The sequence below is a fragment of the Pseudomonas sp. P97.38 genome (genome assembly GCF_001269745.1).
GTDB lineage: Bacteria > Pseudomonadota > Gammaproteobacteria > Pseudomonadales > Pseudomonadaceae > Aquipseudomonas > Aquipseudomonas chlororaphis_E.
Window position 1 is genome coordinate 1 of the sequence record NZ_LHVJ01000010.1, and the last position, 56,749, is coordinate 56,749.

53 protein-coding genes (1 of these 53 cut by a window edge) are annotated in these 56,749 nt (G+C 63.5%); 30 read left to right on the forward strand and 23 right to left on the reverse strand.

Features of this window, described 5'->3' with window-relative positions:
* A partial coding sequence (locus tag AD664_RS04615) for a carbon starvation CstA family protein (protein WP_305728882.1) occupies positions 1-360 on the reverse strand: 360 nt, incomplete at its 3' end.
* Between the two features lie 338 nt (positions 361-698).
* On the opposite strand from AD664_RS04615, the gene AD664_RS04620 reads away from it, so the two are divergent.
* The 3 genes from AD664_RS04620 (at position 699) to AD664_RS04630 (ending at position 3,601) form a co-directional block, all read left to right on the forward strand.
* Complete coding sequence (locus tag AD664_RS04620; RefSeq protein WP_053144743.1) at positions 699-2,054, forward strand: cache domain-containing protein; 1,356 nt, start codon at positions 699-701, stop codon at positions 2,052-2,054.
* 35 nt (positions 2,055-2,089) lie between these two features.
* Complete coding sequence (locus AD664_RS04625) at positions 2,090-2,722, forward strand: response regulator transcription factor (protein ID WP_042731937.1); 633 nt, start codon at positions 2,090-2,092, stop codon at positions 2,720-2,722.
* Positions 2,723-2,809: 87 nt separating this feature from the next.
* The gene (locus tag AD664_RS04630) at positions 2,810-3,601 is read left to right on the forward strand and encodes a transporter substrate-binding domain-containing protein (protein ID WP_042731931.1); all 792 of its coding nucleotides are present in this window, start codon (positions 2,810-2,812) and stop codon (positions 3,599-3,601) included.
* Positions 3,602-3,747: 146 nt separating this feature from the next.
* Here the strand turns inward: AD664_RS04630 and hpaR (AD664_RS04635) are convergent, their stop codons facing one another.
* Both hpaR (AD664_RS04635) and hpaA read right to left on the reverse strand, forming a co-directional pair.
* Positions 3,748-4,170, reverse strand: coding sequence for a homoprotocatechuate degradation operon regulator HpaR (hpaR, locus tag AD664_RS04635; protein ID WP_053144745.1), 423 nt, complete (start codon positions 4,168-4,170; stop codon positions 3,748-3,750).
* A gap of 185 nt (positions 4,171-4,355) precedes the next feature.
* Complete coding sequence (hpaA, locus tag AD664_RS04640) at positions 4,356-5,261, reverse strand: 4-hydroxyphenylacetate catabolism regulatory protein HpaA (RefSeq protein ID WP_042731933.1); 906 nt, start codon at positions 5,259-5,261, stop codon at positions 4,356-4,358.
* 184 nt (positions 5,262-5,445) lie between these two features.
* Here hpaA and AD664_RS04645 point away from each other — a divergent pair, with 184 nt between their 5' ends.
* The 8 genes from AD664_RS04645 to hpaI all read left to right on the forward strand — a co-directional run bounded on the left by AD664_RS04645 (position 5,446) and on the right by hpaI (position 12,780).
* The gene (locus AD664_RS04645) at positions 5,446-6,123 is read left to right on the forward strand and encodes a fumarylacetoacetate hydrolase family protein (protein ID WP_053144746.1); all 678 of its coding nucleotides are present in this window, start codon (positions 5,446-5,448) and stop codon (positions 6,121-6,123) included.
* A complete protein-coding gene (locus AD664_RS04650; RefSeq protein ID WP_053144748.1) occupies positions 6,120-6,890 on the forward strand; it encodes a fumarylacetoacetate hydrolase family protein in 771 nt (256 codons plus the stop codon). Before AD664_RS04645 ends, AD664_RS04650 begins: the two co-directional genes overlap by 4 nt.
* 5 nt (positions 6,891-6,895) lie before the next feature.
* Positions 6,896-8,356: a 5-carboxymethyl-2-hydroxymuconate semialdehyde dehydrogenase gene (gene hpaE, locus AD664_RS04655; protein WP_053144750.1), complete on the forward strand. Its 1,461-nt coding sequence runs from the start codon at positions 6,896-6,898 to the stop codon at positions 8,354-8,356.
* A gap of 193 nt (positions 8,357-8,549) precedes the next feature.
* Entirely contained in the window at positions 8,550-9,407 is an 858-nt protein-coding gene (gene hpaD, locus AD664_RS04660) for a 3,4-dihydroxyphenylacetate 2,3-dioxygenase (protein ID WP_042732639.1), read from the forward strand.
* A gap of 24 nt (positions 9,408-9,431) precedes the next feature.
* Positions 9,432-9,824 carry a 5-carboxymethyl-2-hydroxymuconate isomerase gene (locus AD664_RS04665; protein ID WP_053144753.1) on the forward strand — a complete coding sequence of 131 codons (393 nt, stop codon included), beginning with the start codon at positions 9,432-9,434 and terminating at the stop codon, positions 9,822-9,824.
* 51 nt (positions 9,825-9,875) lie between these two features.
* Positions 9,876-11,150 (forward strand): MFS transporter, encoded by a 1,275-nt coding sequence (locus AD664_RS04670; RefSeq protein ID WP_053144755.1) that lies wholly within the window; start codon positions 9,876-9,878, stop codon positions 11,148-11,150.
* A 10-nt stretch (positions 11,151-11,160) separates the two neighbouring features.
* On the forward strand, positions 11,161-11,964 hold the full coding sequence (gene hpaH, locus AD664_RS04675) for a 2-oxo-hept-4-ene-1,7-dioate hydratase (RefSeq protein WP_053144757.1): 804 nt from the start codon (positions 11,161-11,163) through the stop codon (positions 11,962-11,964).
* A gap of 18 nt (positions 11,965-11,982) precedes the next feature.
* Complete coding sequence (gene hpaI / locus AD664_RS04680; RefSeq protein WP_053144759.1) at positions 11,983-12,780, forward strand: 4-hydroxy-2-oxoheptanedioate aldolase; 798 nt, start codon at positions 11,983-11,985, stop codon at positions 12,778-12,780.
* A gap of 195 nt (positions 12,781-12,975) precedes the next feature.
* Here hpaI and hpaR (AD664_RS04685) read toward each other — a convergent pair whose 3' ends face one another.
* The 3 genes from hpaR (AD664_RS04685) to AD664_RS04695 form a co-directional block, all read right to left on the reverse strand.
* Positions 12,976-13,398, reverse strand: a complete 423-nt coding sequence (hpaR, locus tag AD664_RS04685) for a homoprotocatechuate degradation operon regulator HpaR (RefSeq protein WP_053144761.1) — start codon at positions 13,396-13,398, stop codon at positions 12,976-12,978.
* A gap of 219 nt (positions 13,399-13,617) precedes the next feature.
* The gene (locus AD664_RS04690) at positions 13,618-14,559 is read right to left on the reverse strand and encodes a p-hydroxyphenylacetate 3-hydroxylase reductase component (RefSeq protein WP_053144762.1); all 942 of its coding nucleotides are present in this window, start codon (positions 14,557-14,559) and stop codon (positions 13,618-13,620) included.
* Positions 14,560-14,627: 68 nt separating this feature from the next.
* On the reverse strand, positions 14,628-15,797 hold the full coding sequence (locus AD664_RS04695; RefSeq protein WP_042732512.1) for a p-hydroxyphenylacetate 3-hydroxylase oxygenase component: 1,170 nt from the start codon (positions 15,795-15,797) through the stop codon (positions 14,628-14,630).
* A gap of 310 nt (positions 15,798-16,107) precedes the next feature.
* Between AD664_RS04695 and AD664_RS04700 the strand changes: the two genes are divergently transcribed.
* The 6 genes from AD664_RS04700 to AD664_RS04725 all read left to right on the forward strand — a co-directional run bounded on the left by AD664_RS04700 (position 16,108) and on the right by AD664_RS04725 (position 21,229).
* Positions 16,108-17,406: an FAD-binding oxidoreductase gene (locus AD664_RS04700; RefSeq protein WP_042732511.1), complete on the forward strand. Its 1,299-nt coding sequence runs from the start codon at positions 16,108-16,110 to the stop codon at positions 17,404-17,406.
* Positions 17,407-17,448: 42 nt separating this feature from the next.
* A complete protein-coding gene (locus AD664_RS04705) occupies positions 17,449-17,814 on the forward strand; it encodes a cupin domain-containing protein (RefSeq protein ID WP_053144764.1) in 366 nt (121 codons plus the stop codon).
* Positions 17,815-18,110: 296 nt separating this feature from the next.
* Positions 18,111-18,770, forward strand: coding sequence for a LuxR C-terminal-related transcriptional regulator (locus tag AD664_RS04710; protein ID WP_047738092.1), 660 nt, complete (start codon positions 18,111-18,113; stop codon positions 18,768-18,770).
* 84 nt (positions 18,771-18,854) lie between these two features.
* The gene (locus AD664_RS04715; protein ID WP_053144766.1) at positions 18,855-19,676 is read left to right on the forward strand and encodes a molybdenum cofactor biosynthesis F family protein; all 822 of its coding nucleotides are present in this window, start codon (positions 18,855-18,857) and stop codon (positions 19,674-19,676) included.
* Entirely contained in the window at positions 19,669-20,472 is an 804-nt protein-coding gene (locus AD664_RS04720; RefSeq protein WP_053144767.1) for an SDR family NAD(P)-dependent oxidoreductase, read from the forward strand. Before AD664_RS04715 ends, AD664_RS04720 begins: the two co-directional genes overlap by 8 nt.
* A complete protein-coding gene (locus AD664_RS04725; RefSeq protein WP_042728392.1) occupies positions 20,462-21,229 on the forward strand; it encodes an SDR family oxidoreductase in 768 nt (255 codons plus the stop codon). The genes AD664_RS04720 and AD664_RS04725 overlap by 11 nt, the downstream gene beginning before the upstream one ends.
* 205 nt (positions 21,230-21,434) lie before the next feature.
* Here AD664_RS04725 and feaR read toward each other — a convergent pair whose 3' ends face one another.
* The 3 genes from feaR to AD664_RS04740 form a co-directional block, all read right to left on the reverse strand.
* Complete coding sequence (feaR, locus tag AD664_RS04730) at positions 21,435-22,397, reverse strand: transcriptional regulator FeaR (RefSeq protein ID WP_042728391.1); 963 nt, start codon at positions 22,395-22,397, stop codon at positions 21,435-21,437.
* Between the two features lie 123 nt (positions 22,398-22,520).
* Positions 22,521-23,141: a DUF3156 family protein gene (locus AD664_RS04735; RefSeq protein ID WP_083454137.1), complete on the reverse strand. Its 621-nt coding sequence runs from the start codon at positions 23,139-23,141 to the stop codon at positions 22,521-22,523.
* Positions 23,086-24,585 carry an APC family permease gene (locus AD664_RS04740; protein ID WP_053144768.1) on the reverse strand — a complete coding sequence of 500 codons (1,500 nt, stop codon included), beginning with the start codon at positions 24,583-24,585 and terminating at the stop codon, positions 23,086-23,088. The genes AD664_RS04735 and AD664_RS04740 overlap by 56 nt, the downstream gene beginning before the upstream one ends.
* 292 nt (positions 24,586-24,877) lie before the next feature.
* Between AD664_RS04740 and AD664_RS04745 the strand changes: the two genes are divergently transcribed.
* Entirely contained in the window at positions 24,878-26,206 is a 1,329-nt protein-coding gene (locus tag AD664_RS04745; protein ID WP_053144770.1) for a hypothetical protein, read from the forward strand.
* Positions 26,207-26,245: 39 nt separating this feature from the next.
* Here AD664_RS04745 and AD664_RS28015 read toward each other — a convergent pair whose 3' ends face one another.
* The gene (locus AD664_RS28015) at positions 26,246-27,217 is read right to left on the reverse strand and encodes a methyl-accepting chemotaxis protein (RefSeq protein ID WP_053144772.1); all 972 of its coding nucleotides are present in this window, start codon (positions 27,215-27,217) and stop codon (positions 26,246-26,248) included.
* A 205-nt stretch (positions 27,218-27,422) separates the two neighbouring features.
* Here AD664_RS28015 and AD664_RS04755 point away from each other — a divergent pair, with 205 nt between their 5' ends.
* A complete protein-coding gene (locus AD664_RS04755) occupies positions 27,423-28,910 on the forward strand; it encodes an aldehyde dehydrogenase family protein (protein ID WP_053144774.1) in 1,488 nt (495 codons plus the stop codon).
* Between the two features lie 229 nt (positions 28,911-29,139).
* Here the strand turns inward: AD664_RS04755 and AD664_RS04760 are convergent, their stop codons facing one another.
* The 4 genes from AD664_RS04760 to AD664_RS04775 all read right to left on the reverse strand — a co-directional run bounded on the left by AD664_RS04760 (position 29,140) and on the right by AD664_RS04775 (position 33,865).
* Positions 29,140-30,597 carry an amidase gene (locus AD664_RS04760; protein ID WP_083454138.1) on the reverse strand — a complete coding sequence of 486 codons (1,458 nt, stop codon included), beginning with the start codon at positions 30,595-30,597 and terminating at the stop codon, positions 29,140-29,142.
* Positions 30,598-30,613: 16 nt separating this feature from the next.
* A complete protein-coding gene (locus AD664_RS04765; protein WP_053144777.1) occupies positions 30,614-31,864 on the reverse strand; it encodes an MFS transporter in 1,251 nt (416 codons plus the stop codon).
* Positions 31,865-31,875: 11 nt separating this feature from the next.
* The gene (locus AD664_RS04770; protein ID WP_047738082.1) at positions 31,876-32,808 is read right to left on the reverse strand and encodes a transporter; all 933 of its coding nucleotides are present in this window, start codon (positions 32,806-32,808) and stop codon (positions 31,876-31,878) included.
* An 82-nt stretch (positions 32,809-32,890) separates the two neighbouring features.
* A complete protein-coding gene (locus AD664_RS04775; RefSeq protein WP_053144779.1) occupies positions 32,891-33,865 on the reverse strand; it encodes a helix-turn-helix domain-containing protein in 975 nt (324 codons plus the stop codon).
* 179 nt (positions 33,866-34,044) lie between these two features.
* On the opposite strand from AD664_RS04775, the gene AD664_RS04780 reads away from it, so the two are divergent.
* Together AD664_RS04780 and AD664_RS04785 are read left to right on the forward strand one after the other, a co-directional pair.
* Positions 34,045-35,064 (forward strand): GlxA family transcriptional regulator, encoded by a 1,020-nt coding sequence (locus AD664_RS04780; RefSeq protein WP_053144781.1) that lies wholly within the window; start codon positions 34,045-34,047, stop codon positions 35,062-35,064.
* Positions 35,065-35,379: 315 nt separating this feature from the next.
* Positions 35,380-36,582 carry an NAD(P)/FAD-dependent oxidoreductase gene (locus AD664_RS04785; protein ID WP_053144783.1) on the forward strand — a complete coding sequence of 401 codons (1,203 nt, stop codon included), beginning with the start codon at positions 35,380-35,382 and terminating at the stop codon, positions 36,580-36,582.
* Between the two features lie 41 nt (positions 36,583-36,623).
* On the opposite strand, the gene AD664_RS04790 is transcribed toward AD664_RS04785, so the two are convergent.
* The 5 genes from AD664_RS04790 to AD664_RS04810 all read right to left on the reverse strand — a co-directional run bounded on the left by AD664_RS04790 (position 36,624) and on the right by AD664_RS04810 (position 43,780).
* On the reverse strand, positions 36,624-37,184 hold the full coding sequence (locus tag AD664_RS04790) for an NADPH-dependent FMN reductase (RefSeq protein ID WP_053144786.1): 561 nt from the start codon (positions 37,182-37,184) through the stop codon (positions 36,624-36,626).
* Entirely contained in the window at positions 37,185-39,587 is a 2,403-nt protein-coding gene (locus AD664_RS04795; protein ID WP_053144788.1) for an RND family transporter, read from the reverse strand.
* Positions 39,584-40,678: a YCF48-related protein gene (locus AD664_RS04800; RefSeq protein ID WP_053144790.1), complete on the reverse strand. Its 1,095-nt coding sequence runs from the start codon at positions 40,676-40,678 to the stop codon at positions 39,584-39,586. The genes AD664_RS04795 and AD664_RS04800 overlap by 4 nt, the downstream gene beginning before the upstream one ends.
* A 75-nt stretch (positions 40,679-40,753) precedes the next feature.
* A complete protein-coding gene (locus AD664_RS04805; RefSeq protein WP_047738068.1) occupies positions 40,754-42,106 on the reverse strand; it encodes a DUF1329 domain-containing protein in 1,353 nt (450 codons plus the stop codon).
* A gap of 21 nt (positions 42,107-42,127) precedes the next feature.
* A complete protein-coding gene (locus tag AD664_RS04810; RefSeq protein WP_047738066.1) occupies positions 42,128-43,780 on the reverse strand; it encodes a DUF1302 domain-containing protein in 1,653 nt (550 codons plus the stop codon).
* Positions 43,781-44,131: 351 nt separating this feature from the next.
* Here AD664_RS04810 and AD664_RS04815 point away from each other — a divergent pair, with 351 nt between their 5' ends.
* Entirely contained in the window at positions 44,132-44,818 is a 687-nt protein-coding gene (locus AD664_RS04815) for a GntR family transcriptional regulator (protein ID WP_047738065.1), read from the forward strand.
* A 76-nt stretch (positions 44,819-44,894) separates the two neighbouring features.
* Here AD664_RS04815 and AD664_RS04820 read toward each other — a convergent pair whose 3' ends face one another.
* The 3 genes from AD664_RS04820 to AD664_RS04830 all read right to left on the reverse strand — a co-directional run bounded on the left by AD664_RS04820 (position 44,895) and on the right by AD664_RS04830 (position 48,099).
* Complete coding sequence (locus AD664_RS04820) at positions 44,895-46,535, reverse strand: bifunctional 3-(3-hydroxy-phenyl)propionate/3-hydroxycinnamic acid hydroxylase (RefSeq protein ID WP_047738062.1); 1,641 nt, start codon at positions 46,533-46,535, stop codon at positions 44,895-44,897.
* A 111-nt stretch (positions 46,536-46,646) separates the two neighbouring features.
* On the reverse strand, positions 46,647-47,207 hold the full coding sequence (locus tag AD664_RS04825) for a VOC family protein (RefSeq protein ID WP_047738061.1): 561 nt from the start codon (positions 47,205-47,207) through the stop codon (positions 46,647-46,649).
* A 40-nt stretch (positions 47,208-47,247) separates the two neighbouring features.
* Positions 47,248-48,099, reverse strand: coding sequence for a fumarylacetoacetate hydrolase family protein (locus tag AD664_RS04830; RefSeq protein WP_047738059.1), 852 nt, complete (start codon positions 48,097-48,099; stop codon positions 47,248-47,250).
* Between the two features lie 126 nt (positions 48,100-48,225).
* On the opposite strand from AD664_RS04830, the gene AD664_RS04835 reads away from it, so the two are divergent.
* The 5 genes from AD664_RS04835 to AD664_RS04855 all read left to right on the forward strand — a co-directional run bounded on the left by AD664_RS04835 (position 48,226) and on the right by AD664_RS04855 (position 52,057).
* Entirely contained in the window at positions 48,226-48,807 is a 582-nt protein-coding gene (locus AD664_RS04835) for an amino acid synthesis family protein (RefSeq protein WP_047738057.1), read from the forward strand.
* 66 nt (positions 48,808-48,873) lie between these two features.
* A complete protein-coding gene (locus AD664_RS04840) occupies positions 48,874-49,989 on the forward strand; it encodes an alcohol dehydrogenase catalytic domain-containing protein (RefSeq protein WP_047738056.1) in 1,116 nt (371 codons plus the stop codon).
* A 66-nt stretch (positions 49,990-50,055) separates the two neighbouring features.
* A complete protein-coding gene (locus AD664_RS04845; RefSeq protein WP_053144793.1) occupies positions 50,056-50,592 on the forward strand; it encodes a cupin domain-containing protein in 537 nt (178 codons plus the stop codon).
* A gap of 30 nt (positions 50,593-50,622) precedes the next feature.
* On the forward strand, positions 50,623-51,471 hold the full coding sequence (locus AD664_RS04850) for a 3-hydroxyacyl-CoA dehydrogenase NAD-binding domain-containing protein (protein WP_053144795.1): 849 nt from the start codon (positions 50,623-50,625) through the stop codon (positions 51,469-51,471).
* On the forward strand, positions 51,458-52,057 hold the full coding sequence (locus AD664_RS04855; RefSeq protein WP_053144797.1) for a TetR/AcrR family transcriptional regulator: 600 nt from the start codon (positions 51,458-51,460) through the stop codon (positions 52,055-52,057). Before AD664_RS04850 ends, AD664_RS04855 begins: the two co-directional genes overlap by 14 nt.
* A 23-nt stretch (positions 52,058-52,080) precedes the next feature.
* Here the strand turns inward: AD664_RS04855 and AD664_RS04860 are convergent, their stop codons facing one another.
* Positions 52,081-52,539, reverse strand: coding sequence for a metallophosphoesterase family protein (locus AD664_RS04860; RefSeq protein WP_053144799.1), 459 nt, complete (start codon positions 52,537-52,539; stop codon positions 52,081-52,083).
* 92 nt (positions 52,540-52,631) lie between these two features.
* On the opposite strand from AD664_RS04860, the gene AD664_RS04865 reads away from it, so the two are divergent.
* The 3 genes from AD664_RS04865 to AD664_RS04875 all read left to right on the forward strand — a co-directional run.
* Positions 52,632-54,200: a sensor domain-containing diguanylate cyclase gene (locus AD664_RS04865; protein ID WP_047738044.1), complete on the forward strand. Its 1,569-nt coding sequence runs from the start codon at positions 52,632-52,634 to the stop codon at positions 54,198-54,200.
* Positions 54,201-54,319: 119 nt separating this feature from the next.
* Positions 54,320-56,320 carry a U32 family peptidase gene (locus tag AD664_RS04870; protein ID WP_053145044.1) on the forward strand — a complete coding sequence of 667 codons (2,001 nt, stop codon included), beginning with the start codon at positions 54,320-54,322 and terminating at the stop codon, positions 56,318-56,320.
* Positions 56,321-56,591: 271 nt separating this feature from the next.
* On the forward strand, positions 56,592-56,749 hold the 5' end (the start) of the coding sequence (locus AD664_RS04875; RefSeq protein ID WP_053144801.1) for a dipeptidase. The gene runs 1,582 nt beyond the window's last position; the window shows 158 of its 1,740 coding nt (coding positions 1-158); its start codon is at positions 56,592-56,594; its stop codon lies off the right edge, out of view.

Consider the following 56,749-nt stretch of genomic DNA (forward strand, 5'->3'; position numbering starts at 1 on the left):
CCAGAGCGTGCCGGGCAGGTAGCCCATCTGCGCGGCCAGCACCGGCCCCACCAGCGGCCCCGCGCCGGCAATGGCGGCGAAGTGGTGACCGAAGAGGATGTGCTTGTTGGTCGGGACGAAGTCCAGGCCATCGTTGTTGAGCACGGCAGGCGTGGCCCGGCGCGCATCGAGTTGCATCACGTTGTTGGCGATGAAGAGGCTGTAGTAGCGGTAGGCGACCAGGTAGATGGCCACGGCTGCGACGACGATCCAGAGGGCGTTGATGGCTTCGCCGCGGCGCAAGGCCACGACACTCAACGCACAGGCTCCCAGAACAGCCACGGCAAACCAGGCGAGGTGTTTAACCAGACGGGTTGTCATTGCGTGTCTCCTGCCGAGGTCCAGTGGACTGCGGCGATTGTTTTTATAATGTGCCCCGCTATTCGGAGCCGGCCCAATATCCCCGCAGCCCGTCAATAAATAAATCCGTAGTACTACGTAGACCGCCCCTGTGGGAGCGAGCTTGCTCGCGAAGGCGGTGTGTCAGTTAAAGCAGATGTCACTGATCCACCGCATTCGCGAGCAAGCCCACTCCCACAATGTCGCTGGGCGCCTGCGGATTCGATGTCCAGCGCAGGTTAGCTCTCCTATTCGGTGGCAGGTTTGGCATATGATGCCGAGCATCCACCTCCCCTCGTCAGGCCCTGACAGGAGTCCAGATGCTGCTCAAACACAAAATCGTCGCCCTCGGAATCCTGCCGCTGGTCCTGGCGATCGCTGTGATCTGCGCCCTGGTGATCTCGCTCAACCGCCAGTTGGGCGACCAACAGGCACAGCTCATCGAAGACAGCATCCTGGCCAGCAAGCGCGCCGAGCTGAAGAACTACGTGGAGATGGCGCAAAGCCTGATCGCCCCGTTGTACAACGACGGCCAGGGCGACGAACGCGCACAGCAGCAAGTGCTGGAAGAACTGCGCAAGCTGAGCTTCGGCATCAACGGTTATTTCTTCGTGTACGACCGCCAAGGCCGCAGCCTCATGCACGCGCGCCAGTCGGAGTTGGTGGGGCGAGACCTGTGGGACATGAAGGACCCTCATGGCCTGCCGGTGATCCAGGCGCTGCTCAAGAGCGCCCAATCCGGCGAGGGCTTCCAGCGCTACGCCTGGAACAAGCCTTCCTCCGGCCAGATCACCGAAAAACTGGCCTACGTGGTGATGCTGGACCGCTGGGGATGGATGCTCGGCACCGGGATCTACCTCGAAGACGTCGAGCGCGCCACCCAGCAGGCGCGCGCCGAAGTCGCCCAAGGCATCCACACCACCATGCAGGCCATCGCCGCCATCGCCCTGGTGGCCGTGCTGCTGGTGTTCGCCGGTGGCATGACCCTCAACGTCAGCGAGCACCGCCTGGCCGACAAGAAACTGCAGCGCCTGAACCAGCGCATCGTCAGCCTGCAGGAAGAGGAACGCTCGCGAGTGTCCCGTGAGTTGCACGACGGCATCAGCCAACTGCTGGTGTCGATCAAGTTCCAGTTCGAACTGGCCAGCCATGTGCTGGAAAACGGCCAGGAAAACGGCCTGGGCATTCTCAAGAATGCGACAGACCGCTTGGGCGAGGCCATCGGCGAGATCCGCAGCATCTCCCATGACCTGCGCTCTTCCCTGCTCGATACCCTGGGCCTGCCCGCCGCCATCGGCCAACTCGCCTCCGAGTTCCAGCAGCGCAGCGGGCTGGAGGTGTCCTACCGCACCAATGAGTTCGATTGCCGGCTGGAAAACGGCGCACCGGTCTCGCTGTTCCGCATTGCCCAGGAAGCGCTCACCAACATCGAGCGTCACGCCGGGGCGAAAAGCGTCGGCATCAGCCTGTTCGGCTCCGCCGAGTCCTTGCGCCTGACGGTGGTGGATGACGGCATGGGCTTCAACGTGCCGCAGGTCGAGCGCGGGCACGCCGGCATCGGCCTGCGCAATATCCGCGAACGGGTCGAACATTTCGGCGGACGCCTGGAAGTCACCTCCGAACCGGGGCGCAGCGAGCTGGACATCCTTTTGCCCATGAACATGGCGGCCACGTAAAGCTGATGACCCCTGATCCCAAGCCCCCCTTGTCGATGAACCTGCCGCCTGCGATCCGCGTCGCGCTGGTCGATGATCACTCACTGGTGCGCGATGGCATCCGGGCGCTGCTGTCCGTCATGCCACGGCTGAACGTGGTCGGCGAAGCCGAGAACGGCGCACAGGCGATCGAAATGGTCGGCCGTTGCACACCGGACCTGCTGCTGATGGACATCAGCCTCAAGGACATGAACGGCCTTGAGCTGACCCGGCTGCTGGGCAAGCAATACCCGAGCCTGAAGATCCTCATCCTCAGCATGTACGACAACCATGAATACGTGAGCGAGTCGGTGCGCTGCGGTGCCAGCGGCTACGTGCTCAAGAACGCGCCCTCGCGGGAGATCGTCGCGGCCATCGAGGCGATCATCGGCGGCGGCACCTTCTACAGCGCCGAAATCGCCCAGCGCCTGGCCACCGACCCGAACACCGATAACGAACTGACCCCACGGGAAAGCCAGGTGCTGCGCAAGATGGTCGAGGGGTTGAACAACAAGGAAATGGCCCGCGAACTGGACATCAGCGTGCGTACCGTCGAGACCCACCGCCTGAGCATCCGTCGCAAGCTCAACATCGACAAACCCGCGGCATTGGTGAAGTACGCGATCGACCACGGGATCGTTTCACGCTGACAAAGGCCGCCGCACAGAGACAACCCACAGACACTTTTACTACACTGGCCCGTCTTGTCCCCTTCCCTTGCGAGACGTTCCATCCCCATGAAAACCATAACAAGCACGATGACGTTCTGCGGCCTGCTGGCCTTGTGTGGCAATGCCCTGGCCGAGCCTGGCGCCTCTCACCTGGACGAGGTCCTGCAACGCGGCGAGCTCAAGGTGTGCACCACCGGCGACTACAAGCCCTACACCTACAAGGCTGAAAGCGGCGACTACGAAGGGATCGACATCGACATGGCGCGCTCGCTGGCCGCGAGCCTGGGCGTCAAGGTGCAATGGGTCCAGACCACCTGGAAAACCCTGATGCCGGACATGCTGGCGGGCAAGTGCGACATCGGCATGGGCGGGATCTCGGTGACCCTGGAACGCCAGAAGAAAGCCTACTTCAGTAACACCCTGGACGTGGATGGCAAGATCCCGCTGGTGCGCTGCGAAGACCAGTCGCGCTACCAGACCCTCGAACAGATCAACCAACCCTCGGTACGCCTGGTGGAGCCGGCCGGTGGCACCAACGAAGCCTTCGTCCGCGCCTTCGTACCCAAGGGCCAGCTCGCCTTCCACGACAACGTGACCATCTTCCAGGAACTGCTGGACAAGCGCGCCGACGTGATGATCACCGACGCCTCGGAGGCGCTCTACCAGCAGAAACTCAAGCCTGGCCTGTGTGCCGTCAACCCGACCCACTACCTGCAATATGGCGAGAAGGCCTACCTGCTGCCGCGCGATGACAGCACCTGGAAGATGTACGTCGACCAGTGGCTGCACCTGAGCAAGGCGAACGGCAGCTATCAGAAAGTGATCGGCCAGTGGCTGGCGGTTCCCGCCGCTCAGTGACGGCGACGCCGCATTGAAACCCTGTGGGAGCGAGCTCGCGAAGACGCCAGCCCGCCTGGCGAAGTTGCAGGCGGGTCCACCGCCTTCGCGAGCAAGCGGCTCCCACAGGGTCTGGCCCCCTTTGCCACGGAGGGTTGTGGGGTGGCCTATGGCTTGATGTTCTTCAATTCATTGAGCAGCCCCAGCAGTTGCTGCATCTTTTGCTCGCCGAACTGCGCTTCGATCCGTCGATAGTTGCTTTCCATGCCTTCGCTCATCGACTCGAAGCACTGCTCGCCGCGTTCGGTGAGGGCCACGAACACCCGACGCTGATCCTGGCTGGATTTCTGCCGGCGCACCAGGCCATCGCGCTCCAGGCGGCTGAGCACACCGGTCATGCTCGGCTTGAGGATGCAGGCCTGCTGGGCAAGCTGGTGGCTTTCCAGTTCGCCTTGCTGGTGCAGGATGCGGATCACCCGCCATTGCTGCTCGGTGAGGTCATGCTGGTTCAACGCGGGACGGAAAAAAGCCATGGCGGCTTCACGGGCTTGCAACAGGGTCAGCGTCAGGGAGGGTCTGGGGTTGGCCATGTTCGAACTGCTTGGGTGGGCGAACGGGCAGCTTAGTGGCGCAGGCAAGGCGCTGCAAGACGCCTGTGGCGAGGGAGCTTGCTCGCGCTCGATTGCGCAGCAATCGTCAAAGCCTCGGGCTGCTGCTCACCCCGGCGCAAGCAAGCTCCCCCGCCACAAAAACACGTGTTCAATCGCAGGGAAGTTCAGCGCAACCCCGATTGCCGTTGGCGATACTCGCCCGGCGTGAGCTGGGCATAGCGCTGGAAAAACCGGCTGAAATAGGCCGGATCCTTGAAACCAAGCTGGTAGCAGATTTCATTGGCCGAACTGCCGGTGAACAGCAGCAGACGCTTGGCCTCCTGCATCAAGCGCTCCATGATCAGCCGCTTGGAAGGCAGGTCGGCGATGCGCCGGCACACGTCGTTGAGGCGCGCCTCGGTGACCCCGATGCCCTCGGCATAGCGTGACAGCGGCCAATGCTGCAGGTAGTGGGCTTCGATCAGCTCGTTGAAGCGGTGGAAGATTTTCAGGTCTTCATGCCGCGCCGGCCGGGCTTCCAGGGAGTTGGTACACAAGCGCAGCAGGCTGATCATGATCAGCCGTGTCAATCCGTCCAGGGCCACGTTGCGCCCTGGCCGCGCGGCCGCCACCTCCTCGCTCAGTTGCTCGAACAGGTACTCCAGCCGTCCCACCTCCCCCGCCAACTCCGGCCCCAGTTGCGCCAGCGCCACGCAGGCCGCCGGCAGTTGCACACCGGCCGGCGCCAGGCTCGGATCGGCGTCGATCAACTGCCACACCAACTGCTGGCGCACCGTCAGCACATGCCCGTCACTGTCGGCCTCGGTCACGAAGGCATGCGCGATGGTGGGCGGCGTGAGAAAGAACATCGGGCCCGATTCGACGTATTGCTGGTCGTCGAGATACACCCGCACGGTCCCGCTCTTGACGTAGTGCACCTGGAAGAAGCGGTCGTGGCGGTGCACCGGCATGTTGCGACCGAAAAAATCCGCGAGGTTGGCGAGCCGGTCGTAATGCACCTCGGCATCGCTGTAGCGCTGGTCATACACCTGGCCGATGTTGATGTTGGGGATCGGTTGACGATCGGTCATCACGCAGTACTCGTTTTTATTCTGATTCAAGCGTCGCCGAGCGCCATCCTGCAACGAATCCGGAAGGTCATCCAGCGCCCGGTCATTCTGCCACGCTTGACGATAGTTAACATCTTAATTATAACTGTTAACACATTAACAATAACGCAGAGCCCTCATCCCTCTGCACCGCCAGGAGACAAGCATGAGCCGTGCCCTGCATGACGTCGCTAACGGCACCCTGTTCGGGGTCGCGCTGAACTACCAGGGGCTGCTGAAACAGCACCTCGCCGAGTTCGAGCAGCCGCCCTACCAGAAACCGCCGGTCAAGCCGGTGCTGTTCATCAAGACGCCCAACACCCGTAATCGGCACGACGCCGATGTGGTCCATCCAGGCCACGGCGAGCGGCTGCAACCAGGGCCGGCCCTGGGCGTGGTGATGGGCAAGTCGGCCAGCCGCGTCAGTGCCGCCGAGGCGCTGGGCTACGTGGCCGGCTACACCGTCGTCAACGAGTTCAGCCTGCCGGAAGACAGCTACTACCGCCCCGCCGTCAAGGCCAAGTGCCGGGATGGCTCATGCGCCATCGGGCCGGAGCTGGTGCCGACCGCCAACCTCGTCGACCCCCACAGCCTGGCGATCACGTTGTACGTCAACGGCGAGGCACGCCAGCAAAACAGCACGGCCAACTTCGTTCGCAACATCCCCCAACTGATTGCCGAGATCAGTGAGTTCATGACCCTGCACGCCGGCGACGTGTTGATCACCGGCACGCCCGAGGGCCGGGTCGACGTGGTGCCTGGCGACCGCGTCGAAGTGCACATCAACGGCGTGGGCCGTCTCGTCAATACCGTCGTGGCCGAGCAGCCAGGAGCCGTTTCATGAAACACGCGCGCATTCGTTTTGAAGGCCAGATCCACGCCGTCACCGTTGAAGCCGGCAATGCCGTGCGTTTGCTCGACGGTCGCCTGCTGGGCGAGGACCAGGTCGAGTGGCTGCCACCGGCCACCGGCAACATGTTCGCCCTGGGCCTGAACTACGCCGACCACGCCGCCGAACTGGCCTTCAAGCCGCCGACCGAGCCCCTGGCGTTCATCAAGTCGCCGGGCACCTACACCGGCCACAAGCAAAAGACCTGGCGCCCGGACAACGTCGCCTACATGCATTACGAGTGCGAACTCGTGGCGGTCATCGGCAAAACCGCCCGTAACGTCAAGCGCGAAAAAGCGCTGGACTACCTGGCCGGCTACACCGTGTGCAACGACTACGCGATCCGCGACTACCTGGAAAACTACTACCGCCCCAACCTACGGGTGAAGAACCGCGACGCCACCACCCCTGTCGGGCCATGGATCGTCGACGTCGCCGACGTGCCGGACCCGAGCGACCTGAAACTGCGCACCTGGATCAACGGTGAGCTGCACCAGGAAGGCAGCACCAAGGACATGATCTTCGACATCCCGTACCTGATCGAATACCTGTCCAGCTTCATGACCCTGCAACCCGGCGACATGATCGCCACCGGCACGCCCGAAGGCCTGGCCGACGTGGTGCCCGGTGATGAAGTGGTGGTGGAAGTGGAAGGCGTCGGCCGCCTGGTCAACCGAATTGTCAGCGAAGCCGCGTTCTTCGCATCCCGTAAAGAGGCTTGAGCACGATGATCAAACACTGGATCAACGGCCGTGAGGTCGAAAGCAAAGACGTCTTCGTCAACTACAACCCGGCCACCGGCGAAGCCATTGGCGAAGTCGCCAGCGGCGGCGCCGAGGAAGTCGCCCAGGCCGTAGCCGCCGCCAAGGATGCCTTCCCGAAGTGGGCCAACACGCCCGCCAAGGAACGCGCCCGGTTGATGCGCAAGCTCGGAGAGCTGATCGAGCAGAACGTGCCGAAACTGGCCGAACTGGAAACCCTCGATACCGGTTTGCCGATCCACCAGACCCGCAACGTGCTGATCCCGCGGGCGTCCCACAACTTCGATTTCTTCGCCGAAGTGTGCACCCGGATGGACGGCCACACCTACCCGGTCGACGACCAGATGCTCAACTACACCCTGTACCAGCCGGTGGGGGTCTGCGGCCTGGTGTCGCCGTGGAACGTGCCGTTCATGACCGCGACCTGGAAGACCGCGCCGTGCCTGGCCTTGGGCAATACCGCCGTGCTGAAGATGTCCGAGCTGTCGCCGTTGACCGCCAATGAACTGGGGCGACTGGCCGTCGAGGCCGGGATCCCCAACGGTGTGCTCAACGTGATCCAGGGCTACGGCGTCACGGCGGGCGATGCATTGGTGCGTCACCCGGATGTGCGGGCAATATCCTTTACCGGCGGCACCGCCACCGGCAAGAAAATCATGCAGACCGCCGGGCTGAAGAAGTACTCCATGGAGCTGGGCGGCAAATCGCCGGTGCTGATTTTCGAAGACGCGGACCTGGAGCGCGCCCTTGATGCGGCGCTGTTCACGATTTTCTCGCTCAACGGCGAACGTTGCACCGCCGGCAGTCGGATCTTCATCCAGGAAAGCGTCTACCCGCAGTTCGTCGCCGAATTCGCCGCCCGCGCAAAACGCTTGATCGTGGGCGACCCCCAAGACCCCAAGACCCAGGTCGGCTCGATGATCACCCAGGCCCACTACGACAAGGTCACCGGCTACATCAGGATCGGCCTCGAAGAAGGCGCCACCCTGCTGGCCGGAGGCCTGGAACGCCCGGCCAACCTGCCTGCACACTTGAGTCGCGGCCAGTTCATCCAGCCGACGGTGTTCGCCGACGTGAACAACAAGATGCGCATTGCCCAGGAGGAAATCTTCGGTCCGGTGGTCTGCCTGATCCCGTTCAAGGATGAAGCCGAAGCCTTGCAACTGGCCAACGACACCGAATACGGCCTGGCGTCGTACATCTGGACCCAGGACATCGGCAAGGCCCATCGCCTGGCCCATGGCATCGAGGCCGGCATGGTGTTCATCAACAGCCAGAACGTGCGCGACCTGCGCCAGCCTTTCGGCGGCGTGAAGGGTTCCGGAACCGGGCGCGAAGGTGGACAGTACAGCTTTGAAGTGTTTGCCGAGATCAAGAACGTTTGCATTTCCATGGGCGGTCATCACATTCCACGGTGGGGCATCTAAAACCAGCGATGCCCCTGTGGCGAGGGAGCTTGCTCCCGCTGGGATGCGAAGCATCCCCCGCTTCTTTTGGCGATTGCTACGCAATCGAGCGGGAGCAAGCTCCCTCGCCACAAGGGCTGTGGTCATTCAGAACAGGCTGTGATTCACCCGTTACCCAAGACTCAACAAGAACAACTTTTTCAGGAGAATCATCATGGGCGAAGTCGTCCTGGCTGCGAAGATCTGCCACGTTCCCTCGATGTACCTGTCGGAGCTGCCCGGTAAACACCACGGTTGCCGCGAGGCCGCGATCGCCGGCCACAAGGAAATCGGCCGTCGCGCCCGCGAGCTGGGCGCCGACACGGCCGTGGTGTTCGACGTGCACTGGCTGGTCAACAGTGCCTACCACGTCAACAGCGGCGAGCATTTCAAGGGGATCTACACCAGTAACGAGCTGCCGCATTTCATCAAGAACATGGAGTACGAATACGCGGGCGCCCCGGAACTGGGCGAGTTGATCGCCGCCGAAGCCAACGCCGCCGACGTCCGCACCCTGGCCCACAACATCCCCAGCCTGGAGCTGGAGTACGGCACGCTGGTGCCCATGCGCTACATGCACATGGACGTCCCGCCGGCGCAGAAACTCAACGTGGTGTCGATTGCCGCCTGGTGCGCCTGGCATCGCCTGCAAGACAGCTTCACCTTCGGCGCCGCCGTGCGCCGGGCCATCGAGAAGAGCGACCGCAAGGTCCTGGTGCTCGCCTCCGGTTCGCTGTCCCACCGGTTTTCCGATGATCGCAACGCCGAAGCCAACATCCACAACTGGACCCGTGAGTTCGACAAGCAGGTGGACCTGCACGTGGTGCAGATGTGGCGCGAAGGCCGCTGGAAGGAGTTCTGCGCGATGCTCCCGGACTACGCCGAACACTGCTTCGGCGAAGGCAAGATGCATGACACCGCCATGCTCCTGGGGTTGCTCGGCGGAGCGGACTACGACAAGCCGGCCGAAATCATCACCGAGCCGTTCGGCAGCTCGGGCACCGGCCAGATCAACGCCATTTTCCCGGTTTGAAACGCCTGCGCAGGAGCACCGAGCATGCCGCACTTCATCGCTGAATACACCGACAACATCGAACAACAGGCCGATTTGCCCGGCCTGTTTGAAAAGGTCCACGCCCTGCTCGGCGACAGCGGTGTGTTCCCCCTCGGCGGCATCCGCAGCCGGGGTGTGCGCCTGGATACCTGGCGCATGGCCGACGCCAAGCACGACTACGCCTTCGTGCACATGACGTTGAAAGTCGGCCATGGGCGCGACCTCGCCACCCGCGAGAAGGTCGCGCAGAAACTCTTCGAGGTGATCACCGCGCACTTCGCCGACTTGCAGGCCCAGCGCCTGCTGGCCCTGTCGTTCGAGATGATCGAGTTGCACGAACACCTCAACTTCAAGGCCAACAACGTCCATGCCTTCCTCAAGGCCCAGGCGGGATAGCCACGCCCGATCGCTTGCCCCATCGGCCTCTCGGACAAAAAGTACAAGATCATGAGTACAGCCAATCCCGCTGGCACTGCCGGCACCGTCGTGCACGACCGCACCCATGCCACGATCACCTGGCGGCTGATGCCGTTGTTGCTGGTCTGCTACCTGTTCGCCCACCTGGACCGGATCAACATCGGCTTCGCCAAGATGCAGATGAGCGCCGACCTGCAGTTCAGCGACACGGTCTACGGCTTCGGCGCCGGCCTGTTTTTCATCGCCTATGCGCTGTTCGGCGTGCCGAGCAACATGGCCCTGGACCGGGTCGGCCCGCGCCGCTGGATCGCCACGCTGATGGTGGTCTGGGGGGCCTTGTCCACCGGCATGTTCCTGATTGAAAGCGCCGCCGGTTTCTACCTGCTGCGTTTTCTGCTGGGGGTGGCCGAAGCCGGGTTCTTCCCGGGGATCCTGGTGTTCCTCAACCGCTGGTACCCGGCACGCCGGCGCGCCCAGGTGACCGCGCTGATCGGCGGGCCGCTGTCGGGGGCGATCCTCGAACATTTCCACGATGTCGGCGGCCTGCGTGGCTGGCAATGGATGTTCGTCATCGAGGGGCTGCCGGTGATCCTCCTGGGCCTGGTCGTACTCAAGTGCCTGCCCGACAGTTACCAAAGCGTCAGCTGGCTCTCACCCCACGCCAAGCAGCACCTGCGCGAACAACTGAGCGTGGAGGAACAGCGAAAATCCATCACCTCGTTTTCGGCGATCCTCGCTAACCCCCAGGTCTGGTTGCTGGTGGCGGTGTACTTCGCCGTGATGCTGGCGGTGAACACCCTGGCTTTCTGGATGCCCACCCTGATCCACGGCGCCGGCATCGGCAGCGAAGGCCAGGTCGGCCTGCTCAGCGCGGTGCCTTACCTGGCCGGTTGCTTCTTCATGATCGGTTGCGGCCGCTCCTCCGACCGCCACCGCGAACGTCGCTGGCACCTCTGCGTGCCGTTGTTGATGGCGGCAGCCGGTATCGCCATCGCCGGGCTCTCTCCCGGCAATCCGACCCTGGTGCTCGGCGGCCTGATTGTCGCCGGCATGGGCGCCAGCGCGGCGTTGCCGATGTTCTGGCAACTGCCGCCGGCGTTTCTCTCCAACAGCACCCAGGCCGCCGGAATCGCCCTGATCAGTTCCTTTGGCAGCATCGCCTCATTCTTCGCGCCGTACCTCATCGGCTGGATGCGGGACACCACGCAGAGCGCCAGCCTGGCCCTGTATGTCCTGGCGCTGTTCATCACCCTGGGTGGCCTGCTGGTGCTGCGCACCCGGGCCGCCGTCGTCAATCCTCAATAGAGACCTTGTCATGCTCGATCAAAGCCTCATCCAGCAAGCCGCTGCCCGCCTCGACCACGCCGAGCGTTCCCGGGAGCAGGTGCGCCAGTTTTCCCTCGATCACCCGGCCATCACCCTCGATGACGCCTACGCCATCCAGCGCGCCTGGGTGGCGCAGAAAATCAACGACGGGCGCAAGCTGGTCGGCCACAAGATCGGCCTGACCTCCCGGGCCATGCAAGTGTCCTCGAACATCACCGAACCGGACTACGGCGCGCTGCTGGACGACATGTTCTTCGACGAAGGCACCGACATTCCCTTCGCGCGCTTCATCGTGCCGCGAGTGGAAGTCGAACTGGCGTTCATCCTCGGCAAACCGTTGAAAGGCCCGAACGTCACGGTGTTCGACGTACTGGATGCCACTGAATGGGTGATCCCGGCACTGGAAATCATCGACGCGCGCATCCAGCAGATCGACCCGCAGACCCAGGCCACCCGCAAGGTCTTCGACACCATTTCCGATAACGCGGCCAACGCCGGCGTGGTCATGGGCGGACGTGCGGTGCGCCCCACCGAGATCGACCTGCGCAAGGTGCCGGCGGTGCTCTACCGCAACGGCGTGATCGAAGAGTCCGGCGTCTCGGCGGCGGTGCTCAATCACCCGGCCAAGGGCGTGGCCTGGCTGGCGAACAAGCTGGCGGCCTATGACGTCACCCTGCAACCGGGGCAGGTCATCCTCGGCGGCTCCTTCACCCGCCCGGTGGCGGCCAACCCGGGCGATACCTTCCATGTCGACTACGACATGCTTGGCTCCATCGCTTGCCGTTTCGTCTGACTGCTCGAGGACTGCTTCATGGACATGCCGATCAACACGTTCAAACAACGGCTGAAAAGCGGCGAGGCGCAGATTGGTCTCTGGCTCGGTCTGGCCGACGCCTACTGCGCCGAGCTGGCCGCCAATGCCGGTTTCGACTGGCTGCTGATCGACGGTGAACACGCGCCCAACGATGTGCGCAGCCTGCTCGGCCAGCTCCAGGCCGTGGCGCCCTACGCCAGCCAACCGGTGATTCGCCCGGTGATCGGCGATACCGCGCTGATCAAGCAGGTACTCGACCTCGGCGTACAGACCCTGCTGGTGCCGATGGTGGAAAGCGCCGCGCAGGCCCGTGAGCTGGTGCGCGCCATCCATTACCCGCCCAGTGGCGTGCGTGGTGTCGGCAGCGCGCTGGCTCGCGCGTCGCGCTGGAACAGCATCCCTGGTTACCTCGACAAGGCCGATGAGCAGATGTGCCTGCTGGTGCAGATCGAAAGCCGCGAGGGCCTGGCCAACCTCGACGCGATTGCCTCGGTGGATGGCGTGGACGGGGTGTTCATCGGCCCGGCGGACCTGAGTGCGTCCATGGGTTTCCGCGGCAATCCGGGGCATCCGGACGTGCAAGCGGCCATCGAAGACGCCATCGCCCGCATTCGCAAGGCCGGCAAGGCCGCCGGTATCCTCAGCGCCGACGAAAAACTGGCCCGACGCTACATCGAGCTGGGGGCCGCGTTCGTCGCCGTGGGGGTGGACACGACCGTGCTGATGCGCGGCCTTCAAAGCCTGGCGTCAGCGTTCAAGGGTGTGCCAAAGCCTGCGACGGGTGGGGTGTACTGAGAAGGATCTGCGCAAAACCCGTGGCGAGTAGCTTGCTCCCGTTCGATTGCGCAGCAATCGCGTAGAAGCGGGGCCGCTTCGCGCCCCAGCGGGAGCAAGCTCCCTCGCCACAAAAGCCTCACCTATCACCTATCAGCTATCACCTCTCAGTTCTCAGTTCTCAGTTCTCAGTTCTCAGTTCTCAGTTCTCAGTTCTCAACGCCTGACCGCCTTCAACTCATTCAGCAACACCAATAACGTCTGCAACTTCTCCTCCCCCAGTTTCTCCTGCAAGCGCTGGTAGTTGCCCTCCATGCTGTGGCTCATCGAGTCGAAGCACGCCTGCCCTTGTGGTGCCAGGCGCACCAGTACGCGCCGCTGATCCTGCTCGGCCTTGCGCCGAACAACCATGCCCGCAGCCTCCATGCGCACCAGCACGCCGGTCATGCTGGGCTTGAGGATGCAGGCCAGTTCGGCCAGGCGATTGATCTCCAGCTCCGCGTGCTGGCTGAGGATGCGGATGACCCGCCATTGCTGTTCGGTCAGGCCGTGTTGATTGAGGGAAGGACGGAAAAACCCCATGGCCGCTTCACGGGCCTGTAGCAGGGTCAGGGTCAAGGATTGGCGCAGCTTGGGCATGGAGAGTGTTCGCCAGGGTATTAGTTAATGAGTTAACTAAATCTTAGCATCACCCCTGTCCCGTTGTCCGTGCCAAGGGCAATTGAACACCCAAGTACCTTGTGGGAGCGGGCTTGCCCGCGAAGAGGGTGGATCAGTTGATGAAGATGTTGGCTGACCCACCGCCTTCGCGAGCAAGCCCGCTCCCACAGAGGTGTAGCTATTTTCAGTGCTTTGGCATCAAGCGCCCTTGATCACCCCTTTGAGCACCGCCTTGAAATGCTCCACCTGGGCCTCGCCAAACTGGCCGAACACCTTGTCCTGCTGTTCCCTGGCAATGGCCCAGAGCCCCTCGGTCTCATCGATGCCCTTGACGGTCAGGCGGACCCGGTCGCCATCATCGCTCACCAGGCCCTTGCGCTTGAGGTTGGCCACGGCTTCTTCGATCTCGCGCACCGGCATCGCCACTTCTCGCTGCAGATCGGCCAGGTTCAGCCCGGCGTCATTTTCCAGCACCATCAGCATTCGCGCTTCGCTGGTGCGCAGCCCGGTGGACAATTGGCGGGGCTGGTAACTGGCCTGGTAGGCCCGCAGTGCCTGGGTCATCAAGTAGTAGAGGTTGTGGCTCAAACGACCCTGGAAGTGGCTGCTGGGCGCCTGCCCCTCTTCGCGCCGCGTCATGCGCGTGTGGGGCAAGACCATCGAGTAGGCGCCCTGGTGATAAAGCAACGGCGAACGGCCGAAATCGTCGAAGGCCACGACCTTGCCCAGCATGATCCAGTGATCGCCACCGTCCACCTGCTGGAATTTTTCACAGTGAAACCGCGCGGCGCAGTCGGCAAACACCGGCGCCCCGCCCGCGCCGTTGTCGAATTCGATCTCGGCGAAACGATCCTCCCTGGGCCGGGCGAAGTTGTTCGACAGGTCGATCTGGTCGGCGGCCAATACGTTCACCGCAAAGTGGCTGGCGACTTCGAACACGCCGTGGCTGCTGGAGCGTTTGTCGATACTCCAGAGAATCAACGGCGGGTCCAGAGACACCGAATTGAAGCTGTTGGCCGTCACGCCGACCTTGCGGCCATCTTCCGTCGCGGCGGTGACCACGGTCACACCGGTGGCAAAATTGCCCAGGGCGCGGCGGAATGCGCGGGTATCGAACGCGGTATCGCAATCATTGGACATGCAAGACTCCCGGCCGCCTCATGCGACGGCCTCGATTTGTTGTTATGGGGCGATGCTGGGGCAGGTACTCAGACCATGCTGGGATCGGGTTCCAGGCCCATCAGCTCACGCCCGAGGATCTGCGCGCAGACGTCGTAGTCGGTATAGGCATGGGCACCGGTGAGGTGCGCATCACGAAACAGCCGTTGCAGTTCGTTGGACTCGAACCAGGCGCCGCCGCCGGCCGCTTCCATCAGCCGGTCCACTGCCTGGATGCACATCTTGGTGGCATAGCCCTGGTTGGTCCGCCAGAACGCCAGGGTTTCCCGGCTCGGGTACTCGTGGCGTTCTCCATGCTCGGCGTGGTCCTGCCAGGTTTTCTCGAGAAAAGCCCGCGCCGCCGCCACCTGGTGAGTGGACTCGGCCAGGCGCATCAGCGCCGGGGTGGCAGCGCCCACGGCCGCACCGGTGTAGGCTCGCACACGGTTGCGGGTTTTCTCGCGAAACACTTCGAGCATGCGCTCGGCCACGCCCAGGCTGACCGTGGAGAAACCGCTGGCAAAATAGGGCCGGTACGGCGAGTAGAAAATCTTGCTGTCGGGGTACAGGCCGAAGCCACCGGACTTGCCTTCCATCATGTCCTTGGCCTTCTGGATCCGATGCTCCGGCACGAACACGTTGGTGATGATCAGGGTCTTGCTGCCACTGCCGCGCATGCCCACGGCGAACCAGTCGTCACGGATCTCATAGTCGCGGCGAGGCAGCACGGCGAAGCAATAGTCCTGGGTGCCTTCGGCGTTCTTGCGGCGAAATCCGACAATGGCCCACTCGGCATGGTCACAGCCGCTGCTCCAGCCCATTTCGCCGCTGAACATCACGCCGCCCTCGACTTCCTCGGTGCGGCCAAACGGCGCGATGCTGCTGCTGGCGGTGGCATCGGGATCGGCGCCCCAGATTTCTTCCTGGGTCTTGGCCGGGAACATCGCCAACTGATGGCTGTGGGTGCACAACAGGCTCATGGCCCAGGCCGTGCTGGCACAGGCGCCGGCCAGCAGCGCGATGCAATCGGCAAACTGCGGCAGGGAAATCTCCAGGCCGCCATACGCCTTAGGCTGGAAGGCCCGATGCAGGCCGATGCCCTTGAGCAAGGCGATGTTCTCGGCAGGAACGCTACGGTCCTGCTCCGCCTGGAAGGCATTGGCGGCAATGATCGGCAGGAGGGGCTTGAGGTCTTCGAGCAACGGGTTTGGCTTTTTCATGGACGGACTCTTTTATTATTGGCGTCTGCCGATCCCGCCTGGCCTTGCACCTCACGGCAGGCTCGTGGTGCAGAAAACAGCGGGATCAAATGATTGAGGCCGGTCCAGTATGGGCATTGGCAAGACGTCGAAAAATGCACCTTCCAGATCCAAGATTGTACTTTTCATGGTGCCGATCCAGGCCGATGGCGCGCTCGGTCAAGTGCCCCGGCACGGATGATCAAGACAAACACCCTCGCCTGGGCCCTTAATAGGGGCATCGCGTGCAGCGCTTTGCACGGAGTCTCCTTTCACTTTGTCAGGTTGCGTCATGATCAATATCGAAACGCCCACCTATTACACAGCCACCAAGAAGTACAACCTCAGCTTCCCCACCCTGGAACAGGATGTGGAAGCCGATGTCGTGGTGATTGGCGGCGGCTTCTCCGGCATCAATACCGCGCTGGAGCTTGCTGAAAAAGGCATCACCAACATCGTGGTGCTCGAGGCGCGCTACCTGGGTTTCGGCGGCACCGGGCGCAACGGCGGACAGATCATGGCCGGCATCGGTCATGACCTGGAAAAGATCAAGAAGGACGTCGGCGAAGACGGTCTGCGCCAGGTCTTCGAGATCAGTGACCTGGGAGCGGACATCATCAAGGACCGCATCGCCAAGTACGCCATCGATGCCGACTTCTGCCATGGCTACGGCTACATGGGTTTCAACGCCCGCCAGGAAAAAACCCTGCGGGCCTGGGAAAAAGACTTCAAGTCGATCAACAGCAAGCACGAGATCCGCTTTCTCGGCGGCTCCGACGTCCAGCAGATCATCGGCTCCAAAGCCTACGGCAGCGCATTGCTGCACATGGGCGGTGGGCATGTGCATTCGTTGAACCTGCTGCTGGGCGAAGCCAAGGCACTGGCCGGCCACGGCGTGCAGATCTACGAGAACAGCCCCGCCCTGGAAGTCCGTTATGGCGAGCGCATCACCGTGCGCACCGGGCGCGGCTCGGTCAAGGCCAGCAAGCTGTTGTGGGCCTGCGACAGTTTCCTCAACAAACTGGAGCCGGAACTGCATCGCTCGACGATCAACACCTACGCCTTCCAGATGATGACCGAGCCACTGTCGGACGAGCTGATCCAACGCATCAGCCCGATTCGCGGTGCCTACAGCGATATCCGCCCGGTCATCGACTATTACCGCGTTACCAACGAAAACCGCCTGCTGTTCGGTGCCGCGACGCCACTGGTGGAGCACATTCCCCAGGACCTCAAGGCCTGGAACCGGAATCTGATGCTGAAGATTTTCCCGTACCTCAAGGACGTGAAGATCGACCTCGCCTGGGGCGGTCCGATGGCGTGCAGCCCGAACCTGTTCCCCCAGATCGGCACCCTGCCCGGCCGCCGCAATGCGTTCTTCGTCCAGGGCTATTCCGGGTTTGGCGTCACGCCGAGCCACATCATCTGCAAGGTCCTGGCCGAAGGCATGAGCGAAGGTTCGGCGCGCTATGACCTGGTCAGTTCCGTCAGGCGCCCGACCATCATCGGCAAGGACGCCATCCGTCCCCTGCTGCTGACTGCGGGCAAGTCCTGGCACCAGCTGTCGGGCTACTGGAACGGCCGTCGCTGACAACCACACTGCTTTCTATTTCAATCATCAGGAGTCACTGCCATGCCCCTTATCACCCTCAAGAAAGACATCCAGCTGTCCGAACTGGACGCCTGGGGTACCGTCGCCGACCTGGGTTCGCAAATCCTCGAAGGCGAAGTCAAGGCCTTCGGCAAGATGACCTTCGGCGCCCCGACCGATCCCGTCAGCAGCGCCTACTTTGGCACCACCCAGGGCAAGTTCCGGATGGTGTATCCGTTTGCCGAGCAAGCCACCGTGGTCACCGGCGAAGTGGTGCTCACCGACGAAGCCACCGGCCAGAGCACCCGCTACAAGGCCGGCGACAGCTGGTTCGTGACCAAGGGCACGCCGGTGCTGTGGGAAGTGGTCAGCGAGAGTTTCGTCAAGCACTACTTCGCGGTAGCCTGAGCACCGTGACCGTGGCGAGGACGCCGTTGCGGCAAGGTCGCCTTCTCTGCTGAAGAAACCTGCCGTGGCAAGGGACTTGCTTTGGCTAGGGACTTGCTGTGGCGAGGGAGCTTGCTGTGACGGGGGAGCTTGCTGTGGCGAGGGAGCTTGCTCCCGCTGGGCTGCGAAGCAGCCCTGCTTTTATGCGATTCGGATGATATGCGATTCGGAAGCAAACTCCCTCACCACAAAAACGCCCTGGCCCTAGGGGTTCACGTTCTTCCCTCAACCGCAATGTGCTTGCGAAGGTTGCGCCCATGAACCTCATTCCCACCCAGGACATCGCCGGCCACTGCCTGCACGCGTTCACCCAGCTGATTCCCGCCAGCCGGGCGGCCTTCTACTGCGTCGACCGCCACTTGCAAGCCCATGACTTCAGCCTGCACGGCATGAGTGGCGAGATGCACCGCGACTACTTGGACAACTACCGCCAGTTCGATCCGCTGCAACCGCGCAACTGTGTCTGCGATGAACAGGCCGTGGTGCCGCTGGGCCTGGCGATGACCCGCCAGCCGGTGCGCGACAGCCAGCGCTACCGCAGCTTCCTGCAACGCTACGGCGTGGTGGATGTGGTGGAAGTCTTCGCTCGTCGGGACGGCCAGCCGCAAGCCGCCATTTCGCTATTGCGCACCGCCGAACAAGGCGCCTTCACGCCTCAGCAGTTGTCCCAGCTCGGCGCGTTGCAAACCCTGTTGCAACTGGCGGTGGCGCACCTGCCTGCCCAGGCGGATGCCCTGGACGGCTTGACGCCCAAGGAGCGCCAGATCGCCCTGCTGCTGCGCGAGGGCGTCAGCAACAAGCACCTGGCCCGGGAGTTGAACGTCGGCTTGCCGACCATCAAGACTCACCTGATCAACCTGTTCCGCAAGGTCGGCGTCAGCAGTCGCACCGAGTTGGTCAGCGCGCTGTTTCTCTGAACGGTTCAACCATCCGGTTGATAGTGCGCAGCTGCCCCAGAGCCCATGATCCGGCGGGTGACTACACCCAACCGGAGCCTTGCAATGAGTACATCTACAGACTGGATCACCGTCGGCGCCCTGGCCGATGGCTTTGCCCCCGACGCCTTCATCCTGCCGAACCTGGCAGACCTGAGCGGCAAGACCTTTACCCTGAACTTCGCCAATGGCTGGCAGATCGAGCATCGGTTCGAGCAGGACACGTTGTCCTGGCACGCCGCCGACGGGCACTCCAGCGGCACCGCGCTCTACCGCGCCACATCGGTTCGCCCGGGCCTGTACCTGGTGGACTTTCTCAAGGGCGAGGGCCGCCAGACCCTGTCGGTCAGCCTGGTGCTCGACACCGCCAACGCTGCGTTCACCGCCGTGATCGGGCGCATGCCCGAGCCAGAGCAAACCCGTGAAGGGCTCTACGGCCGCGCCCTGGCGGGCAAGCCCCTGACGAGCGTCGGCGTCGACTTCCTCCACGGCAGCCTCGACCGGCCCTGGCAAGAGGGCCTCTGCCCGCACGCACCGAGCAACGAGCTGGTGGGGCTGCGCAACCTGTATCGCTACAGCCCGAGCGAGGTCTACGAACACATCTACCTCAACGACCGGTTCTATGCCTGGCAATGTCTCAAAGGCGTGGAACAAGGCCTGTGCGACACCGACCGGTGCGACACCTACAAAGTCGCCGACCAGCTGTATCTGTTCGTCTGGCGGGAAAAAATCATCCCGACCCTCGGCCTGGTGCTGATCGACCTGCAACAACACCGCAGCGACGGCAAGATCTTCGGCTACGCCGGTGCGTCCTTCGATGAGTACTCCAATTTCCCGGTCAGTTCCTACTGCCAGGTCCTCAACCAGACGGAGTATCCCGATGCCTGAATCACGTACCGTGGTGATTACCGGCGCAGGCACCGGCATCGGTGCCGCCTGCGCCCGGTTGTATGCCGCCGAAGGCGCCAACCTGGTCTTGATCGGCCGACGCCGCGAGCCCCTGGAAGACCTTGCCAGGGAAGCCGGCGGCCTGGTGCTGGTGGGCGATGCCGCGTGCCCGACGACCTGGGACGGCTTCATCGCGCAGATCCGCCAGCGTTTCGCTCGTCTCGATGTGCTGTTGGCCTGTGCCGGCGGCATGGGCCAGGGCAGCGCCACCCAAACCAGCCCGCAAGCCTGGGACGCGGCCATGCGTAGCAACCTCGACAGCGCGTTCTACAGCGCGCGGGCCTGCTTGCCCTTGCTGCAGGAAAGCGCCGGCAACGTGGTATTGATCGGGTCCATCGCGTCGTTGGCAGCCGGGCCGCAAGTGTGCGGCTACACCACCGCCAAACATGCGCTGCTGGGCCTGAACCGCTCCCTGGCGCGGGACTACGGCCCCCAAGGCGTGCGGGTCAACGCAGTCTGTCCAGGCTGGGTCCGCACGCCGATGGCCGATGAAGAAATGCAGGTGCTGATGCAGTTCCACGGTGAAACGCTGCAACAGGCCTACGACCGAGTCTGCGCCGACGTGCCGTTGCGCCGCCCCGCCAGCGCCGAGGAGATCGCCCTCGCCTGTCGTTTCCTGGCGTCCCGGGACGCCTCGATCATCACCGGCGTGGCACTGGTGGCCGACGGTGGTTCGAGCATCGTCGACGTACCGACCCTGGCGTTCAGCCACATGGAGGTGACCCATGGCCAATGACCTGGATTTCAGCGGAAAAACCGTGTTGGTGACCGGCGGTGCCCAAGGCATTGGCCGGGCCATTGTCGAAGCCTTCGCCTGGCGTGGGGCTCAGGTGGTGATCGCCGACCTCGGCCTGGCGCGGGCCGAGGCCCTCGCCAGCGAGCTGACGGCCGGCGGCTACCAGGCGCAAGCGGTGGGCGTGGACCTCGCGGACGCCACGGCGATATCGGCCATGATGGGCGGGCTGCAAGAGCGCCTGGGGCGCCTGGATGTGTTGGTGCACAACGCCGGTTACTTCCCGTTGACGCCTTTTGCGCAGATTACCCCGGCGGTGCTGGAACGCACCCTGGCGGTGAACCTGTCGGCGCTGTTCTGGCTGACCCAGGCGGCGCTGCCGATGTTCCGCCGCCAGGGCCAGGGCTGTGTGCTGGTGACGTCCTCGGTCACCGGCCCGCGCGTGGCGTACCCGGGGCTTAGCCATTACGCCGCGTCCAAGGCCGGGGTCAATGGTTTCATACGCAACGCGGCACTGGAGCTGGCGCCCGAGCAGGTGCGGGTCAACGGTGTCGAACCGGGCATGATCGCGACCCCGGCCATGGCCAACCTCGGTGACGATGATCTCAACCAGGACATCGCCAGGCGCGTGCCACTGGGGCGATTGGGCCACCCGGGCGACATTGCCGGCGCCATGTTGTACCTGGCCTCTGACCTGGCCGCCTATGTGACGGGCCAAACCCTGGTGGTCGACGGCGGTTCGACATTGCCGGAAGTCTGAGGCGAACCAGCGCGCGCGGTGGTGACGACAGCACCACCGCCTTCGCGGGCAAGCCCGCTCCCACAAGTCCAGCAGCATCCCCTCCTATTTCGCACACACCACAGGTTCAGCAGTGTTCCCTTCTATTTCGGATCCACCACAACGCCGCCTGTGGGAGCGGGCTTGCCCGCGAAGGCGGCGGTTCGGCGGGCACCGTTCCTGCGCCTCAGGCCACTCCCTGCGCCTGTTGCAGATGGCTTGCGCGAAAGTCCTTGGGCGAGAGTTCGAACTGCTTCTTGAACGAGCGGCTGAAGTGGGCCGAGTCGGTGAAGCCCCATTTGTAGGCAATCGAAGTGATGGACTCGTCCCGCAGGAACGGGTTGGTCAGGTCATCGGCGCTGCGCTTGAGCCGGGCTCGCTGGATGTAACGGCAGACGCTGTCGTCCTGTTCTTCGAACAACCGGTACAGATGGCGCACCGAGATGTTCAGGCGGTTGGCCAGGCCCACCGGGCTGAGGCCGGGCTGGTTGAGGGATTCGTCGATGACCTTCTGCACGTAGCTGCGCAGATGACTGCCCTGCAGCGCGGCGCCATCGTCACGGGCATCGCTCGTGTGCTCCAGCGCCGAGCCCAGCAAGGACACGAACGCACTCTGCAGGGCCTCGCCCTCGCCCGCCGCACCTTCGCCGTCCGGCGTGTCCTTGCACAACTGGTCCATCAGCACGTGCAACATCCGCCCGCAGGCCTTGCTCGACGAGATCTTGCCGAAGGTCCTGGTGTCCCCGCCCAACTGCCTCGACACCTGCTGCCGAGACAAGGACAGCACGGCATGCTCGATCAGGCCGAACGGGCTGATCTCCAGTGCGCCCGCCGAATCCATCAGTAACAACTCGCCGGGGGCCAGTTGGATGCTCAGGCCGTTCTGGGTGATGCGGCAATAGCCGCTGCGCTGGCTGACCAGCAGGCAATCCTGATCGTCGTCGTGGTCGGGATTGGGCGAGTGGCGCTTGATGGAACCGGCGTTGGTGCGCAGGTTCGAGAGGGAAAGACCGCCGCGGCAGAAGTTCGAGACCTGGCCGATAAACAACGCACGATTGAAAGCCAGCTCCGTCTCGAAATACCCACACGTGGCGCGCAGGTCCCGGTTCCAGGTCTCCAGCCCGTCTTGCCCAACCTGTTGCATGCTCATGGCGTTCTCCGCAGTGGCTTATTGTTTTTGTGCGGCAATAGTTAACATGTTATCTATATGCACGCAACAAGTACCTGATCGCCAGAGCAGTAGCAGGATTGATGCCAGGGCGGCACTACAGGGTCAGAGGCTTGCCAATACCCGTTGCAGGCCGCTCAGGGATGCCAGCAAGGCTGCGCGTTGTTCGCCTCCGAGCGCGATGTAGCGCCGAAAGGCCGGCATGCGGTTGACCACCTCGCTGCCGCCCATGTGTTCCAGGCGCACGCACCACTGGCGCTCGTGCAGGTCGATGCGCAGGCGCTTGAAATCCAGCGGCATGAGCGCCTGGTACAACCCCTGATCGTGTGTCACCGCCGCCTGCAACCGGGCCGCCAGCGCCTGGTCGGCACCCCGCTGGCGACAGCGCAGACCCTTGCGGCGAATAGCCCCGCCGTGGTGCAGCTCCAGGCGCGCCGTGCCCTCCATCGACGCAGGCACGCGCAACACGAATTCGGTCATCACCAGATGCATCAGCCACTGTGATTCGGTGCGCTCGACAATCTCCAGTTGCAGCCGGCCGTCGTCGCTGGCCACAGTAGCCGTCGTCGGCCCTGACCACACGAAATGCGCCAGCCCGAGGTTGCGCCGCACGTGTTCCAGGGTCACCCCGGGCCGATAGCCGGCCGGGGCACGATGGGCGCGCAAGCGCTCAGACAGTCTTTGCAGCACGGTCGATAAACTCGCCGGCAGGTTGCCCTGGCTCATGGGAAAACTCCTTGGCCAGCACGTCTTCCACCGACGCCGGCATGAATGGATTGACCTTCTGCACCACCAGGGTCCAGAACAAGGCGTAGGCCGCGGTGCCACCGAGCATCACCGCGAACGGGATGTAGATGTCGGCTGGGTTCATGCCGGGCGGCGTGATGAACCACATGCCCAGGAGGATGCCGACACTGGACAGGATCTGTGGCAGCGGAAAGAACGGCGAGCGATAGGCCCGCGGCAGGTCTGGCCGACGAATGCGCAGGCTCACCACCGACACCGTCACCAGCAGGTAGGCAAAGCTCCAGGCACACACCGCCGCCAGTACCAGGTGCATGATGTTGTCGGTGTTGCCACCGAGCCACAGCGCATGCAGGCAAGGAATCAACGCCGCCACCAGGATGCACAGCAAGGGTGTCTTGAAACGCGGATGCAGGTAAGTGAAGACCTTGGGCAATGCGCCGTCCACCGCCATCCCGTAGAGAATCCGCGGCACGCCGGCCATCAGGGTGTTGATGGTCGCCGCGCCGGCAAACAGGAAGCCGATCCCCAGCCACAGCGGGCCGATATCCCCCATGACCTGCTCGGCGAAGCGCGGAATCGCCATGGGCGTGTCCAGCAGGTGCACGCCGCTGTCGGCATCGAGCAGCACGTTCTCCACCTGGCGTTTCATCGCCGCGCCGTAGATGAACATGCACGAGGCGACGCTCAGCAAGCCGAGGATCATCGCCCTGGGCATGACCTTGGCCGAGTGGCGCAGGTCCGGCGCCAGAGGCGTGACGAACTCGCAGCCCACGAACATGAACATGGCCATGCCCACCAGCGAGAGGATGGTGATCAGGTCGGTGCCCACCAGCGAAACCCCGAACCAGCCTTCCAGTTGCACCGCTGGCGCCGCGATCAAGCCGAGCACGCCAAATACCATCAAGGTGGTCCACATGCCGAAGGTCAGGATGATCTCGGCCCGGCCGAACGCACTGACGCCGAACGCGTTGAGCACCCCGAACACAATGACGAACCCGACCCCGAGCAACCAGGAACCGCCGGCAGACTCGGCCAGGGTGTTCAGGTGCTCGAAGTTCACCAGCGCCATGACCCCGGACAGGATGGTCTCGGCGGTGCCGGCGAACACGTGCACGATCAGGTAGGCCGACAGTGTGCCGGTGATCGCGAAGAAACGCCCCATGCCACAGTTGATGTAGTCATAGACCGAGCCGGTGGTGGGCAGGATCGACGCGGCCTCGGCGAATGTGGTCGCCTGGGCCAGCATCATCACCACGGCAATCAGCATCGCCACGGCGAAGGCGCTGCCACCGATACCGAAGCCCATGGTTGCGGTGAGAATCACCGGGCTGGCCATGATCAGGCCGATGGTGCTGGCCAGGGCGGTGGGAAATCCCACCGTGCCCCGGTTCAAGTGCGCGGTGAGTCGGTCATTGATCGACATGGTGCAGATCCTCGAGAAGCGGATTTTTTAGTAGAGGTGCCACAGCCGTCCAGGAGCCGGCATTCAAGCCCCCCAGCCAGTCCCTGATCGAAACGGCGTTGCGTGCAGCTTCACTTTGCGCCGCCGCGCCACAGGCGTCTTGCCCATGTCTGCCGCCACTCTTGTTGCTGCCTGCCAGCGCCCGCGGCCTGGCGGGCTGGATCAATTCCCTGGCAGCCAGGTGAAAGACTTCCCCTCGCGCAGCTCCCCTTAATGCGCACTCTGCCGTCCTATTACACTGGGGAAAAACACCATGGAGCACACACGCCACACACCGCTACTGCGCAACGCCATCGGCCTGGGCATCGCCCTGCTGGTTGCCGACTCATCGGCCCAGGCCCTTGAGCTCTACGCCGACCAGGACACCACCATCACCGGGAACTTCCTCGCGGTCTACGGAATGTTCAACAGCCGCAAGAACTACGACGGCACCGGTGGCGGCTCCAGCTGGCGCGAAGGCTTCATCAAGTATGGCCTGAGTATCGACCAGGCATTGGCCGGCATGGGCAGTGTCTACGGCACCGCCAACCTGGTCAGCTCCGGCACCTGGGGCGACGGTGACCCGGCCGGCCTGAGCGATGGCTCGGAGCGCACCACGAAATTCGATGAGGCCTTCGCCGGCTGGCGCTCGGGGGACCTGTTCCCGGTATTGGGCAAGGACGGCGTCGACCTCTCCTACGGTCGCCAGGTGATCACCCTCGGTGACGGTTTCATCATCAACGATGACGGCTTGAACCTGGGCAAGGGCCCGGCGGACGGCGACCTCAATCGCGGTGGCGCCTATTACCTGGCCGCCCGCCACGCCTTCGACAAGACCGCCGTGCTGCGCCTGGGGGCGAAGGACGGCGTGCATGGCAGCCTGATGTGGATCAAGTCCGACAACCACGCCCAGGCCAACACCGAAATGGCCGCCGGCACCCTGGAATACACCACCGCGCCCGGCACCCTGGGCCTGACCTACATCCATGGCATCGACGTCGATGACCACTACGCCAGCGACTTCCAGAAACAGCGCGAAGGCATGAACATCTACAGCCTGCGGGGCAGCGGCAACGCCGGCATCGAAAACGCCCACTTCGCCTTCGAATACGCCTGGCAGGACAAGGACGCCGGCCCGGAAAAAGCCTGGTACACCGAGGCCGGCTACACCTTCGCCGACCTGCCCTGGACACCGGACCTGACCTATCGCTACAGCCGCTACTCACAGAACTGGGACTCGATGTTCAACGGCCTGAGCCGGGGCTACGGCACCTGGTTCCAGGGCGAGGTGGCCGGCAACTATTCCGGGCCGTTCAACAGCAACACGGCCATCCAGCACGTCGGCCTCAAGCTCAAGCCGACGGACACCGTGACCGTCGGCGCGCTGTTCTTCGACTACCAGACCCTGCACGACCGCCAGGCGTTGAACCTCGATGGGCGCGAGCTGGACCTGTATGTCGAATGGGCCGTGAGCGAACACCTGATCGTCACGCCGCTGCTGGGGCTGTACAAGCCGGAGAAGGATGACAACAGCGGCGGCAACCAGGTCGGCGGCAACGGCACCAACGTCTACAGCCAGTTGGTGGTGGCGGTGCCGTTCTGAAGGCGTGGGGGCTGCCGGTGGCGGCAGCTCCCCGTGCGTCTATTGCTTGTGCTGGTGCAACATCGTCTGGATCTGATGCGTGGCCTGGCGCGTGCTTTCGGCCAGTTTGCGCACCTCGTCGGCGACCACCGAGAACCCCCGCCCGACCTCACCGGCCCTGGCGGCTTCGATCGCGGCATTCAAGGCCAGCAGGTTGGTCTGGTCGGCAATGCCCTTGATCACCCCGACCACCGTGGCGATCTGGGCGTAGGTCACCTGGTTCTGCTCCAGCATGCGGTGGTGGGTGGATTGGGCCGAGCGCTCGTCGCTGATATCGCGCACCGCACCGATCACCCGGACCAAGCGTCCCTGGGCATCGCGCACCGCCCGTCCGCGTTCGCGGCACCAGATGTAGTCGCGGCTCTTGTGGCGCATGCGGTACTCGAAGACGTATTCGCCACTGCCCTGGGTGCCGAGGATCTCGCGGTCGAAAATCGCCATGATCTTCGGCAGGTCATCCGGGTGCGTGATGCCGACCTGGGCATCCCAGCCATCGGGCAGTTCGTCCGCCCCATAGCCCAGCAACGCGCGAAACTGGCTGGAAAAACGCATGCTGCTGGCCGGGTGCTGCAGGTCGCCGTTGACCACCGTGATGTCCCAGCAGCCCTCGGTCAGCGTCGATTGCAACAACGCCCAGATCTGCGCTTCCTGGTGATGTTGCTGCACTTGCTGACGGTATTCGTCCCGTTGGCGCTCCAACAACTGTTCGCGGCCTTGAGCCTGTTCCAGTTGTTGGCGCAACATCTCCCGTTCGCGCTCGCCCTGCTGCCACCGCGCGGCCTGCTCGGCCAGTTGGGCCTCGACCTGAAGGCAACGCTCGGCGCTACTCGCCATTTGCCGGGCGTGTTGGGCCAGGCCTGTCCGCAACGCTGGGTACGCGTCGAGCATCGGCGTGTCCTCGGTGTCGCCGGCCAGTGCTCGCTGCACCTGGGCGCTCAACGCCAGTTTGTGTCGGTTGGTCTGGAGAAACATCGCCCGCTCCTTTGCCATCGAGTCGAAACACTGATCTGACCGCAAACACGCGCCGCTGGCTTGTACCTGGCTGCTGAAGGCCTTGCTCCTGGCTGCCAGGGCCACGTCCTGGCAGGCACGCACATGCCGCGCGGCAGGCACAGTCAAGCCGGGCCGCCGCGCAGCGATTAACCTCGGGGCTTTCCCTTCGCGATAGGAAACACCCATGAGCGATATTGCCCTGCTGCCTCAGGTCGAAGCCTTTCTCGGCCGGCGTCACGCACTGTTCATCGATGGTCGCTACGTCGAAAGCCAAGGCAGCCAGACGCTGGACGTCATCAACCCGGCCACCGGCCACGTCATCGCCCAGGTCAGCGACGCCAGTACGGCCGATATCGATCACGCGGTGGAATCGTCTCGACGCGGTTTCAGGCAGTGGTCCCAGGCCGCACCGGCGGTCCGTGGCCAAGTGCTGCTCAAGCTCGCGGACCTGTTGGAACAGCACCGCGAAGAGTTGGCCCAGATCGAAACCTGCCAGTCGGGAAAAATCATCCACATTTCCCGCGCGTTCGAGGTCGACCAGGCCGCGCACTTCCTGCGTTACTACGCCGGCTGGGCCACCAAGATCGGCGGCGAGACGATCACCCCGTCACTGCCCTCTTTCGCCGGAGAGCGCTACACCGCGTTCACCCTGCGCGAACCGGTCGGGGTGGTGGTGGGCATCGTGCCGTGGAACTTCTCCACCATGATCGCCATCTGGAAACTGGCGTCAGCCTTGGTGACCGGCTGCAGCATCATCATCAAGCCCAGCGAGTTCACGCCGCTGACCATCCTGCGCATTGCCGAACTGGCGATCGAGGCTGGCCTGCCGGCGGGCGCCCTGAACGTGGTCACCGGTGGCGGCCAGGTGGGCAAAGGGTTGATCGAGCACCCAGGCACCAACAAGGTTTCGTTCACCGGTTCGGTACCCACCGGCCTCGCCGTGGGCCAGGCAGCCATGGGCGCCGGACTGACCCGGTCGACCCTGGAACTGGGTGGGAAAAATGCCGCGGGCTTTCTGCGCGATGTCGATCAAGAGGTGGCGGTCAACGGCATCATCGAAGCCGGCTTCCTGCACTCGGGGCAAATCTGCGCGGCGGCGGAACGGTTCTTTGTCCATCGTTCACAGATCGAGCCGATCATGGAAAAACTCGCCCAGCGCCTGGCCCGACTCACCATCGGTTCGCCCCTGGACGAACGCACCGAGTTCGGCCCGGTCACCAACCACTCGCATCAGCGCAAGCTCGGCGAGTTCTTCGCCAAGGCCCGGGCGCAGAACAACACCATCGTCCATGGCGGCAAGCTGATCGAAGGACCGGGCTGCTACGTCGAGCCAACGATCATCCTCGCCAACCGCCGCGACGACGCCCTGCTCAACGAAGAAACCTTCGGCCCGATCGCGACGTTCTTCCCCTACGACACGGAAGAAGAACTGCTGGAACTGATGAACGACACGCCCTACGGCCTCAGCGCCAGCCTCTGGACCCAAGACCTGAGCAAAGCCCTGCGCATGGTCCCGGCCATCGAAGCCGGCACCGTGTGGGTCAACATGCACACCCTGCTCGACCCCGCCGTACCCTTTGGCGGCAGCAAGTCTTCAGGAATAGGCCGGGAATTCGGCAGCGCGTTCATCAATGACTACACCGAGTTGAAATCGGTAATGATCCGCTACTGAACCTTGCTCCGGTGGGCGGACACTCAGTGCCCACCGGGTCTTGAAAACACAACCCCCACCGCCTGTGGGAGCGAGCTTGCTCGCGAAAGCGGTGGGTCAGCTGGAAATAATCCAAAGCAGAAATCGCCTTCGCGAGCAGGCTCACTCCCACCTTCCGTGGGAGCCAGCCTGCTCGCGAAAGCGGCCCTCTCTCTACAACATGGATAGGCGGTGTCTCCACCGCCCATGCTCAACCCCGGCAGGCATTGACCGGCGGCACGCGGCCGCGCCAGGGTTGGGCGCGTTCCAGTTGCGCGGCCAGGGCCAGCAAGGTGCTTTCCTCGCCAAAGCGACCGGCAAAGTGCGCGCCTATCGGCAAGCCGTTGGCACTCCAGGACAACGGCACCGACATGGCCGGCTGGCCGCTGGCATTGAACAGCGCGGTAAACGGCGAGTAACTGTGATAGCGCTCGATCAGTTGCTCAAGGCTCATGCACACGTCCTGGAGGTCAAGCTCACCAATGGGCGCCGGCTCACGGGTCAGCACCGGGGTCAGGATCACATCGTAATCCTGCATGAACGTCGCCAACTGCCGCCCCAACGCATGAATCCATTCCACCGCCCCGGCGTACTGGGCACCGGTGACATGCCCCTTGTCCCGCAGGATGATCCGGGTGCGCACCTCCAACTCCTCCGCCTGCACCTGCGCGCCCCGCATCTGGCCCAGCAAGTCGACATAGTGCCGGGTACTGGCGCCAATGATGGTGAACACCTGGTTGAGAAACTCCGGCAACACCACCGGCAGGCTGACCGGCTCGACACGGTGCCCCAGGGATTCGCACAACCGCGCGGCCTCGTTCAAGGCCTGGAGGCTCTGGGACGATGTCGGCCAGGGCGCGAGTTGTTCGACCAGGGCAATGCGCAACGGTCGTGGGTCACATTGCACCGCCGTCACATACGGCAGCGCCTGGACCGGCGCGGCATAGGGCGCGCCCAGGTCGATGCCGGCAGTGGCGTCCAACAGCGCGGCACTGTCACGTACCGACAAAGTGATCGCATGGGCGGTGCCCATCCCGGCCCAGCCCTCGCCGACCATCGGCCCCGACGGCAACAAGCCACGACTGGGTTTGAAACCGAACACGCCACAGCAGGACGCCGGCACGCGCAATGAGCCACCGCCGTCGTTGCCATGGGCGAAGGGCACCACGCGGGCCGCCACCAGTGCCGCCGCGCCGCCGCTGGAACCGCCCGCGCTGTGCCCGGTGCTCCACGGATTGCGCGTAGCGCCGAAGCGCGTGGATTCAGTGGAGTAGGACGTGCCGAACTCCGGCGACGTGCTGGTGCCCATCACCTGGCAACCCGCGCGCCGTAGACGCGTCACCACTTCCGATTCGAAGTCCGCCCGGAAATCCCCCAGGGAGCGAGAACCGTTGGTCATCGCCGCACCGGCGACCGGGGAAAACAAGTCCTTGATCAAGGTCGGCACGCCGGCAAGCAGGCCCTGGCCAACCGCGGCCGTGCGGGCGACCTCCCGCGCCGACTCGTACAACCGCTCGGCCACGGCATTGATGTGCGGCTCGACTTGCTCCAGGCGCTCGATGGCGGTTTCCAGCAACTCGCCAGGGCCAACCTCGCCGCGCCTGACCCACTCGGCCAGCGCCGTGCCGTCTTCACGGTCCATCAAATGGTGAATGTCTTGCATACCCATGTTCAGATTCCTTGTTTCATGACGATTGACGTGTACCGATGGAAGTCGACTGGCCCTGGCCGCGTGTGCGCAGGCCCACGGCCACCCAGAGCAGTGCCGCGATAAATCCGGCGAAGGCCAGCCATTGGATGGACTGGCGCAGGTCCCCGGCGAAGCTGCCCACGAAGGCCACCACCAGCGGGCTGACGAACTGGCCGATGTACAGGCAGGACGTGAAACCGCCCAAGCCTCGACCGCGGGTGGTGGCGGTCAATGCGTTCATCACCGGCGCCATCACGTTGGGCACCAACAGCCCCGAACCCAGGCCCTGGATGACCACCGCCACCAGCACGGCGTTGTAGCTCTGGGCACGCATCAGCAGCCACAGCCCCAGTCCGATCAGGCCCAGCAACAGCGCGTTGCAACCGGCAACCCCGAAGCGCCGGCGCAACAGCGGCCACATCAACGAGCCGCCCAGGGTCGCCAACAGGCTCAGCCCGGCGGCCATCCCGATCATCGTGCTGGAGGTGATGCCGAGGCTGACCAGCAGCATCGGTGCCTGGATCGGTACAACGAAGGTCAGGACCATGCCGCCCATGACCATCAGGTAGCCGACCACCAGTTGCAGCACCGCCACCTTGCTCGGGCCCGAATCGGCGAGCGGTTGCTCGACGCTGTGGCGCCGGGTCACCGGCGGCTCCCACAACACCTTCATCATCGCCGGCACCAGCAGCAACGGCAGCAGGTACAACAGGAACGGCGAACGCCACGAGTGCTCGCCGAGCGCGCCCCCCACCACGAAAAACAGCGCCCCCACCAAGCCGATGGTCACCACCTGGCGATTGACGTAGCGCAGCCGCTCTTCGCCCTGCCAGTAGTCGGCGATCAGTGTGGCGCAGCACGTCATCACCGCCGCTTCGGTGCAGCCAAACAACAGCCTCGCGCCGACGATCGACGGCAGGCTGTCGAGCAGCGCCGGCAGTGCGCCAAGCACGGCGTAGAGCAAGGTGGCAATCACCAGCAAGGCCTTGCGCCCGACCCGGTCGGCCAGCCATCCGGCCAGAGGCGCGAACAAGGCAATCGCCAGGGCCGGACCGGTGACCGCCAACGGCACCAGCAGGTCGGCACGGGGCTCCACGGGGCCGAACTCGGCGCCCAGTCGGGGCAGGATCGGCGCGACCATCACCGAACCCATGATGGTCAGGCTGCTGCCAAGCATCAGCACCAGCCCTTCACGCCCACCGGCCTGACGCACCGGGGCCGTTGATACGGAATTTGATTGGTTCATGACGAGCCCCTTCAGAAACTCTGGGAAATACGCAACGCCGCGGTGTAGCCCTCGGCGCGGTTGCGCGCGTCAAGCTCCTTGTAGACGTGCAACCACACCGGCGGCATGCCGGGCTTGAAGTAGCTGACCGCCGGCCCGACGGCCATGACCCGGGCGCGGTTACCGGACTCCAGCCCCGGCGCATCGTCGTCGGTGAACTGGCGGTAGTAATACCCGCCCACGCCCACGGTCCAGGGCCCGACGTGCTGGCCCACGGCGAACTCATGCCGGTACTCGACGCCGTTCTTGTAGTCGGTGTCTTCGTTGCGGGTGTTGATGTCGGCTTCAAAACTGGAAGACACCTCGAAGCCGCTGTCGGAAATGTAAGTGGCGTTGAGGATCGGGGAGAATGTCCAGTGATTGAGCCCAGGGGAAATCAGGCGATCCTTGTCGTAATCGCCCGTGGGCGCCTGGACCTGGAACTGGGCATTGACGAACAGATTCGGCGACAGCGTCCATTGCAGGATCACCGGCAACACCTGGATGTCGGCGAGACGAAACGGATCGGCCTCCAGGTCCAGCGGGCCGACCGGTGTCTGCACCCGCACCGAGGCGTCCATCTTGAAGAACGGCACCACGGTGCCGAAACCGTACTTGGCCCCCAGCACGGTGTAATCGGTCATGCGCATGTAGGCCAGACCGATGGAGAGCACGTCCAGGGAGAAATTGTTGTCCAGTGCCTTGCCGTGGCGGTCTTTCTGCACGTTGGCCGAATAGAACGCCGTACGCAGGCCGACCGTCCCGTAGGGCGTGGCCGGGGGCATCATGCCCGCGCCAAAATCGTAGACTCCGACTGCCGTGGTCGGTGCACCGTTTTCTGTCGCCTGGACAGCGGCACACAGACCCAACATTCCCAAGGTGAAGCACATGCAACGCAAGCGGTTGGTTTTCTTATTCTGACTCATTGAATGCCCCTTCCGACCAAGTGGTGGTGGGGTCATCCTAGGCAGCCGGCGCGCGGGCGGTTATCCGTTTTCAGCACAGATGCTAGCGACGCAGGGTTTGCGACGGCGTTTCGCCGAAAAGGATCCGGTAGTCGCTGGAAAACCGGCTCAAATGCCAGAATCCCCAGCGCGCAGCCACTTCCTGGACACCATGGGCCTGATCGCCATTGCGCAACTCGCGACGCACGGCATTGAGGCGCAATGCCCGCAAATAGGCCACCGGGTTGATGCCCAGGGTTTCCTGGAAGCAGTACTGCAACTTGCGCCGGCTGGCGCCGATGTGGTTGCACAGGTCCAGGATCGACAACGGCTCGTCGACATGGGTCATGGCGTACTCCCGGGCACGGTCGACCATGCGCTTGCGCGCGGTGGGACTGAGAGGAGGCGCCGCCTGGTCCGGTGCCACCAGCTCCAGCACCTGCAACATCACGGTGTCGCGCAGGCCCCGGCGGATCGACTCGTACCCCAGCAGCGACTCGCGGCCCTGCTCGCCCCCTTCCAGCTCATCGAACAGCGCGGCGAGTTCGACCGGCAACGTCGAGTCACCGAGGCGGTAACACTTGGGAAGATCGGTAATTCGAAAACGGCTGCCTTGGCGCTCCAGCACATGTTCGAGCGCCCGCTCGTCAACGGCGACACCGAGCAGGTCGAGGTGCTGAGGCGTGCGCAATTCCGGCAGATTGTGACCCCGGGCGACCAGCAGGCTGGGCTCAAGGATCGGGTGTCCGGAGCAAAAGACCGGCCCGTCCGCGCTCAACGGCACGCTGAAGGTAATGGCGCCGTCCCAGGCCTTCCCGTGCTTGGTCATGGCCTGATTAGAGCGGTCGCGCACCAATTGCATCCAGTCCGAGCGGAACTCGATCAGCTCGCCTTCGAAGCGTCCGGGCGTCAACTGGTTGTAGCTGACCTGCCAGCCGCCCATGTTGCGGGCATGCTCGTCGATGTCTGCCGTGCGAAACCGATTGATCGGTGGCAACGGCACCGGCTGCGGTCGGTGCGCCATAGTGGGATTGCTCATTGACCTGACCCTTGGTGATTGCAGGACTTACCAGCCGAAGGCCACGCAAATTCTGTTCCGTCCAGGCAAACGATTGTGCAATTGTGCTGAAAACGGATAATCGACCAGGTCCGCATACCCGGCGCAGGGCGGCACTTGGATACCCCCGCCATCGACGATCACCCACCGCGAAAACCACCATGAACGAAATGATCCAGGACGTAGGCGTTGCTACCGAATCGATGTCCCGCCCGCGCACGCTGGTTTTCCTGGCCTACCCGCAGATGGGCCTGCTGGACCTGACCGGCGCCCAGACCGTGTTCTGGGCCGCCACCAAGGCCATGGCCGAGCGCGGACTGCCCGGCTATGCAATGCACACCGCAAGCCTGGCGGGCGGGCTGATGCGCACCGCCGAAGGGCTGGTCGTGGACACCTGTGCCCTGGACCGGCTGGACGGCGCCGGCATCGACACGCTGATCGTGCCCGGCGCGCCGGACATACGCCAGGCGATGATCGACTGCGTCGACCTGGTGGCGTGGCTGCGGGCTGCCTCGCTCAAGGCTCGGCGCACCGCCTCGGTGTGCAGCGGGACGTTCCTCATGGCTCAGGCCGGTCTGCTGGATGGACGCCGGGCCGCCACCCACTGGGCCATGTGCGACCTGCTCAGGAGCCGATTTCCGTTGGTCGAGGTGGACCTGGATGCGATCTTCGTCCAACAGGACGCCGTGTGGACCTCGGCGGGTGTCAGTGCCGGGATCGACATGGCCCTGGCGCTGGTCGAGGCCGATTGCGGTCGCGACGTGGCGCTTCAAGTGGCCCGGGAACTGGTGGTCTTTCTCAAGCGCCCTGGCGGCCAGGCACAGTTCAGCCAGATGTTGCAATTGCAGATGCAGGACAGCGCCGGATTCGATGAACTGCACGTCTGGATCGCCGAACACCTGGACGACACCCACCTGACCATCGACCGACTGGCCCAACAGGCCGGCATGAGCCCACGCAATTTCGCCCGGGTCTACAAGCGCCAGACCGGCCGCACCCCGGCCAAAGCCGTCGAACTGTTCCGCCTCGAAGCCGCACGACGACAACTGGAAGACTCCCCGCGCAACATCGACCAGATCGCCCGTTCATGCGGTTTCGGCGACGAGGACCGCATGCGCAATACCTTCCAGCGCCATCTCTCGATTTCCCCACGGGACTATCGCAACCGCTTTTCCCGCTGATCGCATAAGCAGGGGCGGCTCCGAGCCGGCCTGGTGGGCGGGCTTGGCCGGATTTCAGGGTTTTATGTCCTACCGGATGGAAATGCCGCGCTTCTAAGATACCCAGGCAATGCCCTGGGCTGAGCGGTCGGGCGAGTGGTGGCGTGCAGAATCGTCATGCTCGATTCCGAAACCCATTCCGACCGGATCCCCGCATTGCTGTACATCACCTTGCTGTTGATGCCAGCCAAGCTGTTTTCAATCACGCCTGGTCATCACTGTCACGCTGAAAACCTAAATAACTCGACGTATCGATCCAGTCTTCGGGAGCAACTCATGAAACAGCATATTCTGATTGTCGGCGCAGGCTTCGGCGGGGTCTGGAGCGCCTTGAGCGCGGCACGCCTGCTGGACCTGCACGATCGCAACGACGTGCAGATCACGGTCCTGGCGCCCCAGGCGGAACTGCGCATCCGCCCGCGGTTCTATGAGCCGGACGTACACACCATGCTGGCCCCGCTGGGTGGCCTGTTCGACGCGGTGGGCGTGCACTTCGTGCAAGGGTTTGCCGACAGTGTCGATGACACGCTCAAACAGGTGAGCTACCACGATGCGTCCGGCGCCCAGGGCACGCTGGCCTATGATCGCCTGGTGCTTGCGGCCGGCAGTCAGCTGATTCGCCCTGACCTGGCCGGGGTGGTCGAGCACGCCTTCGACGTCGACCAGATCGAACAGGCCACCCAACTGGAAGACCACATCAAGGCCCTCGCCCACCTGCCGGACAGCCCTGCCCGCAACACCGTCGTGGTCGCCGGCGGCGGGTTCACCGGGATCGAAACGGCCACCGAACTGCCCGCGCGCCTACGCGCCGTGCTCGGCGAGGACGCGCCCATCCGGGTCATCGTGGTGGACCGCGGCCCGCAGATTGCGGCCTCGATGGGCGACGGTATCCGTCCATCCATCATCGAAGCCTCGGCGCACCTGGGCATCGAGTGGATCCTCAACGCTTCGGTGGAGTCGGTGGACGCCGCCGGCGTGACCCTGTCGAACGGCCAGCGCATCGAATCGCGCACCGTGATCTGGACCGTGGGCTTTCGCGCCAGCCCACTGACCCAGCATATCGCTGGCACCCGGGATCCCCAGGGCCGCCTGCACGTCGACAGCCAGCTGAAAGTGCTGGGGCAGGCCCATGTTTTCGCCGCCGGTGACGTGGCCTACGCCGCCACCGACACGCTGGGCAACCACGCGGTGATGTCCTGCCAGCACGCCATCGCCCTGGGCCGTTACGCCGGCCACAACGTCGCGGCCGACCTGCTCGGCGTCGCGCCGATGCCCTACAGCCAGCCCAAGTACGTGACCTGCCTGGACCTCGGCGCCTGGGGCGCGGTGTACACCGAAGGCTGGGATCGCCAGCTCAAGCTGGTCGGTCAGGAAGCCAAGGACCTCAAGACCCAGATCAACAGCGTCTGGATCTACCCGCCGGCCGCTGATCGCGCCGCCGCCCTGGCCGCGGCAGACCCGTCGATTCCAGTGGCGTAATCCGCCCCGCCAACACCGGCCAGCGCTCCTTTGTGCGCTGGCTAGCGGTCCCGGTGCAGGGTCGCTCGTTCGATCAGCGCGTCTACGCCGGCCATCAGGAAACCGCTGGCGGCTTCGTCCACCAGACGGCCGTGCTCTATCTTGGTGGCGACGTTGCCAATGACGATCTGCGGGTAGCTCACCATTGCCGCCTGGATGGCCCAGAGGGTTTCATTGAGTTGCTGATGCGCCCGCACACCCCCGGTAAACGCCGGGGACGCCGTGAAGGTCAGCACCGGGCGCCCGCTCAGCACCGACCGGCCATGGGGACGAGACAACCAGTCCAGGGCATTTTTCAGCACCCCGGACATGCCATGGTTGTATTCCGGCGAGCCGATCAGCACCCCGTCGGCCTGCGCCACGGCGGTGCGCAAGGCGACCACGGACGGTGGCGCATCGGCACCCTCCTGATCTTCGTTATAGGGCGGGATATTCTCCAGCCCGTGAAGCGTCAGCCGGACCGGTCCCGCCAACCGTTCGGCCACCGTGCGCAGGATCGCGGTATGGCTTGAATGCTTGCGCAGGCTGCCGGACAGGCCCAGGAGATCGATCGTCGAGTTCATTCAGAGGCTCGCTGTCTGCGGTGTCGGTTTGAGGAGGAAGTGCGCGAGCGCAGGCACCAGCACCAGGGCGCCGACCATGTTCCACACGAACATGAAACCGAGCAGGATGCCCATGTCGGCCTGGAACTTGATGGGCGACAACACCCAGGTGGTCACGGCGACGCCCAGGGTGATCCCGGTCAACACCACCACTTTGCCGGTGGACAGCAAGGCCAGGTAGTAAGCGTTCGACAGGCTGGCGCCATTGCGCAGATGACCCAGGGTCACGCTGAGGATGTACAGCGCGTAGTCCACGCCGATCCCCACCCCCAAGGCAATCACCGGAAGGGTCGCCACCTTGACCCCGATGTTCAGCCCGACCATCAGCGCCTCGCACAATACCGAGGTCAGCATCAGCGGCAGCACCGTACAGACCACCGCTCGCCACGACCTGAAGGTCATGAAGCACAGGGCGATGACCGCTGCGTACACCATGAACAGCATCTGCACGTTCGAACGTTTCACCACGATGTTGGTGGCCGCCTCGATACCAGCATTGCCCGCTGCGTTGAGGAACTGGATCTGATCGGTGTCGTGGGCCGCCGCAAACTGCTCGACGGTCTGCGCCACGCGGGTCAGGGTATCGGCCTTGTGATCGGTGAGGTAGACGTACACGGTCAACAGGTCGCAGTTCTGGTTGAACAGCTCTCGTGGTGCGCGGGTGATGATGGCGTTCAAAAGCCCCTGGTTACGGGGAATCTCATACCAGGTCATGCTGCCTTCGTTCATGCCGGCGGCGGCCTGCTTGCTGAGGGCGGCCAGCGATGTGGTGGAGACGACGCCGGGCACCTGCTGCAGTTGCGCTTCCAGGGCATCGACCGCGACCAGCGTCTGGTAGTTGGCACAGTAGTATTGCGGCGTCTTGACCATCACCACGTATTTGTCGCTGCTGGCGGAGAAGTTACTGACCATGAAGCGGTTGTCGGTGTTGTAGCGCGACTCTGGACGCAACTCCGGGGCACCGGGGTTCAGGTCGCCGATCTTGACGTGAAGGCTGATGGCGAACCCTACGGCCCCCAGGAGCAGCGCGACGATGATCGCGCCACTGGCCCATTTGCGCTCGGTGAACCGGTCCAGGAACGCCCAGAATGGATGCCGCGCGTGCCCGGCATCGAGCCTGGAAAAGCGCTCGTTGACTGCTTCGCGCTGCGCGGCGACCTTGCTCACGCCGGTGTAGGAAAGCAGGATCGGCAACAGGATCAGGTTGGTGACAATCAGCGCGAGCACGCCCAGGGTCGCGGTGACGGCCAGGTCCTGGATCACCGGGATCTTGATGATCATCAACACCGCGAACCCTACGGCGTCCGCCACCAGCGCCATCAGCCCGGTCAGGAACAGGCGGCGAAAGGTGAAACGTGCCGCCACCCGCTTGTCGGCGCCACGGCCGATGTCCTGCATGATGCCATTCATTTTCTGCGCGCCATGGCTCAAGCCGATGGCAAACACCAGAAATGGCACCAGGATCGAGTACGGGTCCAGGTCGAACCCCAGGGTCGGCAGCAATCCGAGCAGCCAGACCACGGCAATGATCGAACACAGCAACACCAGGACCGTGCTGCGGGCACAGCGGGTGTACCAGAACAGCACCAGGGCGCAGATCACCAGGGTGGCCGCGAAAAACACCTGCATCTGCCGCATGCCCTCGATCAGGTCGCCTACGACCTTGGCGAAACCGGTGATATGGATCTGGATGTCCGGGCTCTCATACCGCGTGCGGATCTGTTCCAGTTGGCTAGACAAAGCGTTGTAGTCCAGCGGTTTGCCATCCTCCGGGGCCCTTTCCTGAAGGGGCAGCAGCACGATACTGGACTTGAAGTTGGAGGCCACCAATCGCCCGACTTCGCCCGATCTGTCGACGTTCTGCCGAACCTTTTCCAGGCTGGCGACCGAGCCATCGTAGTCATCCGGGATCACCGGTCCGCCGTCGAAACCCTCTTCGGTCACGCCGATCCAGCGCGTCGCCGGGGTCCACAGGGACTTCATGTAGGAGCGGTCGACGCCTGGCAACAGGAACACTTCGTCATTGATCTTCTTGACCGTTTCCAGGTACGCGGCATCGAAAATGCTGCCCTGTCGGGTCTCGATCGCAATCCGCAAGGTGTTGCCACCCTCCCCCAACTGGCCGCGGTTCTTCAGGTAGTTCTGCACGTAGGGGTGATCGGTGGGGATCATTTTCTCGAAGGCGGCGTTGAGTTTCAGGCTCAGCGCCTGGTAACCCAGCACCAGGCTGAGCAGCACGCAGAGCCCCAGGACAATGCCGCGATGGTTGAACAAAAGCCGTTCGACCAGGGTGCCCGAGGCAGGGTCGAAGGGTTGCGCCGTAGCAGCACAGTGGCGTTCGGCAGAGTGGGTGAAGCTGTTCATTGTGGCTGCTCCGGCGATTGCGCGGCGATGGCAGACGCCAGCACGCCACGCGAACTGCTGATGATCAGCTCGCCGTTCGCCGCCTGCGTCATGCCCGTGAAGTAACGAGGTTGCGCGATCGTCAGGACGGTTGCTTGCGTCGCCCCCTCGGCAAAGCGCAGCACACGGCCCGATTCATCCGCCAGCAGCACCGAGCCGTCGTCGAGTCGCAGGCCGCTGGTCAGCGTCACCGGTTCCAGCGTATCGAGGCGTTGCCAGGTGTCACCGCGATCGCGGGATTCGAACGCCTTGCCACGCAAGCCGAACATCAGCAGCGAGCGCCCCGCTCCAGCCTGGAGACCGAAAATGGTGCCCTCGTAGGGCGACACCAGCGGTTCGAAGCTACGGCCGTCATCGCTCGAACGCAGCAGGATCCCTTGTTCGCCAGCGATGAATACATCGCCCCTGACCCGCTCGATGCTGTAGAGGTGTAACCCCGAGGGGTTGTCGAGGCTGGAGCGGATCGATTGCCAGCTCTGCCCGCCATCATGGGTCACGAATGCCAGGCCATAGGCACCCACCACCCAACCGTTGCGCGCATCGAGAAACAGCAGGTCGAGTAACGGTTTGTCGGGCCCCTCGTCCAGCAGTTGCCGGGCCTGCTCCAGATGCTCGCGGGCCTGTTCGCCGGTTTCACGCCGGGCCTGTTCCACCTCGATGCCCGCCGCCTGGAGGCCATCGAGCTGCTTCTCCCAGGTGAGTCCGCCATCGCGGCTGTGCAGGACCACGCCGGCATGCCCGACTGCCCAGCCGAGGTTGGCGTCGATGAAACGCACCTTGACCAAGGTCATGCTGACCGGCGAGCTGACTTGCTTCCAACTGGCGCCGTTATCCTGCGAGACGATGATGAAGCCTCTCTCGCCAACGGCGACCAGGCGCTGCCCGGCACGGGCCACGCTGAGCATGACCGATTGCGTCGCCATCGTGCTGCTGATGGCCGGTTGCTCCGGTGTTTCGGTTGTCTGCGCCGCGGCGGCGTTGCCGCCCAGGGTTGTTGCCATCCACGCGCTGGCAATCAATGCCGTCAAGGGACGTGTAGAGAAATTACGCATTCTGGACCTCGTCGAAGCGATTCGTGGCAGCGGCGGCAAGCACCGCTCCCACAGAAACAAAACCCAATCAGAGGCTCAGCGAACCGACCCTGACGCCACCGAGGTGCCGGTGAAAAAGTTCTCGGGCTTGCGCGCAATGACGCTGTAGGTTTCGCCGTTGAGGCCCTGCACGACGCTGTAGGTCTTGGCTTGCAGGTTGTAGATCACCACCGGCTTGACCACCACCGCCGGAATCGCCGGTACTACGAACGGCATGACCTGGGAGACGCGCCACAACTTGCCCTCGGCGTCATAGCCATCGACCAGGGAGACCGTCCAGCTGTCTTCGTCGATGAAGAACCGCCGCTTGGGCACTGCATGGCGCTTGCCCGGGGCGACCGTGGCTTCCAGCTCCCAGACGCGGTGCAATTCCCAACGCAGCTTGTCCGGATTGAGGTGGTTGGCAACGAACACGTCGTCGCGTTTCTCGGCATGGAAGCGGTTGTCGTTGTAGGGGATGTACAGCTCTTTCTTGCCCACCAGCTTCCAGTCGTAGCGATCAGGATGCCCGATGAAGCCGTGCACCTCATCGAAATAATTGGCGCCCGATGCCACGAAGTCCGGGGTGTCGTAGCCCACGGTGGGCGCACGGCGCACGCGACGTTGCCCCACCAGGTACTGCCAGGCCTGCCGGGGTTCCTCGGCGTTGATGCTGTCATGGGTCACCAGCGATTCGCCGGCCTTGAATGGCGGCTCGCTGGTCAGGAAACGCAACAGCGCATACTGACCCGACCACTTATCCGCGGCGCCATCCTTGTAGTAGTACGGATACTGCCAGTTCTCCACGCCCCGGCTGGCCAGCGTACGGGTGCCGTCGGCGTTGCCGATGATGTTGGCGTAGCCCATCTGGATGGATTCGGCTTCGACGCGCAAGAGGAAATTCCAGATCACCTCGTTGCCGGTCTTGGGGATCGGAAACGGGATACCGCCATAGCAGCCCTCGACGGACAAGCCATTTTGGGTGGTCTTGCAGCGCGTGGCGTTGGCAAACGTGTTCTGGTAGACGCTGTCCGGTGCCGCCGCGCTGCGGTGGGTCGGGTAGACATCGAGGCGAAAGGTGTCCGGGTACTTGGCCAGAAGTGCCTGGGTGCCCTCGCTCAGTTTGTCGGCGTACTGGCTGGCGTTTTTCGCGGTGATCTGCAACACCGGCTTCTCGCCGGGAAACGGGTCGACGGGAACATCGCCGAACTTGGCCCCGCCGACGTCCTGGGTCAAGCCGCCGGTCCAGGCCGGGATCGTGCCGGCGGCATTGCCGGCTTTTTCCGCGCCCATGGGCGTCAGCGTGGTCTTGAGCTTGGCCGCTTCATCGGCACTGACCGCCGCCGATGCGGTGCCGATGGACAGCGAGAGCGACAGTGTGGACAGCAACAGCCATTTTATTTTTGTCATGTTCAGGGCCCGCCTGTTTGCTTAGAAGGTTCGCTGGATCGAGAACGCCACGAAGTCCCGATCCTTCATGTTTTGCTGGTAGGTGAATGAGTTGGAGGCATTGATCACCGGGCCGGCCTCACCGAAGAAGTTGGTGTAGCTGAGCGAGGCGTACCATTGCTTCTTGTAATCGGCCTTGAGGCCCAGGGTCAGGTCGCCGCCGTGTTCCGGGCCGAACGCCTGGGGAGTCACGGAAGAGCGTCCGGAGGGGTTGTAGCCGACGGTGATCGGCATCTGCACATCGATGCCTGGGAAGACCTGGAAGTACTGCGGCTCAAAGGTGAAACGCAGGGCGAATGCATCGCGGGTGGTGTTGGGGTCCAGTTGATCGGCGTTCTTGGTCACGCTCAGGCGCCGGTTGAAGGCCAACTCGCCGACCAGCGAGGCGCCGTCCCACAGGGCCGAGCCACCATAGACGTTGATCATCGACACCTGGGCATGCCACGAGCGGCCAATGGGATAGGCAGCGTGCGCGTCGTTGTCCGCGTCCATCCCGGTGATGATCGTCCCGCCGACCCCGGCCAACGGCGTATCGAGCCGGATCGAGGTTTCGCCAGCGATGTTGCTCTCGCCCACCTGGGTGCTGAAACTGGCGCCGAAGACCTTGATGTCCTCGGGGTAGACGTTGATGAACGAATCATCCGCGCCAGGCACCAACGCCGCCGGGCGGAAGTAGAACACCGGGGTTTTTTCGTGGTACTTCGCGGCGTAGAGGCCGAACTCCCAGTCGTCGAGGGCGAACTTCAGCTGGGCACCGAACTGCCCGGAATCCCTCGCCTCCTTGTCCTTGCCGTGACGCAGCACACCGGTGGGAAAGAACACTTGCTCCCCGCCTTCCCCGACAAAGTCTGCACCGCTGAAGTAACTGCCTGCCGCGGGCAGGCGGGTCTTGTTCCATTCGAACTGGTAATAGGCGCCCACGCTCACCGTGTCATTGAGCTGCCAGTTGCCCGCCACCTGCTTGGTGGGCATGAGGATTTCCTTGAATTGCGAGCCCGGCACCGATTGCAGCTTGACCAGGTCGACGGTGGACTGGGCATTGGCGATGCCGTTGGCGCCGAAGAACAGGCTCTCACCGTAGATCTGCGTGAACTGCCCGAGCCGACCGGACAGCGTGGTCGTGCCGACGTCGCGGGAGCCGTAGACGAAGGCGTCGAGGATTTCGGTGCGCTGGCCGTGAATCCGCCGGGTGTCGCTGGTGAATTCATCGTGGTCGACACTCACGGAGTTGGCGGTGCCCGGTGAATCGTTGTCGTTGTGCTGGCTATAGACGCTGTCGTACCACGACGCCGCGCTGACCCGGGCACCCACGTCTTTGTACTTGATGTCGAACTCGGACAGGATGTCCAGCCGATTGGAGATGAGCCCACGGTCGAAATTGCGGTCGCCGTCATCCAGGTTGGGGTTGCTGTTGGACGTGCCAGGACCTGCGGCCACCTTGTGATCGAGTTTGTTCACGCGCCAGGCATTGCTGTACTTGATGGTGTTGTCCCAGGTTGCCGAAAGATCCGGGTTGCCGGTGTCGATCTGGAACGCCTGCACCTGCGTTGACAGGCTCAGCATCAGCGTCGCGCCGACGGCGCAGGCAAGATCGGAGACCGGCAACGGGCAGAGCCGCTGGTTGGCTGTTTTCATGAGATGTTCCTGTTTTTTTGTTTTTGTAAAAGGTCATCCACTCACGGCATTGGCCGCGAATACGCGAGCGCCGTACCGCTTACATCAATATGCGTAAAACATATTTTTCTACACTTAAAATCACTTTGTGCACAAAAACTAATCCTGCCAAAATCCAAAGTCAAGCGGATTCGGCGCAGGTGTTTGCACATCCGAGGAAGACCGGGAAGGAAAGCCGCCTGCGCAGTCCATAGCATTGGCTGACTTGAGAGAGGGGGCATTCAGTAACAGGAGGCGCACACGCGCCCTTTGCACTAAACTAGTTTTTGCGCATAAAATCCGTTTGGTGCAAAATTTCAGGATGACTCGACCATGATCCCCTCCCCCGGCACGCCGCTGATTGATGTCGCGTTGACCAAAATGAAGAAAGCGATCGTTTGCTGTGAGCTGGCTCCCGGCGAAAAGCTCAAGGTTGCGGAGCTTTCCAAGACCTATGGGTTGAGCAGTTCGCCGATTCGCGAAGCGCTCAATCGACTGACCCAGGACGGCGTGGTCGAAGCCAGCGATAACAAAGGCTTCAGGGTCGCGCCGATTTCAGCCAACGACTTTCGCGACATCACCCGCATGCGCTGCCTGCTGGAGTGCGAGGCACTGGGCGACGCCATCCAGTACGGTGACGACGCATGGGAAGCGGATGTGCTGGGGGCTTTCCACCGCCTGAACCTGATCGAGAAAAAACTCGGCAGCGGTGTACTGGTGCTCGATGACGAATGGTCGGCCCGGCACAAGGCCTTTCACTTCGCGCTGTTCGCGGCCTGCCCATCCCCCCTGCTGCTGAAGATGATCGACTCGTTGTTTGATCGCGCCGAGCGTTACCGGCGTTTTTCCGCCCAGCAGCGCACCACCCAGCGGCACAAGGGCAACGAACACCAGACGTTGATGGAAGCCGCCCTGGGCCGCGACCGCGAGAAAGCGCTGACGCTGCTGCGCAACCATATCGAGGAAACCCTGGGGCGCATCATCGAGGCGATCGAGCGCCGGCAAGCCACGCTGCAATAACCCCCCGGCGCCACAGGAAAAGGCCCTTCGCCGCGCACTGCTTTCGTGGACAGTGTGCAACGAAGGGCCTTTTGTCTTACTGGCTCAGGGCCTGGGCGAACCGGCTCGTCTCATCGCTGCCGTTGTGCTTGGAGGGCTGCTCCGGCTGTCGCCCCCAAAGTGCCAGTTCCATTCCCTCCAGCAGTTCCATCGCCCACGCCACAGTCACCGCGCCGCCATACACGTAGTGATCCGGGCGCACGATCACCACGTTGCAACCGCGCCGCTCCAGCCATTGGGCCAACAGCCCATCGACTTCCTCGTAGTCATCGGGCGTCCGCGTCCCGGCTTGTCCAGGATCCACCAGCCGCACCACCTGCATTGGCAAGCCCTTGAGCGCCTGGCTGCTGCGCAGGCAACGAAGCAAGGCACTGGCGTCGAACCCGGGAGCAATCACCACGCGAAACGACTGGCCGGTAAACTCATCGAGCAAGGCGCGCTTGCCCGCGTGGTTGATGACCATCGGCTGCGGAAACAGCTCGCCGGCCGGCGCGACATGAGCGATGAAGCCTGCGGTCAAACCCGGGATCAGCGACTGGCGGATGATGCCGCCGGGGTTGTCCTGCATCTGCTGGATCAACCGCGCATCGCGGATCGCCGCCCGCTCCTTGTCTCGCTCGCATATCACCCCGCCAAATTCCTTGGCTGCCAGGGTGGTCTGGCGGACATGAGGGATGCGTTCGACCTGGTAAGTGTCGAGAAACGCCGGGGCCGCCTGCCCGCGCTTGACCAGTGCCAGTTTCCAGACCAGGTTCAACGCATCGCGAATCCCCTGGCACATGCCTTGTGCCAGGAATGGCGGGGTCATGTGTGCCGCATCGCCGAGGAAGAACACCCGATCGGCCCGCCATTGCTCCAGGATCAGGGCATGGAAGCGGTACGCCGAGGCGCGCCAGAGCTGGTAGTCCTCCTCGGGCAGCCAACGCGCGATCAGTTTCCTGATCGTGTCCGGCTGGGAGATTTCCGACGGTTGTTCGTCCGGATTGATCATGAATTCCCAGCGACGATGACGTCCGGGGCCAACGACGAAGGTGCACGGGCGGGCCAGTTCACAGAACTGCACATTGGTCTGGGGCAGGTGTTCGCCCGCCCCTTCATTAAGGATGACGTCGACCACCAGCCATGGCTCGTCGAAGGCCAGGTCCTCCATTTTCAGACCCAGGCGGCTACGGATCGGGCTGGTGCCGCCGTCACACGCCAGCACATGGGCCGCCGTCACCGTTCGCTCGACGCCCTCCTGGTTGCGGATACGCACCTGAGCCTGCGACGGCGTCGAGTCCGCCGACAGCACTTCGGAGCCGAGCTCGACGGTGACCGATTCGAAACAGGCGATCCTGGACCGAAGCGCACGCTCCACCGGCGGCTGCGAGAACACATAGTTGGGGGCCCAACCCAGCGGGAACGGCGGCTGGGCGGCGTCGATGCGCTTGATCAGCTGTGAACCGGTGGTGCGGTATTCCGAGGGACGATAAGGCATGACGTGCTCGGTAATGGCATCCGCCAGGCCGATGTTGCCCAAGACCCGCATCACCTCCTGGTCGAACCCCATGGCCCGCGGATTGGCGTACACCGTCTCGGACTTGTCCACCACCAGGGCGTCGAGCCCCCACATGCCGGCCAGGTTTGCGCACAACGCGCCCACCGGCCCCATCCCAACAATGATGACATCGTAGTCCATCGTCTACTCCGCTTCTTATTCTTGTCGATTGCTGGTCGATCAACGCAGGCGCCCATCGACCAGCCTACATCCCTACATACGGAACAGGCGCCGGGCCTGCCCGCGCAACGATCAGGCGATACGAACCCGCTGCTCGTCGATCCTGGCCCGCATCGACTCCATCCATTGCCCACGGGTCTGGAAACCCGGGCGGCGACGACACATGGCCTCGGTCTGGGCCAGGATCACCTCGGTGGGCAGCTCCAGGTCGAGCGGTTCCTTGCAGGGTTGCGCGGTATAGAAAGGCGTGTCCACGTACATCTCGATCGGGTTGCCTTCCGGGTCCTTGAAGTAGATGGACCAGGCGTTGCCGTGATCGACCTGGGCAATCCCTTCGATGCCACTCTTGCGGGCAAATCGGTAATAGGTTTGCAGGTCTTGCAGCGAGTTGAGCAGGAACGACAATTGATTGATCGGGTTGAACGGCAGATCCACCGGTTTGCCGTCGAACAGGACGACCTGGTGGTGCAATTCCGGGTTCTGGGTCATGAAGAACAGGCGGTGCCCGGTAGACGCCACGCCTCTGTCGCTGACGATGAACCCGAGGATGCGGCAGTAGAAATCGACCATGCGATCGAGGTCTTCGCAGAACACGCCGGAGTGGGTGAAGTTGATAGTGGGCAATGCGGACATCGGGAACCTCCAATTTTTATGATTGTGCAGAGGGCAACGCTCAGGCTTCGTCGATGACGCCGTTCGACAACGTCCCGATCTCGCTGATGACAACTTCAAACACATCGCCGGGCTTGAGGAAGATCGGTGGTTTTCGCTTGAAACCGATCCCGCTCGGCGTACCGGTTGCCAGAATGTCCCCCGGGTTCCACGGCAGCGCTTTCGATACATAGGCAATCAGGTGCGGAATGTCGAAGGCCAGCTCCGAGAGGCTGCCTTCCTGCAACTGCTCACCGTTGAGAACACCGCGCACCACCAGCTTACGGTAATCGCTAATGTCCGCCGCTGGAATGAGCCACGGGCCCAGTGCACCGGTTTTTCGAAAGGTCTTGCCCATGCCGTACTGGTGCGTGTGGAACTGCCAGTCGCGGACACTGGCATCGTTGAAGCAGGTGTAGCCCGCCACATGATCCATCGCATCGGCCGGGTCGATATGCGCACCGCCCTTGCCGATGACCACGGCCAATTCGGCCTCGAAGTCGAATTGCTCGGACACCTTGGGCCGCACCAGGGCTTCTCCGTGGGGAAGCAGCGTCTCGGCGAAGCGCTGGAAGATCACCGGGAATTCACCCACCTTGCGCCCGGCTTCTTCAGCGTGGGCGACATAGTTGATGCCCACGCAAATGACCTTGCCGGGGTTGGGGATCACCGCGTCCAGTTGCACGCTGGCAAACGGGTAATCGGTCGGCTCGGTCGCCACCACGTGGCGGGCCTGCGGCAGGAGGGACGGCTCGGCCAGGAAAGCCGCGAGATCCGGCACCTGCTCGAAGCGGCGGTTCAACTCCACTACACCCTCGCCGACGACAGCGCCGAATCGGGCCTCTCCTTCTTTGCGGTACGAAATAAGCTTCATGTTGCTTTTCCTATTTTTGTGCACAAAAACAATGTTCTTGCACCATACATCATTAAATGCATAATGCGAAAGGCCGGTTCAAAAAAATAACGAGCCATTGAGGCTCTCGGTTTCTGGAGGTCAGGCATGTCGCTGGTGATGGTTCGCAAGGTCAAGCTGGACATGGAAGAAGTCTTCCACGAGGGTGGACCCCGTTCGTCGCAACCACTGAGGATCGCCGTGGCGACCGCGGTGGTCGCCAACCCGTACGCAGGTCGGTATGTAGAAGACCTGCTGCCGTTCATGCAGGCATTGAGAGGCCTGGGAGCCGAATTGTCGGAGCGGTTGATCCAGGCCCTGGGCGGTGCCGGCAACGTCCAGGCGTACGGCAAGGGGGCGATCGTCGGCGAAGACGGGGAGCTGGAGCACGGTGCTGTCTGGCATGAAGCCGGTGGCTGGGCGATGCGCGAAGCACTGGGCAACCCCAAGGCCATCGTGCCGGCGGGCAAGACCATCGGTGGCCCGGGCTGCCGGGTGATGATCCCGTTGGGACATACCCAGGCGGCCTATGTACGCAGTCACTTCGGCGTAGCCGAGATGACGGTGTGGGACGGCCCCCGGCGCGGGGAAATCGCCTTCGGCCTGGCCATGGCCAGCGGCGGTCGTATCCATGCCCGCCTGGGTGGCCTGGCGGCGGCGGACGTAAAGGGCGAGGACGGTTTGCGTTAGCGACCCGGTACAAGTCGGTTTCAAGGTCGCGTTCCACGACAAAAACAACAAGTGCTGGAGAACATCATGACGACACAAACTATGCGCGCCGCACGCCTGTATGAAGGCGGTAAACCCATGGTCATCGAGCACCTGCCGGTACCGCAGATCCGTCCGACCGAGGTGTTGGTCAAGGTCAAGGCCTGCGGGATCGTGCCGAACCTGCATAACATCCTGACCAACTGGGTCAAATGGTTCCCCCAGAACCCATTGCCGAAACTGCCGGCCACGTTTGGCCTCGATCCGGCCGGCGTCATCGAGGCCGTCGGTCCCCAGGTCTATGACTTCAAGGTCGGCGACCGGGTCTACGTCAATCCGGGTCGCCACTGCGGCTCCTGCCGTGCCTGCCGCGCCGGCAATACCATCGCCTGTACCGCCTACACCTTCAACGGTTACTTCGGTTTCACCCCGAAAAGCCCGCGCATGTTCGAAGACTACCCTTACGGCGGCCTGTGCGAGTACCTCCCGGCCCCGCAATACAGCCTGGTCAAGCTGCCTGCCAACCTGAGCTTCGAGACCGCCGCGCGGCTGGGGTACCTGGGCACGGCCTACAAAGCCATGCTCAAGGCCAATGTCGGTCCTGGTACAACCCTGTTGATCAACGGCATCAGCGGCACACTGGGGCTGGGCGCCGTCGCCCTGGCCCTGGCCATGGGCGTTCGCAAGATCCTCGGCACCGCCCGCAACCAGGAGCTCTTCCAGCGCGTGAAGGATCTGGCGGCGCCGGGCCGGATCGAAATCCATACCCTGGGAACCCAGCCGATCCAGGAATGGGTCCGGCAAATCACCCAGGGCGAAGGCGTCGACGTGGTCATCGATGCCCTGGGCCCCGGCGCTCCCCATGAAACCCTGACCCAAGCCCTCAAATCCATCCATCGCGGCGGGCATCTGGTTAACATCGGGGCGATTGCCGGTGATGTCCCCATCGATCTCCATTGGATCATGGACAACGATATCCAGATCAGCGGCTCGGCCTGGTTCACCACCGGGCAAGGGCAAGCCATGGCCGACATGGTGGAGTCCGGTGTGCTGGACCTCTCGTTCTTCGAGAACACCGCGTTCAGCCTGGAGGACGTCAACGGCGCGATCAGCGGCATCGAAAACCGCCACGGCGGCTTCAGCAACTACGTCATCTGCCCCTGAGGCCAACGGTCTGCACCCGACCACGGCGGGCACGCGGGTGCCCGCCCACCTTGTTCAGGAAGTGCCATGAAGATCCGAAGAATTGTCACGGGCCTGGATGCTGCGGGCCAATCGGTGTTTATCAGTGATGCCGCGGTGCCGCGTGCGTGTTCGTTTCAGTCCGTACCTGGCCATGCCATGGCCCATGTGTGGTCCACCGGCACCGCGCCCACCGCATCGGACGCCCACCGGGACCCCACGGCGGCCCATCCATCCCTGGTGCCTGGGCCTGGCGAAACCAGCCTGGCCATCTATGACTTCCCCCCGGATTCGGTGATGCACAACCCCACCGACGTCGGGCTGATGGTCGCAGAACTGGGCGGCGCACTGCCCGGCCTGTTCGAACGCTTCGAGCCTGAACAGCCGGGCATGCACACGACGCCAACCATCGACTACGGCATCCTGCTGGAGGGTGAACTCTGGCTGGAACTGGACAATGGCGAACAGAAGCGCATCCAGCCCGGCGATGTGGTTATCCAGCACGGCAACCGGCATGCCTGGCGCAACAAAAGCGACCGCATCGCGCGGGCGCTGTTCGTCATGATCGGCGCACATCACCGCTAGCCGGTGCACGTCACCTCTCAGGTATTGACTATGACCATGCATTACATTGCGGTGATCGGCGCCGGGACGATGGGCAGTGGCATCGCCCAGGTCTGCGCGAGCGCCGAGCACCTGCTGCTGCTCATCGACATCAACCAACAGGCGCTCGACAAAGGGCTTGAAACCATACGCCAACACCTGGACCGGCAAGTGGCCAAAGGTGTCCTGAGCCAAGACCAGGCCAGCGTGACCTTGCAACGCATCCGCACCTCGACTTGTTATGCCGACCTCGACGCCGTCGACCTGGTGATCGAGGCGGCCACGGAGAACCTGGCACTCAAGCGAAGCATCCTGCAGCAGGTCGCCGCTCATGTCCGTCCCGACTGCCTGATCGCCAGCAACACCTCTTCACTGTCGATCACCGAACTGGCCGCCGGCATCAGCCACCCGGAACGCTTCATGGGCATTCATTTCTTCAACCCGGTCCCGGTGATGGGCCTGGTGGAGTTGATCCCTGGTTTGTTGACCAGCGAAGCAACCGCCGCCTCGGCCAGGGCACTGGTCGAACGCTTGGGCAAGACGGCCATCTTCACCGGCAACCGCCCCGGGTTCATGGTCAACCGGATTCTCATGCCGATGATCAACGAAGCCATTTTCGTGCTTCAGGAAAACGGCGATGCCCAGGCCATCGATACCAGCATGCGCCTGGGCTGCAACCAGCCTATCGGGCCTTTGGCACTGGCCGACCTGATTGGGCTGGACACGGTGCTGGCGATCCTCGACACCTTGCAGAGTGGTTTTGGCGACCCGAAATACCGCGCCGCGCCGCTGCTGCGGGAACTGGTCGCCGCGGGGCTGCTGGGCAAGAAGACCGGCCGGGGCTTCCATGCCTATCGCTGAAGCCCGGGGTGGCTACGCGACCATCCGTGAACAGGCGGTGGCGTTATTCGTCAACAAAGGGTTCGGCCAGGTCGGCATGCGCGAACTGGCGCGTCACGTGGGCGTCGCGCCGGGCTCGCTGTATCACTATTTTCCAAGCAAACAACACTTGTTGTTCGACCTGATCGACGAACTCTACGAGGAACTGCACTGGCTGGTACGCAGCCTGGCGCCGAAAGTCGCAACCGGCAAACGCACGGTGCCGGACGTTATTCGGGCGCACTTGCAACTGCATCGGGAACGACCGTTGCAGTTCCAGTTGGCCTCGCACGGCTTCATCTACCTCGATGCCGCCCAGCAACAACTGATCAGCCACCAATACGCGCGATACGAGGACGCCTTCCTGCGCTTGATCTTTAGCGAATCCCTGCTCGCCCACCCGTCCTGCGCCGCGGCAGGACGTGCGATCACCCGGTTTCTCAACGGGCTGGCGGGCGCCCCTGGCGAGCAACCGCTCACCGATGACGCCTGGGTCAACCTGGTGGAGCGGATGATCGAGTGCTTCGAATCACGCTGCGCCCCGGCCGACGCAGCGTCGCGCCAGTAGCTGACCGCCCCTCTGATACAGCGTTACTCCAGCAGCGGAACAATCCGCGGCTCGATCCCGCTGGCGCTGACCTCCAGCAACGCCAATGTCACCGGCAGTTTGAAACGCCGTCGGCCGGCACTGCCGGGGTTCAGGTACAGCCGCTCGCCGCGCCAGTCGATGCCCGGTTGGTGGGAGTGGCCGGTGATCACCAGCTTCACACTCGGGTCGAGGGGCGTCGGCACATCGGCAATATCGTGAACCAACAACCCCGCCCAACCCTCCAGGTCCAATTGCAGGCAATCAGCCAGATGAGCGGCCCAATCGGCCGCCAGGTCGTTATTCCCCCGCACCACCTGCAACGGCGCAATGGCCGCCAGTTGGTCCAGAATGTGCGGGCTGCCGATGTCGCCGGCGTGGATGATCCGTTCGCAGCCCTGCAACGCGGCTATCGCCTCGGGGCGGAGCAGCCCATGGGTATCGGAGATGACGCCAACTTTCATCCTGGCTCCCTTACAACGATTATTGTTCCGAATTCGAATAAGATAGGCTTCCAATAATAAATGCGCAGCCCGTCGTAAAAAGGAAAATGTTGATGCTCGGACGCAAACGGCCAGAGCCAGAGGTAGACAACTCTGACGAAGCCTTCTCGCCCCAGGCTGCACGGGCTGGAGCCGCGCTGCGGCTCACCGTGAGTTTCATGCTGGTGGTGGTCGTGGCGTTCCTGGCCGTTGAAGGCTGGCGGACGTGGCGTGATTATCGCGCCGCCTTTGCCGCCGCCCACGACTCGGTGACGAACCTGGCACGGGCGACGGCGCAGCATGCCGAAGACACCATCCGACAAGTGGATGTGGTGACCGCCGCGCTGAGTGAACGGGTCGAAGGTGACGGGCTGCAGAACATCGACATCCCGCGCATCCACAAGCTGCTGGTCCAGCAATCCGCCATCATGCCTCAGTTGCACGGGCTGTTCATCTACGGCCCCGATGGCCAATGGCTGGTAACGGACAAGGAAGTGATCCCGGAAATGCCGAACAACGCCGACCGGGACTACTTTCAGTACCACCGCACCCACGAAGATCGCAACGTGAGAATCGGCGAGGTGATCAGGAGCCGCTCCACCAACGACCTGATCATCCCCATCTCCCGACGCCTGAACAACCCCGACGGCTCCTTCGCCGGCGTGCTGCTGGGCACCGTCAAGGTCAGCTACTTCGTCGACTACTACGGCGATTTCAAGATCGACGACAAGGGCGCGCTCGTCCTGGCCACACGCAGCGGGACCATCCTGGTACGCCGGCCCTTCTTCGCCTCGGTGGTCGGCAAGAGCCTGGTCAACAGTGTGATCTTCAAGAACTTCCTGCCCACCTCGAACCAGGGCGTGGCCGAGGCCAGGGCCGTGATCGATGACACCGAGCGGCTATACGGCTACCGGGCCCTGACCACCTATCCGCTGGTGGTGGAGGCCGGCCTGTCCCGGGAGTCGATCATCGCGCCGTGGCGTCGCGACCTGTTCAAGACCGGCCTCGTGCTGATTTTCCTGATCGCGATACTCGTCGGCTTCGGGCTCATCGTGCTCAGCCAGTTGCGCTATCGGATGAGCATGGAGAAGCAGATCCGCAGCGCTCACCAGACCATGCGCGACATGGCGCTGACCGACAGCCTGACCGGCCTGGGCAACCGCCGGCGCCTGGACAGCGCCCTGGCCGAGGCGCTTCGCCTGGCCAAGCGCCAGGGCTCGTCGTTGGCGATGATCATGCTCGATGTCGACTACTTCAAGCGTTTCAACGACAAGTATGGCCACGCCGCCGGGGACGATTGCCTGCGTGCGATTGCCGTGGCGGTCCAGAAAACCATCAAGCGCCCGGGGGACCTGGCCGTGCGGTACGGTGGCGAAGAGCTGACCGTCCTGCTGCCCAACACCGACAACGCCGGGGCGGCCCAGGTCGCCCAGGCCATCCTGGAGGGCATCCGGGCGCTGGGCATCGAACACGGCGACCATCCACTGGGGCTGGTCACCGCCAGCGCGGGTGTGGCCACCTGCCAGCCAGCCATCGAGGACGTCACGCCGGCGATGCTGATCAAGGCCGCCGACGCCTTCCTGTACCTGGCCAAGAACACCGGCCGCAACCGCTGGTGCAGTGCGGCCACGGTACCCGCCTGATCGCCCGCGCCGCGCCGTGCATCGGTCCGCGCGCGGCAATCCGAAGTCCACAGGTGCCGGCAAGGCGCCTGGCGGCTACAATGCTCGCTTCGACCGTGACCAGCCTGACTATAAAACCCATGTCCTTGCCCAAACATCATCTGGAATTGCTCAGCCCCGCCCGCGACGTGACCATCGCCCGCGAGGCCATCCTGCATGGCGCCGACGCCGTGTACATCGGTGGCCCGAGCTTCGGCGCCCGACACAACGCCTGCAACGAGGTGAGCGATATCGCCCGGCTGGTGGAGTTCGCCCATCGCTACCACGCCCGGGTGTTCACCACGATCAACACCATCTTGCACGACAACGAACTGGAGCCGGCCCGCCAGTTGATCCACCAACTGTACGACGCCGGTGTCGATGCGCTGATCGTCCAGGACCTGGGGGTGATGGAACTGGACATCCCGCCGATCGAGTTGCACGCCAGCACCCAGACCGACATTCGTACCCTGGCGCGGGCGAAGTTCCTCGACCAGGCCGGTTTCTCGCAGCTGGTGTTGGCCCGTGAGCTGAACCTGCAGGAAATCCGCGCCATCGCCGACGAGACCGACGCGGCCATCGAATTTTTCATCCACGGCGCCCTGTGCGTGGCCTTTTCCGGCCAGTGCAACATTTCTCACGCCCAGAACGGTCGCAGCGCCAACCGCGGCGACTGCTCCCAGGCCTGCCGCCTGCCCTACACCCTCAAGGATGACCAGGGCCGGGTGGTCGCCTACGAAAAGCACCTGCTGTCGATGAAGGACAACAACCAGAGCGCCAACATTCGCGCCCTGGTGGAAGCCGGCGTGCGCTCGTTCAAGATCGAAGGGCGCTACAAGGATGCCGGCTATGTGAAAAACATCACCGCCTACTATCGCCAGCGCCTGGACGACGTCCTCGAAGACCGCCCCGACCTGGCCCGCGCCTCCAGCGGCCGCACCGCGCACTTCTTCGTGCCCGACCCGGAAAAGACCTTCCACCGGGGCAGCACCGACTACTTCGTCAGCGAGCGCAAGATCGACATCGGCGCCTTCGACTCGCCGACGTTCACCGGCGTGCCGGTGGGCGTGGTGGAAAAAGTCGGCAAGCGCGACATGCAGGTCGTGACCTTCGACCCACTGTCCAACGGCGATGGTCTCAACGTGCTGGTCAAGCGTGAAGTCGTGGGCTTTCGGGCCAACGTCGCCGAGCCCAAGGGCGTGTTCGAAGAGGACGGCCAGAAGCGCTACCGCTACCGCGTCGAGCCCAACGAAATGCCAGCGGGCCTGTATCAACTGCGCCCCAACCATCCGTTGAGCCGTAACCTGGACCACAACTGGCAGCAAGCGCTGCTCAAGACCTCCTCCGAGCGCCGGATCGGCCTGGCCTGGGTCGCCCGCCTGCGCGAAGAGCGCCTGGAGCTGACCGCCACCAGCGAGGAAGGCATCAGCACCCAGGTGGCCCTGGACGGACCGTTCGGCGTGGCCAACAAGCCGGAGCAGGCCCTGGAGCAGCTGCACGACCTGCTCGGCCAGTTGGGAACCACCGACTACCACGCCACGTCGATCAAGCTGGACGCGCCCCAAGCGTTCTTCATTCCCAACTCGCAGCTCAAGGCATTGCGCCGTGAAGCCATCGAGGCGTTGACCACGGCCCGCGTCGCGGCTCACCCCCGTGGCGGCCGCAAGGCCGAGACCAACCCGCCGCCGGTGTACCCGGAATCGCATCTGTCGTTCCTGGCCAACGTCTATAACCAGAAGGCCCGCGACTTCTATCACCGCCACGGCGTCAAACTGATCGACGCGGCCTTCGAGGCTCACGAAGAAATCGGTGAAGTGCCGGTGATGATCACCAAGCACTGCCTGCGCTTCTCGTTCAACCTGTGCCCCAAGCAAGCCAAGGGCGTCACCGGCGTGCGCACCAAGGTGGCTCCGATGCAACTGATCCACGGGGATGAAGTGCTGACCCTGAAGTTCGACTGCAAGCCCTGCGAAATGCACGTGGTGGGCAAGATCAAGGGCCACATCCTTGACCTGCCATTGCCAGGCAGCACCGCAGAGCCAGTGGTCGGCTACATCAGCCCTGAGGATTTGCTCAAGACCATTGCTCGCGCCCCGCATTAAGTAATGCCGCAATGGCCTATGGGAGCGGGCTTGCTCGCGAAAGCGGTGTCTCTGTCACACAGATGTCGGATGTGCCGCCGCCTTCGCGGGCAAGCCCGCTCCCACATGGGCTGCCTACCCTTGTTTTTCATTTCTGCGCCGTTTTTGCCTGAGTGTGCGACAAATCCCACCTCATAGACTCCCCGCCCGCTGACCTGCAGTGTTACGTTGCGTAGTTGTTTCGCCAATGAAACATCTTCCTTCAACTCCCTGCAAAGGAATGCCCCCAGCAATGGACTTTTCGTTCAAGCACCTGGCCGTGACCACCCTGATGCTGTCCAGCCTCGCCGCGATCACCACCCCTGCCTTCGCCAATATCACTGCGCAACAGAGCGCTGCCATCGTCAAGACCTTCTCCGACAGCTCGGTCACCGACTTCCGTCAATTCCT

Coding starts and splice junctions, on each gene's coding strand:
- AD664_RS04620 (WP_053144743.1), top strand. CDS start 699: ATGCTGCTCAAACACAAAATCGTCGCCCTCGGAATCCTGCCGCTGGTC.
- AD664_RS04625 (WP_042731937.1), top strand. CDS start 2,090: ATGAACCTGCCGCCTGCGATCCGCGTCGCGCTGGTCGATGATCACTCA.
- AD664_RS04630 (WP_042731931.1), top strand. CDS start 2,810: ATGAAAACCATAACAAGCACGATGACGTTCTGCGGCCTGCTGGCCTTG.
- hpaR (WP_053144745.1), bottom strand. CDS start 4,170: ATGGCCAACCCCAGACCCTCCCTGACGCTGACCCTGTTGCAAGCCCGT.
- hpaA (WP_042731933.1), bottom strand. CDS start 5,261: ATGACCGATCGTCAACCGATCCCCAACATCAACATCGGCCAGGTGTAT.
- AD664_RS04645 (WP_053144746.1), top strand. CDS start 5,446: ATGAGCCGTGCCCTGCATGACGTCGCTAACGGCACCCTGTTCGGGGTC.
- AD664_RS04650 (WP_053144748.1), top strand. CDS start 6,120: ATGAAACACGCGCGCATTCGTTTTGAAGGCCAGATCCACGCCGTCACC.
- hpaE (WP_053144750.1), top strand. CDS start 6,896: ATGATCAAACACTGGATCAACGGCCGTGAGGTCGAAAGCAAAGACGTC.
- hpaD (WP_042732639.1), top strand. CDS start 8,550: ATGGGCGAAGTCGTCCTGGCTGCGAAGATCTGCCACGTTCCCTCGATG.
- AD664_RS04665 (WP_053144753.1), top strand. CDS start 9,432: ATGCCGCACTTCATCGCTGAATACACCGACAACATCGAACAACAGGCC.
- AD664_RS04670 (WP_053144755.1), top strand. CDS start 9,876: ATGAGTACAGCCAATCCCGCTGGCACTGCCGGCACCGTCGTGCACGAC.
- hpaH (WP_053144757.1), top strand. CDS start 11,161: ATGCTCGATCAAAGCCTCATCCAGCAAGCCGCTGCCCGCCTCGACCAC.
- hpaI (WP_053144759.1), top strand. CDS start 11,983: ATGGACATGCCGATCAACACGTTCAAACAACGGCTGAAAAGCGGCGAG.
- hpaR (WP_053144761.1), bottom strand. CDS start 13,398: ATGCCCAAGCTGCGCCAATCCTTGACCCTGACCCTGCTACAGGCCCGT.
- AD664_RS04690 (WP_053144762.1), bottom strand. CDS start 14,559: ATGTCCAATGATTGCGATACCGCGTTCGATACCCGCGCATTCCGCCGC.
- AD664_RS04695 (WP_042732512.1), bottom strand. CDS start 15,797: ATGAAAAAGCCAAACCCGTTGCTCGAAGACCTCAAGCCCCTCCTGCCG.
- AD664_RS04700 (WP_042732511.1), top strand. CDS start 16,108: ATGATCAATATCGAAACGCCCACCTATTACACAGCCACCAAGAAGTAC.
- AD664_RS04705 (WP_053144764.1), top strand. CDS start 17,449: ATGCCCCTTATCACCCTCAAGAAAGACATCCAGCTGTCCGAACTGGAC.
- AD664_RS04710 (WP_047738092.1), top strand. CDS start 18,111: ATGAACCTCATTCCCACCCAGGACATCGCCGGCCACTGCCTGCACGCG.
- AD664_RS04715 (WP_053144766.1), top strand. CDS start 18,855: ATGAGTACATCTACAGACTGGATCACCGTCGGCGCCCTGGCCGATGGC.
- AD664_RS04720 (WP_053144767.1), top strand. CDS start 19,669: ATGCCTGAATCACGTACCGTGGTGATTACCGGCGCAGGCACCGGCATC.
- AD664_RS04725 (WP_042728392.1), top strand. CDS start 20,462: ATGGCCAATGACCTGGATTTCAGCGGAAAAACCGTGTTGGTGACCGGC.
- feaR (WP_042728391.1), bottom strand. CDS start 22,397: ATGAGCATGCAACAGGTTGGGCAAGACGGGCTGGAGACCTGGAACCGG.
- AD664_RS04735 (WP_083454137.1), bottom strand. CDS start 23,141: ATGAGCCAGGGCAACCTGCCGGCGAGTTTATCGACCGTGCTGCAAAGA.
- AD664_RS04740 (WP_053144768.1), bottom strand. CDS start 24,585: ATGTCGATCAATGACCGACTCACCGCGCACTTGAACCGGGGCACGGTG.
- AD664_RS04745 (WP_053144770.1), top strand. CDS start 24,878: ATGGAGCACACACGCCACACACCGCTACTGCGCAACGCCATCGGCCTG.
- AD664_RS28015 (WP_053144772.1), bottom strand. CDS start 27,217: ATGTTTCTCCAGACCAACCGACACAAACTGGCGTTGAGCGCCCAGGTG.
- AD664_RS04755 (WP_053144774.1), top strand. CDS start 27,423: ATGAGCGATATTGCCCTGCTGCCTCAGGTCGAAGCCTTTCTCGGCCGG.
- AD664_RS04760 (WP_083454138.1), bottom strand. CDS start 30,597: ATGGGTATGCAAGACATTCACCATTTGATGGACCGTGAAGACGGCACG.
- AD664_RS04765 (WP_053144777.1), bottom strand. CDS start 31,864: ATGAACCAATCAAATTCCGTATCAACGGCCCCGGTGCGTCAGGCCGGT.
- AD664_RS04770 (WP_047738082.1), bottom strand. CDS start 32,808: ATGAGTCAGAATAAGAAAACCAACCGCTTGCGTTGCATGTGCTTCACC.
- AD664_RS04775 (WP_053144779.1), bottom strand. CDS start 33,865: ATGAGCAATCCCACTATGGCGCACCGACCGCAGCCGGTGCCGTTGCCA.
- AD664_RS04780 (WP_053144781.1), top strand. CDS start 34,045: ATGAACGAAATGATCCAGGACGTAGGCGTTGCTACCGAATCGATGTCC.
- AD664_RS04785 (WP_053144783.1), top strand. CDS start 35,380: ATGAAACAGCATATTCTGATTGTCGGCGCAGGCTTCGGCGGGGTCTGG.
- AD664_RS04790 (WP_053144786.1), bottom strand. CDS start 37,184: ATGAACTCGACGATCGATCTCCTGGGCCTGTCCGGCAGCCTGCGCAAG.
- AD664_RS04795 (WP_053144788.1), bottom strand. CDS start 39,587: ATGAACAGCTTCACCCACTCTGCCGAACGCCACTGTGCTGCTACGGCG.
- AD664_RS04800 (WP_053144790.1), bottom strand. CDS start 40,678: ATGCGTAATTTCTCTACACGTCCCTTGACGGCATTGATTGCCAGCGCG.
- AD664_RS04805 (WP_047738068.1), bottom strand. CDS start 42,106: ATGACAAAAATAAAATGGCTGTTGCTGTCCACACTGTCGCTCTCGCTG.
- AD664_RS04810 (WP_047738066.1), bottom strand. CDS start 43,780: ATGAAAACAGCCAACCAGCGGCTCTGCCCGTTGCCGGTCTCCGATCTT.
- AD664_RS04815 (WP_047738065.1), top strand. CDS start 44,132: ATGATCCCCTCCCCCGGCACGCCGCTGATTGATGTCGCGTTGACCAAA.
- AD664_RS04820 (WP_047738062.1), bottom strand. CDS start 46,535: ATGGACTACGATGTCATCATTGTTGGGATGGGGCCGGTGGGCGCGTTG.
- AD664_RS04825 (WP_047738061.1), bottom strand. CDS start 47,207: ATGTCCGCATTGCCCACTATCAACTTCACCCACTCCGGCGTGTTCTGC.
- AD664_RS04830 (WP_047738059.1), bottom strand. CDS start 48,099: ATGAAGCTTATTTCGTACCGCAAAGAAGGAGAGGCCCGATTCGGCGCT.
- AD664_RS04835 (WP_047738057.1), top strand. CDS start 48,226: ATGTCGCTGGTGATGGTTCGCAAGGTCAAGCTGGACATGGAAGAAGTC.
- AD664_RS04840 (WP_047738056.1), top strand. CDS start 48,874: ATGACGACACAAACTATGCGCGCCGCACGCCTGTATGAAGGCGGTAAA.
- AD664_RS04845 (WP_053144793.1), top strand. CDS start 50,056: ATGAAGATCCGAAGAATTGTCACGGGCCTGGATGCTGCGGGCCAATCG.
- AD664_RS04850 (WP_053144795.1), top strand. CDS start 50,623: ATGACCATGCATTACATTGCGGTGATCGGCGCCGGGACGATGGGCAGT.
- AD664_RS04855 (WP_053144797.1), top strand. CDS start 51,458: ATGCCTATCGCTGAAGCCCGGGGTGGCTACGCGACCATCCGTGAACAG.
- AD664_RS04860 (WP_053144799.1), bottom strand. CDS start 52,539: ATGAAAGTTGGCGTCATCTCCGATACCCATGGGCTGCTCCGCCCCGAG.
- AD664_RS04865 (WP_047738044.1), top strand. CDS start 52,632: ATGCTCGGACGCAAACGGCCAGAGCCAGAGGTAGACAACTCTGACGAA.
- AD664_RS04870 (WP_053145044.1), top strand. CDS start 54,320: ATGTCCTTGCCCAAACATCATCTGGAATTGCTCAGCCCCGCCCGCGAC.